The sequence below is a fragment of the Pseudomonas sp. GL-B-19 genome (genome assembly GCF_019956415.1).
Taxonomy (GTDB): Bacteria; Pseudomonadota; Gammaproteobacteria; order Pseudomonadales; family Pseudomonadaceae; genus Aquipseudomonas.
Genome location: NZ_JAHBDK010000019.1, coordinates 57672 through 115342, shown reverse-complemented (window position 1 = coordinate 115342; position 57671 = coordinate 57672). Strand labels below are relative to the sequence as shown.

Sequence of the window (57671 nt, the reverse complement as noted above, 5' to 3'; positions counted from 1 at the left end):
ATCAGGAAATGCCCGCGCCAGACGCAACCACGGCGAAGAGCACGACTCGTCGAACGAGCTGCCGCCGGAATCTTCACACAACAACGCCACGCCGGCCTTCAACCGTGCTGCCAGCGATTGCCACTGCGGCCAGTGCTGCGGCAACGCATAGATATGAATCGCCGCATCGAAATCACAATGCAGGTCGAGGGTGATGTCGGCATCGCATGCATGGCGCAACAGCAAGCGGTGCATGGCTTCAAGTTGCGAGGTTGGTGCCGGCAGCCCCTCGAGCACCTGGCCCATGGTCTGGCGGATCAGGGCGATGTTGGCCTGCGCATCGTCGCCCAATCGGTCGCCGATCAACGCGGCCACCGGTGCGCTGAGCTCTACAAATGAGCGGTTGAAATTCTTGCCGCTGCCCAATTCAAAGCGGCCCATGTGGCTGCCTTGCAGGTGCTGATCGAGGCCGATCGGGTTGGCCACCGGCACCAGTTCGATCACGCTCTGCAATTGGCCCTGGGTTTCGAGTTCGGTCAGGCGCTTTTTGAGTTCCCATGCCGTGCGCATGCCTGGCAGTTCATCCGCATGCAGGCTGGCCTGGATGTAAACCTTGCGCGTGCCAGTGCCATAACGAAACACGCTGAGGGTTCGTTCGGTGCCTAGGTGACTCCAGGGCAGTGAATGGTCGATGCGTTGCATGGGGAACTCCTGATGCCTGAACGGTGAAAATCACCCTGTAGGAGCGAGCCTGCTCGCGATAGCGGTGGGTCAGGCAATTAATTTTCGACTGACCCACCGCTATCGCGAGCAGGCTCACTCCTACAGGGTTCTCTGTTGCTAGAAGGATGCACAAAAAAAATGGCAACCGCGTCAACGGTTGCCATTTTTTGAACGGCGTGATTACTCGCCGTAAACGTCAAAGTCGAAGTACTTGTCTTGCACTTGCTTGTACTTGCCGTTGGCGCGGATTTCGGTGATGGCTTTGTTGAATTGCTCAGCCAGAGCGGTATCGCCCTTGCGCACTGCAATGCCGGCGCCGCCGCCGAAGTACTTGGCGTCTTCGTAGGTCGGGCCAACGAATTCGAAGCCTTTGCCGGCGTCGGTTTTCAGGAAACCGTCGCTGAGGTTGACCGAGTCGGCCAGCATGGCATCGAGGCGACCGGCAACCATGTCGAGGTTGGCTTCCTGCTGCGAGCCGTAACGCACCAGATCGATCCCGGCGGGCACCAGCACTTCGGTGGCGTAACGGTCGTGGGTGCTGGCGCGCAGCACGCCGACCTTCTTGCCTTTGAGCTGGGTCAGCGGGTCGGTGATGTTGGAGCCTTGCTTCATCACGAAGCGTGCCGGGGTGTGGTAGTACTTGATGGTGAAGTCGACGTTCTTTTTACGGTCGTCGGTGATGGTCATGGACGACAGGATCGCGTCGATTTTCTTCACTTTCAGTGCCGGGATCAGACCGTCGAATTCTTGCTCGACCCACGTACACTTCACGTTCATCTGCGCGCACAGCGCGTCACCGATATCCACGTCGAAACCGGTCAGTTTTCCGTCAGGGGTTTTCATCGAGAATGGCGGGTAACCGGCTTCGATGCCGATGCGGATCGGCTTGGCGTCTTCGGCCACAGCGGTCAGGGACAACATCGACAGTGCCAGGGCACCGAACATCACTAGCTTTTTCATTTATAACTCCTGTGTGCGGAGGCTTTTATTGGCAGCTTACGATTGGCTTTCGGTCGGTGAAAACCGAAGTGGCCGGCAGTCTAGAGTGGCTGCAGACGGGCAAATTGTGTTGAAGCGACAAATACTTATAAAAAAGTGGCTCGTGCAATGGCATCCCTTGAAGCGTGCGCCAAGGCGGTGCAAAGACTGTAGAACAAGCCATTTTTCAGATAAAACCTACAAACAAGAACGACAGAGAAGCCTGATGCCAACACTGAATCTGATCCAGCACCACCCCGCCGAAGGGCCTGGTGCGATTGCTGACTGGGCCACGTCCCGAGGCCTGACGCTAAACGTCTTTCGCGCCGACCTCGGCCAATTGCCACCCGTCAGTGCGGCACCGGTAATGGTGTTGGGTGGGCCTTATGAATCCAACGCCGGGCCACAGTGGCTGGAGGCGGAACGGCAGTGGCTGGCGGGGAGCCTTGATCAGGGCGCTGCGGTGTTTGCGATTTGTCTGGGGGCACAATTACTGGCGTTGAGTCTGGGCGGCAAGGTGCGGCGGATGGCGCGCATGGAAACCGGCTGGACCGAGGTGACCTTCGGCGATGGGCAACGGTTGAATGTATTGGAATGGCACGAAGACGCGATCGAGCTGCCGCCTCAAGCACAGTTGCTGGCCAGCAGTGATCAATGCGAACAGCAGATGTATCGCGTAGGGCCGACGCGGGTGGGGTTGCAGTTCCATCCGGAGTGGAATGCCGAGTCGGTGGCGATGCTCAATGAACACTTTGGTGAGGAATCGCCGCTGCCTCGGGGTGAACAGGACAGCGCCGCTTACACCGCCGTTTATGAGTGGTTGCAGGCGACGCTGGATGGGTGGTGGACCGTTTCGTCAGCTATTCGCCACGGTTGATCAACATTCACACCCTATGGCGGCCGGGGCTGGCCGTTGCACCGCCACACTCAACTCAAACCCCTCATCCAGCCACCCCGTCACCCCGCCGATCATTTCCTTGACCGGGTAACCCAGCGCTGCAAGTTTCACGGCGGCCTTGTTGGCACCGTTGCAATGCGGGCCCGCGCAATACACCACGAACAAGCTGCTTTTCGGGTAAGCCGCCAGGCTTTCAGCGGTCAGCAATCGTCCCGGAATGTTGATCGCGCCCGGCACATGGCCACGCTCGAACGCCAACGGACCACGAACGTCCACCAACACAAAATCCACCTCGCCGGCCTGTTGACTGCCGTGGACGTCGGAACAGTCGGTTTCGAAGGTCAGACGGTTGCTGAAATGCATCAGGGCGATGGCCGAAGGGGCGGCGGGAATTTCGCGAACCAGGCTGGTCATGGGCTGTACTCCAAAGTGCGGGTGGGTGTGAGAAGACTTTATCCGCCCGCCACTTGCCGCTACAGTGGCGCACAAGACACTCACCGGGAACTTTCCGCCAAATGCAGCCCACCCCTGGATTGGTCGCGATTCTGGCCTACGACGGCCTCTGTACCTTCGAGTTCGGCATTGCCGTGGAGATCTTCGGCCTGGCGCGGCCCGAGTTCGACTTCCCGTGGTACGAACACCGGATTGTCGCCGTGGATCAGGGGCCAATGCGCGCCATGGGCGGGATTCAGGTGCTGGCCGATGGCGGCATGGAACTGCTCGAAGACGCCCGGACCATCATCATTCCTGGCTGGCGCGACCGCCACGCACCGGTGCCCGAGCACTTGCTCGACGCCCTGCGAAAGGCCCATGCGCGGGGCGCACGATTGCTGTCGATCTGCTCCGGCGTTTTTGTGTTGGCGGCGACCGGTTTGCTGGACGGACACGGCGCCACGACCCACTGGCGCTATACCACCGAACTGGCCGAACGTTTTCCGAATATTCTGGTGGACCCGGAGGTGTTATATGTCGACTCCGGTCAACTGATTACCTCGGCCGGCAGCGCGGCGGGTATCGATGCTTGCCTGCATCTGGTGGCGCGGGATTTCGGCACACAAGTGGCAAACTCGGTGGCGCGTCGGCTGGTGATGTCACCGCAACGCACCGGCGGCCAGGCGCAGTTTATTCCCACACCGGTCAGCCCGACGCCGCGCAGCGATGTGTCACGCATCATGCAATGGGCGCGGGAGCGCTTGCACGAGCCGCTGGAGGTTCGGGAATTGGCGAATGAGGCGGCAATGAGTGAACGGACGTTTCTGCGCCGGTTTACAGAAGCCACCGGGATGCCGCCCAAAGCGTGGTTGCAGCATGAGCGACTGGCCCGGGCCCGGGAGTTGCTGGAGAGCACCAGCGACAACACGGATCAAATCGCCGAGCGCTGCGGGTATCGATCCGTGGAGAGTTTTCGCGTGGCGTTTCGAGGGGTGGTGGGGGTGCCGCCGGCGGTGTATCGGGAGCGGTTTGGGCGTGGGGACAAGGCTGCTTTTTGAAGTGTTTTTGAGGGCCCCTTCGCGAGCAGGCTCGCTCCCACAGGATTGTGTGAACACCGAAAATCCCCTGTGGGAGCGAGCCTGCTCGCGAAGGCGTCAGCCCAGTCACTACCGACCTCAAGGCTTACGCAGCAGGTAGGTATCCATAATCCACCCATTCGCCAATCGAGCCGCCTTGCGCACCCGCTCAATCTCATCCGCCACATCCTTGAGCTTGCCGCTGATCAGGATTTCATCCGGCGTGCCCAAATAAGCCCCCCAGTAAATCTCGGTCTCCTGAACAGCCACCTGATGGTAGGCATCCTGCGCATCCAGCATCACCACCACACTGTCGGCATCACTCACCTGCCCCGCCGCCAGCCGTCGCCCGGTGGTGATTTCAATTGAGCGACCAATGCGATTGAGCGGCACTTTATGCTGCGCCGCCAATGCCTGGACGCTGGTAATGCCGGGAATCACCTCAAACTCAAACACGCAGCGGCCCGAGGCCAGGATCGCCTGCAAAATCCGGATCGTGCTGTCATACAGCGACGGATCGCCCCACACCAGGAAACCGGCGCACTGGTCGTCAGTCATTTGCTCATTGATCAAGCGTTCGAAGGTCAATTGCTTGGCAAGGTTGAGGTCTTCGACACTGGTCGTGTAGTCCACTTCACCGCGCTCACGCTCGGGGCTGTGAGCTTCGACGAAGCGGTAGTCGCGATCGGTGATGTAGCGCTCGCAGATCTCGCGCCGCAGATCAATCAACGAGTCTTTGCTCTGGCCCTTGTCCATCAGGAAAAACACATCGACGCGGTTCAGCGCCTTCACGGCCTGCATCGTGATGTAGTCGGGGTTGCCGGCGCCGATGCCGATGACCAGCAGCTTTCTCATCACTGCCCTCCTTGGGCATCAGTGCCGAGCAATCTCAGACGCCAGCGCCCGGTGAACCGCAATTCGATGGTCGACAACGGTTCAACGTCGATCTGGTTGAACGCCGCGCCCTGCAATACTTGGGTCAGTGCGGCGCGTATGACAAACGGATGGGTGATCGCAACAATGTGCCCCGGTGTCGCTTCAAGGGTTTTCAGCCACTGCGCCACGCGCAGCCCCAATTGCGCCACCGACTCACCGCCATGCGGTGCCGAGGTCGGGTCATCGAGCCAGGTCTGGAGCGCCTCGGCTTGCGATATTTGCAAGTCATCAATGGATACGCCATGCCACTGTCCGAAGTCGCAATCGCTCAACGCCGCCACGACTTCAACCTCATCGCCAAACAAAGCGGCCGTTTGCCGGGTGCGCAACTCCGGTCCACACAGTAAACGCGGTGTCCGTTTAAACGCGTGACGACGCGAACCCTGCGCCGATTGCCAATCCATTTCCAACGGTTCATTTGTAGGAAAACGCGCCAATTTCTGTGCGACGGTTCGCGCATGACAGATCAGAGTCAAACGGGTTGCTTGCACGGATGATCACCCTGTCGATGAAACAAAAGACGGCAATACGCCGCAAATAGTTGCCCAATTGTGCCGCAAGAAGCCCGGTTCAGGGCGTTTCGTTTTAATCGGCAAGTACGGGTTACCAGTTCAGCGAGTCGATGAAATTCGGCAATGTCCGACACGGTTATAGGCGATGTCCTACAAGCCCTATCCACTTCCGTGTAGCCCTTGTAACACGCGGTTTCGCCCCGTTTTGGGGCTCGAAGAAATCACGAAAAAATTCACTAGACTTGTAGAGTCCGCTACACAAATACTGTTTTAGCAATTTATGAAATGAAACCGACACACCCATCCAGCAGGAGCCCGGATGCCCACCCTTAGAGACCTGATTACCGACGCTGGCCTGGAATTGACGCCGGCGGAACGCAAAGTCATACGTGCCTTGCTGGACCAGTACCCACGTAACGGACTCGGTCCGATGTCACGTTTGGCCGAACACGCCGGTGTCAGCGATCCCACCATTGTGCGGCTGGTGAAGAAACTCGGATTCAGCGGTTATGCCGATTTCCAGGATGCCCTGCTCAGCGACATGGACCACCGCTTGCGGTCCCCCAGCGCCCAGTTGCAACCGCGCTCCCATCTGCAAAAAAGCGATGCCTGGAGCCACTATCTGGAGGATAGCCATCGGGCACTGGTGGATACCCATGCGCTGACCCAACCCGAAGACATCCGGATCCTCGTCGAGTGGCTGCTCGACACCCGTCATCAGGTGCATTGCTTTGGCGGGCGCTTCAGCAGTTTCCTCGCCCACTATTTGCTCAACCACCTGCGCCTGCTGCGACCCGGCTGTTTTGCCCTGGAAGACAACGCACAACTACCGGACCGAGTGTTCGACGTGCAGCGTCAGGACGTGGTGCTGGTGTTCGACTATCGCCGCTACCAGTCGCGTACCTTGCGGCTGACCAGCGCCGTCAAGAGCCGATACGCCCGGGTGGTTTTGTTCACTGACATCTATGCTTCACCGCTGCGGGAGATGGCGGACCTGATCATCAGTGCGCCGGTGGAATCGGTGTCGGCCTTCGACACTATGGTGCCTGCGCTGGCCCAGGTGGAAGCGTTGATTGCCTGCCTGACTTTGCGCAGCCCTGATCTCGCCGATCGCCTGGAAGGCATCGACACCCTGCGCGGCGAATTTGACACTCACCTGCTGGAGGATAAATAAGGATGTTTACGCTCCCCCATCGCTCACCCCGGGACCTGCCGTTTACCGCCAACCACACCGCGTTGTTGCTGGTGGACATGCAGCGCGCCTGGCTCGAACCGCAGTTCGACCCGCACCTCAACGGGCCCGACGCCGAATACTTCCTGACCCGTGCCCACATGCAGGTAGTGCCCAATCAACGCCGGCTGCTGAGTGCCTTTCGCAGCGCCGGGCAAAACGTGCTGCACACGATCATCGAAAGCCTCACCGCCGATGGCCGCGACCGCTCGCTGGACCACAAACTCTCGGACATGCACGTGCCCAAGGGCAGCCCGCCAGCGCGAATCATCGAAGACCTGACACCCACAGAGAACGAAATCGTCTTGCCCAAGACCTCCTCCGGGACGTTCAACTCCACCAACATCGACTACGTGCTGCGCAACCTCGAGACCCGGCATCTGGTCATCGCCGGCATCGTCACCGACCAATGCGTAGACATGGCCGTGCGAGACGCCGCCGACCGCGGTTACCTGGTGACGCTGGTGGAGGATGCCTGCGCGACCTACACGCTGGAACGCCATCATGCCTGCCTGAACGCGATCAAAGGTTACTGCTGGATCACTGACACCCAGACCGTCCTCGACCGGTTGCGGGAGATGCAGGCATGAGCGCACGCCTGTCACCACTACCCATGACCACCCTCGTTACCACTGACCTGATCGGCGTGACACGCGGTCGTTCGTTTCCCACGGACGAACTCGAACACTACCTGGCAGCGGGCTGCGGCTGGGTCCCGGCCAACAGTGCATTGACGCCCCAAGACATCATCGCCTCCACCAACCCGTGGGGCGCTTATGGTGATTTACGGCTGATCCCTGACGTCAGCAGCCGGGTGACGGTCAGCAATGGCCCGGATGACACCGCCCCGGTGCTGGATTTCATTCACGGTGACCTGTGCGAAACCGATGGCCGCCCGTGGGGCGCTTGCCCGCGCACCTTGTTGCGCAATGAAGTCGAGCGTTATCGCGCTGAACTGGGCTTGCGGGTCAACGCCGCGTTTGAGCATGAATTCAACCTGAACAGCGGCGCGCCAACACACCTCGCGTTCTCCCTTGAGGCCCAGCGCCAGGGCGCCGAATTCGGCGGCTGGTTGCTCAGTGCGCTGCGTGCCGGTGGCGTCGAACCCGAGATGTTCCTGCCCGAATACGGTAAACACCAATACGAAATCACCTGTCGCCCGGCCCTCGGTGTGGCCGCGGCGGATCGTGCGGTGAACGTGCGCGAAATCACCCGCGAGATCGCCCGGCAGATGAACCTGGACGTGAGCTTCGCGCCCAAGACCTCCGAGCACGCGGTGTGTAATGGCGTGCACCTGCATGTCAGCCTGCTGGACCTGGCCGCTCAACCGGTGATGTACGACCCCGGCACCACCAACGGCCTGTCGACCCTCGGCCAACATTGGGCCGCCGGCATCTTGCATTACTTGCCTGCGCTGTGTGCGTTGACGGCGCCGACGCCGGTGTCCTACAAACGATTGCAGCCTCATCACTGGAGTGCGTCCTACGCCTGCCTTGGCCAACGCAACCGTGAAGCGGCGCTGCGGATCTGCCCGACCGTGAGCCTTGGCGGCAAATCGGTGGCGGCGCAATACAACGTGGAGTTTCGCGCCCTGGACGCCACGGCCTCACCACACCTGGCAATGGCGGCGCTGCTGATCGCCGGGAGACTGGGCATCGAGCAGCGCCTGGCCTTGAACGCGATCACCGATGAAGTCCCCGACGCCCTCAACGAAGAGCAACGCCAGGCCCGCGGCATCGTCGCCCTGCCCGCGTCCCTTGCCCAGGCACTGGACTGCCTGCGCCATAGCGAGGCACTGATCGAAGCCTTGCCGAGTGCATTACTGGACACCTACTTCGCCCTTAAATCCGAGGAGTTGACGCTGACGGAACAGCTGTCGCCCGCCGAACTCTGTGAGCACTATGCACGCCTGTACTGAATCTTATGAACTCGGGCTTTTTACCGAGCCGGCCTTCACCTTGAGCCGCGAAACCAGCGAGCATCCGCTGATTCTGGTGTGCGAACACGCCAGCCGCTTTATCCCGGCCGCACTTAATGGACTGGGCCTTGACCACGAAGCGGCCCGCGAGCATATCGCCTGGGATATCGGCGCCCTGGCGCTGGCGCAGGGTTTGTCCAATGCGCTGGGTGCGACGTTGCTGGCGGCCAATTACTCGCGGTTGCTGATTGACCTCAACCGCCCGCTGCACGCCCCGGACAGTATTGCGACCCAGAGTGAGATTTATCCAATTCCGGGCAACCAGGTGCTGGACGAGGCCACTCGCGAGTACCGCCGGCGATGCCTGTTCACACCGTTTCATTCGCAGCTGCAAACCTTGATCGACGAACGTCTCGCACAAGGCCGGCCGGTGCGGGTGGTCGGCATTCACAGCTTCACCCCGGTTTACCACGGCCAACCCCGAGCGCTGGAAGCCGGTGTGCTGGTTGGCGAAGCCAAGGATTATGCCCAACGATTGATCGATGGCCTGAGCCAGCACCCGTTGAAGGTCGCCGTCAATGAACCGTACAAGATCAACCCGTTGGGCGACATGACCGTCCCCGTGCACGGCGACGCGCGCGGGTTGGAGGCGGTGCTGATCGAGGTACGCAACGACCTGTTGCGCACGCCTGAAAACGTCAGTCGCTGGACCGACTACCTGGCACCACTGTTGTAAACCGGTTACTTCAAACTCGCAGCCAGCCGCTGCTTACACCCCAAGGAGAAGGGTCTCATGGAAATTGAGAAATTTGGCTACAAGCAAGAATTGAAACGCAGCCTGACACTGACCGATCTGGTGGTGTACGGGATGATCTTCATGATCCCCATCGCGCCCTTTGGCGTGTACGGCTATGTCAATGCCGAGGCACCGGGCATGGTGCCGCTGGCCTATATCATCGGCATGGTTGCGATGCTGTTCACGGCCCTCAGTTACGGCAGCATGGCCCGGGCTATTCCGATTGCAGGCTCGGTGTATTCCTACGCACAACGGGGCCTCAACCCCCATGTCGGGTTTATCGCCGGCTGGCTGATGCTGCTCGATTACCTGCTGATTCCACCGCTGCTCTACGTTTATGCTGCGATGGCGCTGAATCACCTTTACCCGGACATCCCGAAAGTCGGTTTCATCCTCGCGTTTTTGGTCAGCGCGACCTTTGTGAACCTGCGGGGCATTACCTTCACCGCACGCATGAATATCGTGTTTCTGCTGGCGCAACTGGTGGTGCTGGGGATCTTCCTGTTCTACGCCTGGAACGCGCTGCACAACGGCGGCGGTAACGGTCAGCTGACGCTGGCGCCGCTGTACAACCCCGACACCTTTAATTTCGCCCTGCTGATGCAAGCAGTGTCGATTGCCGTGCTGTCGTTCCTCGGGTTCGATGCAATTTCCACCCTCGCTGAAGAAATCAAAGGCGACCCGGGCCGTAGCGTCGGCAAGGCTGCGTTGATCACCCTGCTGGTGATGGGCGCTATTTTTGTCGTGCAGACCTGGATTGCCACGGATCTCGCTGCTGGTATGGGGTTCAAATCCGCCGACACCGCATTCTATGAAATCGCCGACATCGCTGCCGGCAGTTGGCTGGCCAACCTGACCGCCGTGGCCACGGCCCTGGCCTGGGGGGTGGCAGTGGCGATCACTTCGCAAGCGGCGGTATCGCGCCTGCTGTTCGGCATGGCCCGCGACGGCAAGCTGCCCAAAGTGCTGGCCAGGGTTCACCCCAAACACAACACCCCGTACCTGAGCATTTACCTGGTGGCGGTGCTGTCACTGGTGATCTGCTACCTGTTCATCAATTCGGTGGACACCCTCACTTCGCTGGTGAACTTCGGCGCGTTGAGCGGTTTCATGTTGCTGCACCTGACGGTCATTAACTACTACTGGCGCCGGCAGAAGTCCGGCCAGGTGATCAGGCACCTCGTCTGCCCGTCGGTTGGCTTTATCATCGTCGCGGCAATCATGTACAACATGGGGGTTGATGCACAGAAACTGGGCCTGATCTGGATAGCGTTGGGGCTGGTGTATCTGTTATTCCTCAACAAATTGGGCGCCAGCGCAGTGCTGCCCGACCCGAGCAATGGCTGACAAGAAAAAGGGCGGCGTCTGACAACAAATCAAGCGACCGCTGCTTTCACGCGTGGAACCCGACAGTGATAGTCAGGTTCGGTGCACAACACCGAGCCCTTTGATACAGGAGTGCAGCCATGCTGGTCTTACGCCCAGTCGAGTTAACCGACCTGCCCCAGCTACAACAACTGGCACGCGACAGCCTGGTAGGCGTCACGTCGTTGCCGGACGACACCGAGCGCCTGCGCAGCAGAATTGTTGATTCCTGCGCCTCATTCGAAAAAGACGTTGAGGAACATGGCCCGGAGAACTACTTCTTCGTGCTTGAGGACCTGACGGCCCGGCGCCTGGTCGGATGCTCGGAAATCCTGGCCACCGCCGGCTTCAATGAGCCGTTCTACAGCTTGCGCAACCGCCACTTCACCAGCGCCTCCCGGGAACTGAACATCGAACATGGCGTCCCGGCACTGTCGTTATGCCAGGACCTCAACGGTCACACCTTGCTGCGCGGCTTTCACATCGACACCCCGCTGGTGCGCACTGCATTTTCGGAGTTGCTGTCACGGGCGCGGCTGCTGTTCATCGCCGCCCATTCACAGCGATTTGCCGAAGCGGTGATCACCGAAATCGTCGGCTACAGCAGCGATGACGGGCAATCGCCGTTCTGGGATGCGCTGGGTAAACACTTTTTCGACCTGCCTTATGCCGAGGCCGAACGACTGTGCGGCCTGGAAACCCGGACCTTCCTCGCCGAACTGATGCCGCAGTACCCGATCTACGTGCCGATGCTGCCCCAGGCGGCGCAGGACTGTATCGGCCGGATTCACCCCGACGGCCAGGAGGCCTTCGATATTCTTGAGTGTGAAGGGTTTGAAACCAACAGCTACATCGACCTGTTCGACGGTGGCCCGACCCTGTATGCGCGCACCTCGAACATACTCTCCATCGCCCAAAGCGTGACTGGCACGGTGCAGACCGGTTCGTCCATCGAGGCGCGCTGTCGGTACCTGGTCAGCAACGACGCACTCAAGGGCTATCGCGCGATCGTAGCTGAGCTGGATTACCAAGCCGGGCAGCCGGTGGGGTTGAGCGCCGACATGTGCATAGCCCTGAACGTGACCGATGGCAGCCCGATCCGGCTGATCGCCCTGTGAGCACCATCCGGCCCCGCGCCCAACGACAGCGCACGAACAGGTACGAAGAAGGAGCAGCATTATGATTGTCCGCCCGGTTAGCGTCACTGACCTGCCTGCCTTGATGGATCTGGTGCAACAAGCCGGCCCCGGGTTCACCACCCTGCCGGCCAATGAGGAACGCCTGGCGCACCGGGTGCGCTGGGCCCAGCGGACCTTCGCCGAACAGGTCGAGCGTGCGGATGCCGATTACCTGTTTGTGCTCGAGGATGACGATCAGCACGTGGTCGGCATCAGTGCATTGGCCGGTGCCGTAGGCCTGCGCGACCCCTGGTACAACTATCGGGTCGGGCTAACCGTCAGCGCTTCGCCGGACCTGGGGATTGAGCGGCAGATTCCGACCTTGTTTCTGAACAACGAAATGACCGGCCAATCGCAACTCTGCTCGCTGTTTCTGCAACACGATCAACGCCAAGGTACAAATGGTCGCTTACTGTCGCTGGCGCGCCTGCTGTTTGTCGCCGAGTTCCCGCAACTGTTCGGCGACAAGCTCATCGCCGAACTGCGTGGCAGTGCCGACGAGCAGGGTTGTTCGCCGTTCTGGGACAGCCTGGGCCGGCACTTTTTCAAGATGGAGTTCAGCCACGCCGATCATCTGTCGGGGCTGGGCAGCAAATCATTCATCGCCGAACTGATGCCGCGCCAACCGCTCTATACCTGCCTGCTGACCGAACAGGCCCAGGCCGTGATTGGCAAAGCACACCCGAACACGGAGTCGGCAATGAAAATCCTCAATGCCGAGGGGTTTGCCCATAAGGGTTACATCGATATTTTCGACGCTGGGCCGGTGATTGAGGCTCCCGTGTCGAAAATCCGCACCGTGCGCGACAGCCAGGCGCTGGTACTGGCCATTGGCACGCCCGACGAACAGGCGCCGGTGTGGCTGATCTATAACCGCCGCCTGGAAAACTGCCGCATTACCGCCGGCCAGGCGCGAATGGTCGGCAACAGCCTGGTTGTCGACCGCCTCACCGCCAAACGCCTGCAACTGCAACCCGGCAGCTCGGTGCGTGGGGTGCCGTTGCTCAATCAACAGCAGCAGGCTGTTGCTGCGTAAACGTCTGATGGCGAGTGCTGCGCACTCGGACGCAGCCTTCGGCAGCTGCTACAAGGGTTAGCGTTGCGCCGAGGATTCGAGTTAAGCCATTGTTAATTCGTCATCATCTTCTCATCGTCCGCGTGATAGCCTTTTGTTCTTTCGGCGTTGACACTTTTGCTCAAGCCCTTCCATTCCAATTGCAGTGGTGGAACTCGTATGTCCAGGCTTTCCCATCAAGATTTGCGTCGTAACTTTCGCGAACTGTTCGCTTCCAACACCTGTTACCACACGGCTTCGGTCTTCGACCCGATGTCGGCCCGCATTGCGGCTGACCTGGGTTTTGAAGTGGGGATTCTGGGCGGCTCCGTTGCATCGTTGCAGGTGCTGGGCGCTCCCGACTTTGCGTTGATCACCCTCAGCGAGTTCGCCGAACAGGCCACACGCATCGGTCGTGTCGCACAATTGCCGGTCATCGCAGACGCCGACCATGGCTACGGCAACGCACTCAACGTGATGCGCACCATCGTCGAACTCGAACGCGCCGGCATCGCCGCACTGACCATCGAAGACACCTTGTTGCCGGCGCAATTCGGCCGTAAATCCACCGACCTGATCGGCGTCGCGGAAGGCGTCGGCAAGATCCGCGCAGCGCTGGAAGCCCGGGTTGATTCGGAAATGGCGATCATCGCCCGCACCAACGCCGGCATCCTGCCCATCCAGGAAATCATCAACCGCACCCAGCAATACCAAGCTGCCGGCGCAGACGGGATCTGCATGGTGGGCGTGCAGGACTTTGACCAACTGGAAAAAATCGCCGAACACCTGAGCGTGCCGCTGATGCTGGTCACCTATGGCAACCCGGCGCTGCGCGACGACAAACGCCTGGCCGAACTGGGCGTGCGGGTGACCATTGACGGTCATGGTGCTTACTTCGCGGCGATCAAGGCGACGTACGACAGCTTGCGCGAGCAACGGCAGATCTTTACCCAAGCCTCGGACTTGAGCGCTACGGAACTGACGCATACCTATACGCAGCCTGAGGATTACATTCGCTGGGCTGAAGAGTTTATGCGTGTGAAGGAGTGATGGCTCAACAGGTTTAGCTGTATTACCTGTCATGACGCCATCGCGAGCAGGTCGAATCGTCGCACCGTCGCTCCCACATTGGATTTGCGGTGTTCACAATTCCCCTGTGGGAGCGACGGTGCGACGATTCGACCTGCTCGCGAAGGGGCCGGTTGCAACACCGCTAAACAGCAGCCTTGAACCCCTCCTCCCGCTGCAACGCCCGCGCCCGGATCACGTCCAGAATCGCGCACCCTTCGCGCATCAGCAGATGCACCGCCCCGGTCACCCGCGTCAGATCACAGTCTGATATGCCTTTGAGGCCAAGGCTGGACAAGGTGTCCGCCAGATCACGAACCACCGTGAAGCGATGCGCCGCGCAGGCTGCGAGGTCGCTGAGTTCTTTGTGGGTATTGATGAAGAGCACCGGGTTTTCGGCGTCGTAGGTGTCGATGGGGAGGTAACGGGGCATAACTTGGTCGTGCATGTGTGAACTCCTATTAATAGAGCTTCCACCGTTCGCGGCCAAGCGAAAAGAGGTGGCAGCTGTACGCGGGTTGGCCGACCGGGTATAGGAAACCGGCACACCCGAAGGTGTCCCACGCACAGCCGCCATAACACACCATTTCAGGCACAACGCGCCTGAAATGGTGTTATGGACGTTTTGCGTTCCTAAACTCGACCGGCCAAGGTCGTTCGCAGAGTTTTCCGCGAGCCCGAACTATAGGGGTCGATACCGAAACGCGGCAACAGGGTACGTTGTAGGAAACGTCTTGGAAAGTTGTGCGCCACTGAATGAGCCAGATCAATCGCCGCAAATGCTTGTGGGAGTGAGCCTGCTCGCGATGGCGGTGGATCAGCTGGCAGAGTTGTTGGATGAACAGCCGCCATCGCGAGCAGGCTCACTCCTACAGGGGATCTGCGGTGAAGGGTCAGACGGGATCGAGCAGTTCGTGACAGGGCGTGCCATTGATGCGGCAAATCACCCGATTGCGCCCCGTGGTCTTGGCTTCATACAACGCTTGATCCGCATCGTTAAGCCACAAGGTTGCGTCGGTATGCGTCGGGTCAAACGCTGCCAGACCAATGCTCAAGCTGACCTTCAACCCTGGACTCTGCTCGTAACCTAACGAGGCAAAACGGTCGCGCAAGGCTTCCATCGTTGCGGCGGCGCTGTTCAACGGCATGCCGGGCAGGATCACGCAGAACTCGTCGCCGCCATAACGCCCGGCAACATCGGTGGCGCGCAGGTTCTGCTTGAGCATCTTGCTCAGCTGGCGCAACACAATATCCCCGGCGACGTGACCATAGGTGTCATTGATGGTTTTGAAATGGTCGATGTCGATCAGTGCAATCGCCCCGCCCTGCTCGCGTTGGCAACGCTGGAATTCGACTTCCAGTTGGTCCTTCCAGGCGCCATGGTTCAACAGGCCGGTCAGGCTGTCGGTGCGGCTCAGGGCCAGCAACTCGCGCTTTTGCCGGCCAAGGGTGGTGGCCTGACGAAAGCAGAGCCAGCCCAGCGTCAGGGGATACACGATCAGCAGGGGCATGCAGGCGAACATTTGCAACGGTGTCGTCGACGGGATGAAGGTCGGGGTAAACACCAGCCCTCCAACCCCCATCCCGAGAATCTGCGCGGCGAAGCCTACTAACAGGAAACGCAAGCCGCCGATGGCGACATTGTTCATTGCCATCATCGACAGCGTTGCAACGCTGGGTAGCGGATTAAATTGCATGGCCGCCACCCAGAAACCACCGAGAAAGGCATCCACCAGGATGTTGCGGTGCTCGGCGTGAAACGGCACCTTTGCCCGTCGCGCCCACTGATAGGCAACGTGCGGCCATAACACGCCGTTGAACACCATCAGCCCCCACACCCACGGCGCCGGGTCGAGTGGGTACATCGCCGCGCTCACGCACAACAAACCCAAGGCCAGGCCCAAGGTTCGCGATGCATAGAGCCTCCTGGCCAATGAAAGTCCTTTCCCTCCCGAATTTTCCATAGGGCCTCTGCGCCACTGAACGGAACTTGATAACACCGGGGTTGCAGGTGCGTTGAGAGTCTATCAGGGCGACGTTAAATAGCCATCACTGGCGAGCGGGCTGAATACCAGGCTATTGCCACCACGCGAGTCGTCAATGTTTGGCTATACATGAAGAGAGGGTTCAATCAATAACCATAAAAAAGGAGACCCATGCAGACTTTTCAAGTGTTGATCATCGGCAGTGGTTTTGGCGGTCAGTGCGCGGCGATCAATTTGCTAAAAAACGGTATCGACGATTTTCGCCTGCTGGAACGGCGGGACTTTTTCGGCGGCACCTGGTGCCAGAACACCTACCCCGGCGCGGCGGTGGATGTGCCTTCGCCGCTGTATTCGCTGTCCTTTGCGCCCTATCGCTGGACGCAAATGTTCGCCGAACAGGCGGAACTGCACCGCTACACCCAGCACGTGGTGGAACACTTCGGCCTGCGCGACAAGGTCGAACTGCAAGCCAATGTCGAACGCATCGAATGGGATGACGCCAGCAAACGCTGGGCAGTGCACACCGGCAGCAAAGGCACGTTTTACGCGCAGTTTCTGATTAACGCGACGGGGCCGTTGAGCCAACCGGTCGTCCCGCACTTCGAGGGCATGGAACGCTTTCAGGGCAAGACCTTTCACACCAACAACTGGGACCATGCCTACGATTACCGGCAAAAACGCGTGGCCATCATCGGCAGTGGTGCCAGTGCCGCGCAGGTCATCCCGGCGATTGCCCCGGACGTCGAGCACCTGCACGTGTTTCAACGCACGCCGCACTGGGTGCTGCCAAGGGGCGATCGCGCGTTTGGCCCGTTCCAGCGCTGGCTGCTGGGGCTGAAACCGGCCTACAAACTGCTGCGCTGGATGATCTACTGGCAGTTCGAAACCCGGGTGATTGCCTTCAAATACTCGAAACCGGCGATCCACATGGTCCAGCAACACGCCCTGCGCTTCCTCAAGCGTCAGGTGCCTGACCCCCAATTACGCCAAAAACTGACACCGGACTTCACCATCGGCTGCAAACGCGTGCTGATCTCCAGCACCTACTACCCGGCACTGGGCCGCCCCAACGTGACGTTGCACAGTCGCGAGCAGGGCATCACCGCCATCGATGAAACCGGCATCGTCACTCAGGATGGCCAGCACATCGACCTCGACCTGATCGTCTGGTCCACCGGTTACGACGCCACCGACGGGGTGATTTCCTACCCGGTCACCGGCAAACACGGCACGCAACTCAAGGACGTCTGGGCGCAGTATCCCCGGGCTTATCTGGGTACCAGCCTGCCCGACTTCCCGAACCTGTTTATCGTCACCGGCCCCAACACCGGCATTGGCCACACCTCGGCGCTGTTTATCATCGAGTCACAGATGAATTACATCCTCGACTGCATCCGTACGTTAAAAGCCCAAGGTTTACGCAGCATTGAAGTACGCGCCGAAGCGGAACGTACCTACACTGAAATGATCCACCGTGAAATGGAGCGCACCGTATGGAAGTCCGGAGGGTGCCACAGTTGGTACCAAAGCAAGAGCGGTCATGTGATTGCCATGTTTCCGGGGTTCAGTTTCAGCTATCACCGTTTGACTCGGGCCTTGAAACCCGCCGACCACATCCTGTCCTGATCACGTTAAAGGAAGTCATCCGATGCTTCTATTCGTTGTCATTATCGCGGTTGTCGTGGCCTGGAGCTGGTTGAACTATCCGGCCATCGGTTATTGGCTGTATGACTTGAACATGGCCATTGAAGCCAAGCTGTATCGGCTGCACAAAATCGTCGTGCCCATTAACGAGATGACCGTCTCGACATGGCAAGGCGGGCCGTATGAGGCGTCCAGCAGTGTGCTGATGCTGCACGGCTACAGCGCCGACAAAAACCTCTGGCTGCGCTTCGCCCGGCACTTTGTCGGCAATTATCGGGTCATCATTCCGGACATTGCCGGGCATGGCGAAACCGGCTTCAAGGCCGGCGGCGGCTATGACATCCCACTGCAAGCCAAACGGATGATCCAGTTGCTGGATGTCTGCGGAGTCGAGAAGGTGCACGTGATCGGCAACTCAATGGGCGGTTACATCGCGGCGTGGCTGGCGGCCACGTACCCGGACCGGATCGCCTCCGTGGCGCTGATCGACCCGGCCGGGGTCACCGCGCCCGAGGCCAGTGATCTGGAGCGGCATTTGGCCAAGGGACATAACCCGTTTCTGATTCACTCACGGGAGGAGTTTCGACACTTCTACGCCATGACCATGGCCGAACCGCCGTGGGTGCCCGGCGTGGTGCTGGACGCCTTTGCCCATCGCTATGAGCAAAGCCGCGATGAACTGGAAGAAATCTTCAACGACTTTCGCGCCAGCCCGCCGATGGAGCCGAAACTGGCCGACATCAAGTGCCCGGCGCTGTTGCTGTGGGGGCACAAGGACCGTTTGATCGACGTCAGCAGTGTGGCGGTCTGGAGCAAAGGCATCGTCGATTTGCGGGTGCATATCTGGGATCACAGTGGCCACATGCCGATGGTCGAACAGCCCGCCAATACTGCGCGACTGTATCGGGAGTTCCTGGGATCGCTGCGCACCGAAAGCCGCTCCCACCTATAACCCCCCCTGTAGCAGCTGACGAGCAGCGCGAGGCTGCGTTCGGCTGCGAAGCCGTCGTGAAGTCAGACGCTGTGGTTTTTCAGTTAAACCGCGTTTTCAGGGTTTACGACTGCTTCGCAGCCGAACGCAGCCTCGCGCTGCTCGTCAGCTGCTACAGGTCCGGCGGCGAAGCAGTCCTTGGCAGAATGAAGTTCGTAAGATTCTTCGTTTGTCGGCGGCGCTGAAGGCTGCGATCTTTTCGCACATCCTTTACGTCACCGCGCCAGGAATTTTTTCATGAGCCAGCCACGCTTCGTCAGCCCTGACCTGATCCGCCAACGCTTCTCCAAAGCGATGTCCGACATGTACCGCGAAGAAGTGCCGTTGTACGGCGCGCTCATGGAGCTGGTGGAGCAGACCAACCAATACGTGCTGGACAACGACCCGCAGATCGCCCGCCAGTTGAACAGCACCGGTGAAATCGAGCGCCTGGACCTTGAACGTCACGGTGCCATCCGCGTCGGTACTGCCACAGAACTGGCCACCCTCGCCCGTTTGTTCGCGGTGATGGGCATGCAACCGGTGGGTTATTACGACCTGACCCCGGCCGGCGTGCCGGTGCATTCCACGGCGTTTCGCGCGGTGCACGAAGCGGCGTTGCAGGTCAGCCCTTTTCGCGTGTTCACCTCGCTGCTGCGCCTGGAACTGATTGAAGACCTGGAACTGCGCGCGTTCGCTCAGTCGGTGCTGGATAAACGCCAGATCTTTACCGCGGCAGCGCTGACCCTGATCGAGCGTGCTGAAACCGAGGGCGGTCTTACCGAAGACGAGGCGCAGCACTTCGTCGAACAGGCGCTGGAAACCTTCCGCTGGCACCACAGCGCCACCGTCACTGCCGAGCAATACCAGAAACTCAGTGCCCAGCATCGCCTGATCGCTGACGTCGTGGCCTTCAAAGGCCCGCACATCAACCACCTGACGCCGCGCACATTGGACATCGACATCGTCCAGGCACAAATGCCCGCCCACGGCATCACCCCCAAAGCGGTGATCGAAGGCCCACCTCGCCGTCAGTGCCCGATTCTGCTGCGCCAGACCAGTTTCAAGGCGCTGGACGAGCCGGTTGCCTTCACCGATCAAGCTAAAACCCGAGGCAGTCACAGCGCGCGCTTCGGCGAAATCGAGCAACGTGGCGCCGCGCTGACGCCTAAAGGTCGGGCGCTGTACGACCGTTTGCTCAATGCCGCACGGGACGAGTTGAAAGACTTCCCCAATGAAGCCAATGCCGCACGCTACAACGCACTGATGGTGCAGCACTTTGGCGAATTTCCTGACACATACGAAGGTATGCGCCGACAGGAACTGGCGTACTTTCGCTACTTCGTGACGGAAAAAGGCTTGGCGGCGGATGCGCTGGATTCGTTGTCGCTGGAGGATTTGCTCGACGGCGGCTATTTGCGGGTTGAACCGCTGGTGTATGAGGATTTTCTGCCGGTGAGCGCAGCGGGGATTTTCCAGTCGAACCTGGGGGACGCGGCGCAAACCCACTATGGCGTGCATTCGAACCAGCAGGCGTTTGAGCAGGCGCTGGGGCGATCGACGATTGATGAGTTGGGGTTGTATGCCGAGACGCAGCGGCGTTCGGTTGAAGAGTGCTATGCCGCGTTGGGCCACGCGATCTAAAGCAAACGTGTAGCAGCGCGCAGCCTCCTGTGGGAGTGAGCCTGCTCGCGATGACGGAGTGTCAGTCGACAGCTGTGTTGCCTGATACACCGCTATCGCGAGCAGGCTCACTCCCACAGGCTGCGCAGGCTGCTACAGGTGCAGTGATTCAGCGGAGTTTGGTCAGCAACGCCTCGGCGGCTGCATCGGACGACGCAGGGTTCTGGCCGGTGATCAGCAATCCGTCCGTGAGTACATAGCTCGCCCAATCGACGCCTTTGGAATAAATCCCGCCCTTCTCCTTGAGCATGTCCTCCACCAGAAACGGTACGACGTTCGTCAGTTGCACCGCCTCTTCCTCCGAGTTGGTGAAACCCGTCACGCGCTTGCCTTTGACCAAAGGCTGGCCATCCGCGCCTTTGACATGGCGCAACACGCCCGGTGCATGGCAGACCGCCGCGACCGGTTTACCTGCCTTGATAAACGCCTCGATCAGCGCAATCGAAAAGGTATCTTCGGCCAAATCCCACAGCGGACCATGGCCGCCCGGATAGAAAACAGCATCGTAATCTTCGACTCTCACGCTGTTCAGCAGCGCAGTAGAGGCTAATGCGGATTTAGCCGCAGGGTCTTTGTTGAACCGATCCGTCGCCTCGGTTTGCGCGTCCGGCTCGTCACTTTTTGGGTCTAGCGGCGGTTGGCCGCCCTTGGGCGAGGCCAGGGTCAGTTGCGCACCGGCGTCCTTGAAGGCGAAATACGGCGCGGCGAATTCTTCCAGCCAGAAGCCGGTTTTCTTACCCGTATCACCCAATTGATCGTGGGACGTTAAAACCATCAGGATTTTCATGTCGTTCTCACTCCGGTTCAGGGTTATTCGGACGCTCGACGGCGCTGTTTTTATGGACCCTGCTGCCGGTCGATTCGTTGCACCGGGTACAGGGGGTCTTTGACGGGTGGCGCAAAGCCGTTATGCGCAAGAAGTTGCGCACTCATCCTACAGAAAGGTCCCGCCTGGATGCTGATCGCCGGGCCAGGAGGGCTCTCCAGCCGAGTGCGCAAGAAGTTGCGCAGTGGTGTGCAAGTTCTTGCGCACATTCCTCAGGGATCTTCGCCGATAAATCTTTCAGCCGCCGAAAATTGTCCCTGGTCCCTTGATCTATATGGCTTTCAGCGTTTCTGGCACGGACCTTGATAACAGTCAGGCACCCACCGGGCGATACCGCCTCCCGGGCACTCTTAATTTTTTAGCAAGGAGCACATCCATGGCTACACCAGCGTATATGTCCGTCACTGGCGAGAAACAAGGTTTGATCACTGCCGGCGCTTTCACCGCCGACTCGGTTGGCAACACCTACCAGGAAGGTCACGAAGACCAGGTCATGGTTCAGGCTTTCAGCCACGACGTGATCATCCCGCGTGACCCGCAATCCGGCCAACCGACCGGTCAGCGCGTTCACAAGCCTGTCGTGATTACCAAGGTCTACGACAAGTCCTCGCCACTGCTGCAAGCGGCTCTGACTTCCGGCGAGCGCATGAGCGAAATCGTTATCCAGTGGTACCGCACTTCGGCTCAAGGTACCCAAGAGCACTACTACACCACCAAACTGGAAGACGCCATCATCGTCGCCATCAACAACAAAATGCACAACTGCCAGGACCCGTCGAACTCGCACTTCACGCACCTGGAAGAAGTGCAGTTCACCTACCGCAAAATCACCTGGACCCACGAAGTATCCGGTACTTCGGGTTCCGATGACTGGCGTCTGCCGGTCGCCTGATCCAGGCCGATCGTCTCAAGCATCGGCCAGCTCTGCTGGTCGATGTTGTTTTCGCCCTTCCAGAATTTTCGCGTCTGCTGATGCCTTCTTCGGCTATTGGCGAACGCCGCTGCACTGCACGAGGAACAAGGGATGTTCGCGCCGGCCAATCAGACTCACTTTGCCCTGACCATCGAAGGCCTATCCAACGATTTACAGGTGCTGTCCTTGCAAGGTCGGGAGGCGATCAGCCAACCGTTCGTGTTTGAGGTGGAACTGGTCAGTGAACAGCCGTCCCTGGACCTCGAAACCCTGCTGCACAAACCGGCCTTTTTGCAGCTCTCGCCTGACGGCAGCGGCATTCATGGCCAGATCTACCGCGCCGCCCAGGGTGATTCCGGCAAACGCCTGACCCGCTACGCGGTGACCCTGCGCCCGCAACTGTCGTACCTCACGCATCGCATCAACCAGCGCATCTTCCAGAACCTCAGCGTGCCGAAAATCATCGGCAAGGTCCTCGAAGAGCACGGCATTCAAAGCAACGCCTACGCCTTCAACGTCGGGGCGATCTATCCCGAGCGCATCTACTGCGTTCAATACGACGAATCGGACCTGCAGTTCATCCAGCGCCTGTGCGAGGAAGAAGGTATCCATTACCACTTCCAGCACAACGCCACGGCCCACAAACTGGTGTTTGGCGATGACCAGACGGTGTTCCCGAAACTCGCCCCCGTGGCCTATCAGCAAGACTCCGGCATGGTCGCCAACCACCCGGTGATCAAGCGCTTTGACCTGCGCCTGGAAACCCGCACCAGCCGCACCACCCGCCGCGACTACGACTTCGAAAAACCGCGCATCACCCTCGAAAGCGAAAACCGTGGCGACGCCCAGCCCGACCTCGAAGACTACGACTACCCCGGTCGCTTCCTCGACCGCGAACGCGGCAAGCACCTGGCCAAACGCGCCCTCGAACGTCACCGCAGCGACTTCCAGCTCGCCGAAGGCAAAAGCGATCAGCCGATACTGGTCAGCGGCCACTTCCTGGCCCTGACCCAACACCCGAAAGCCAAATGGAACGACCTGTGGCTACTGACCGAAATCATCCACGAAGGCAAGCAGCCGCAAGTGCTGGAAGAGTCGGTCACCAGCAGCACAACCAACCTGAAAGACGACTTCCAACAGGGCTACCGCAACCGCTTCCAGGCCACTCCGTGGGACGTGCCCAATCGCCCGCCGCTGCATCATCCCAAGCCACGGATCCTCGGCAGCCAAAGCGCCGTGGTCACCGGCCCCAAAGGGGAAGAGATCCACTGCGACGAATACGGTCGCGTCAAAGTGCAATTCCATTGGGACCGCGAAGGCCAGGCTGACGACAAAACCAGTTGCTGGTTGCGCGTTTCCTCCGCCTGGGCCGGCGCCCACTACGGCGGCATCGCCATCCCGCGCATCGGCATGGAAGTACTCGTCACCTTCCTCGAAGGCGACCCCGACCAACCGCTGATCAGCGGCTGCCTGTACCACAAGGAAAACGTCGTCCCGTATGAACTGCCGGCGCACAAGACCCGCAGCACCTTCAAGACTCTGAGTTCACCAGGTGGCGGCGGCTTCAACGAACTGCGCATCGAAGACAAAAAAGGCCAGGAACAAATCTTCCTGCATGCCCAGCGCGATTGGGACGAAAACGTCGAACACGACCAGAAAATCCGCGTCGGCAACGAACGCCACGACACCGTCGAGCAAAACAGCTACAGCGAATTCAAGGCCGAAGAACACCACACGGTGTATGCAGATCGCAGAGTCGAAGCCCAAGCGGATGACCATCTGACGGTGGGCGTGAATCAGCACATCAAGATCGGTACTGGGCAGTTCATCGAAGCGGGCCAGGAAATCCACCTGAGCAGCGGCATGAAGGTCGTGCTTGAAGCGGGGAGCGAACTGACGCTCAAGGGTGGCGGTAGTTTTATCAAGATCGATGCCAGCGGTGTGACGTTGAGCGGGCCGGTGATCAACATGAACTCCGGGGGTAGTCCGGGTAGCGGGACCGGGGCGGCACCGTTGCTGCCGGGCGTGTTGAAGCAGGCGGATGCGGACAAGGCTGGTGCGGTATTGACGCCGGCGCAGGTCAATACGCTGAAACGTAATGCGCCGTTTTGTGAAGAGTGCGAAAAATGCAAGGCAGGTGTTTGTGCGAGCTGATCTTTTGACTCCTCAGGCGTGGTTGGCTGAACGACCGTTGCAGACCAATGAACGTCTTTATCTGATCGTCAGCGCCGCTAGCGATGCCGATGCGCTCAAGTCGCTTTATCAAACTGAACCAACAACCCAGGCAACTCCTATCTGGGGCGGAACCCCCTACGCGAGCTGGCAACAGGTCATGCCCTACCTCGTCGAGCTGAAATCCAACTCCGGTTTTCTACCGTGGATTGCCGAAACAGACGCGCAGGACTGGGGTTGGCTGGCGATTTCAACCAGCATGCCGGAGGTGGTGTTCGAACACCTTCGCAGCCTGACCCAAGTGCGCATGCCCGATGGGACCGAGGTGTTTTTCCGGTTCTGGGATGGGCGGCATATCTACCCGATTCTGGAAGGACTCAGCGATGCGGCGGGGGAAGTGCTGCCGGTGTTTGATCGGTATTTGATTAATGGGAAGCGGTTGGAGGTTGGGCCAAGGGTGGTGCCGAAGGCGAAGGATTGGCCTTGGTGGGAAGTGCCGAAGGGATTGTTGGATGGGCTCGCCAAGCAGAACTCGTCAACCCTGATCGGCAACTTGATGCAATGGCTGGGAGAGGAACGTCCAGACATCTACGCCGCTTATCCCGAGAGCAATCTGAAGTTGAAAATCGCACGCTTCGTGCGCCGGCCCGATGCTCCGAAAAATCTTAACGAAGCACTGTTAAACCACCTGATTCTGGAGCAAGGCTGATGGATCGCGTTGCCTTTGTTGACAACCAACTGACCACCTTCAAGGACAGTCTGAAACTTTATCGTGAACTGACCGAAAGCAATTTCGCCCAGTGGGTGGATAAAGGTCCTCAGTTCTTTGACAGACCAGCCTTATTTGGAATGAACAGGACCGTTAAGCTCGGTAGTGCAAGCACGACAGTCAGCACAGGCGATAACGAGTTTTCGTCTACTGTCGCGGAATGTCCGGCAAACCGCTTGCTACTGATCGAAAGCAAATTCGTATCACTTCATGACGTTCCGGTTGGCAATATCACTGTCGAAGTGACCCCGGTAGACGGTGGTGAGGCCGTTCCTGTCTTGCTGAATGAGGAAGGTAAAGGCGTTTACAAAGGGACGCCGGGAAAAAAATATTACGTTCGCGTCCAGAGCAAGGTAATCAAAGAACAGGTCACCGCACTTTTCGACTCCTACGACGGCTTGACCCAGCAACTGCAAACATGGCTGGAAGCTGAGTGGAAAAACTATAGGCCGCTATGGCCCACCCAGACCTTATCGACAATTTACCTTGCGCAGCTCAATGGCTCTGCCATTGGTACATGGGAAGCTATCAAAGGCGCGTTTGATGGCTTGAAACGCATATTCGAGATTCTGAAGGACCCTCAAAAATATGCAGAAGAGCTAGGTCAAAGTGCCACTGACCTGATCAAACTCGCGAAAGAAACACCGGCGGCCATGGAAAGACTCATGCTGCTGGCGAGTGATCAGGCGGCCTTATTTTTACTGCTGAAAACTGCAGCTATCTGGCTTATTGAGTTACCGCCTAGCGTGGTTGCGGGTGAGTTCTCTAAGCAGGCTTCCAGCATTCTGGTAACCATCCTCATCGACCTCGTGCTGGCCCTGGTGCTGACGTATGCGGTTGCAGGCTCAGGTATTGCCTATTTGGGCGTGCGTCTGGCGAACTACGGCGCAAGAATTCTTGAAGCCGTCACCGGCTTCATCAAGTCCGTCTTCAATATCCTGAAAGCCTTTATGGAGGCTATCGATAAATACAAGAAGGTGGCCGCCCGTGCAGCGGTTGGGGCCTTTGAAAAAGGCAAGGTCAAGATTGGTTGGGGCAGGCAGGACCACGCTAAAGTACATACCTCGGAACATTTGGACGACAATTCCAAGCAATCTACCAACCACGATGACAAAAATGTCGCGTGCACCCGTGAAACCTGCGTAAACGGCTGCCCGGTTTCGATGGTCACCGGCGAAGAGTTACTCACACTCACCGATGGTCAACTCAATGGCCTCCTTCCATTTGAATGGACTCGACTTTATCGCACCAGTGCTGCGGAAATCGATTGCGGTTTGGGCTATGGCTGGAGTCATGCACTCGCGCAGCGAGTGGAGATAAACAACGACGAGGTTGTCTGGACGGATCATGAAAACCGCGTAACGACCTTTCCCCTCCCGAGCGAACAACGCCCAGCCATCACCAATAGCTTGTCCAAAGCAACGATTTACATCGGTGACGATCCATCTGAACTGATTCTGTCCCAGTCTGGCGATCAAACGCTGTTCTATCACTTCCGCTACAACATCAAGGGCGCCACGCTAATTGCTATCAGCGGCAAATACGGCAACCGCCTGCACATCACTCGTGACATTCATGGGCGTATCAAGCGTGTGGACAACGGTTCCGGTCGTGCCTTGCTGTTGCGTTACGACCGCAAACATATAGTTGGCATCGATTACCAGCAGTTCAGCCCGGCAGACAATCTGGAAGATGCATGGAGCACCATCCAGACATTAGTTAGTTATCGCTACGACGAACAACATCACTTGGTTGAAGCGAAGAATGCCGCCGGTGAGAGCGAGCGATACGCCTACGATGAAAAGCACGTCATCCTCGAAAGACAACTGGCCGGTGGCGCCAGTTTCTTTTGGGAATGGGAAAACGAGGGCAAATCTTCACGTTGCGTCCATCACTGGGCGAACTTTTCGCAGATGGATGCCCGTTACGTTTGGGATGACAAGGGTAGCGTCACCGTTACCAATGCCGACGACAGTGAAGAAATCTACACTCACGACAATCAAGCCCGACTGATCAGCAAAGTCGAGCCAGACGGTGCCGAACATCTCAAAGCATACGACGACAAAGGTCGGTTGATTGCCGAGAAAGACCCGCTGGGAGCGATTACAGAGTTTCAGTACGACGAAGCAGGACGCCTGGAAGCGGTCATCCCACCAGAAGACGCACCGACGCAATACGAATACAGCAACGGTTTTGTAACAGTCGTCCGGCGTGAGGAATCGATCTGGAGATACCAGCGAAATATCCAAGGTGACATCACCCAACAAACAGATCCTGACGGTAACGTCACTCAGTACAGCTACGACGGACAAGGCCGTTTACTGCAAATCCGTCACCCCGACGGCGGTCGCCATAATCTGGGCTGGAACAATCTGGGCGAGTTGATCGAAGAGCAACTGCCGGACGGCGGTCAGCGCAAGTATCGCTACGACGCACTGGGCAGACAGATCACCCGCCAGGACGAGAGCGGGAGGGTTACCCAGTACCAATGGGATACCGCCAATCGTCTCGCACAAATCACTCTGCCGGGCGGTGCGACTCGTGCGTTCACCTACAATCCATACGGTCGTGTCACCGCTGAACGCGATGAGTTGGGTCGCGTTACCCGCTATGAATACGCCGATGGCCTGCATCTGGTCAGCCGCCGCATTAACCCTGATGGTAGCCAACTGCGCTACCGCTATGACAACTCACGCCTGTTGCTCAGCGATATCGAAAATGAACGTGGCGAGCAGTATCACCTCGACTACTACGCTAACGGTCTGATCCAGCAAGAAACCGGGTTCGATGGCCGACGTACCACCTACGAATATGACCTCAACGGCCAACTACTAAAGAAAACAGAATTTGGGGACGACGGCAGCGAGTTAGTCACTGAATACCAACGCGATTCAGCAGGCCGCCTGCTGGTAAAAACCCTGCCTGACAGTGAAGAAATTCACTACAGCTACGATGTCCGCGGTCGTCTCGTAAACGTCGATGACGGCAACTGGCCCCTCGCCTACGAGTATGACCTGCAAGACCGCCTCATCACGGAACACCAAGGTTGGGGAACGCTGCGCTATGAGTACGACAAACAAGGCAATCTGAGCCACTGCCGCTTTCCTGACGGCAGCAAGCTCGACTACCGCCACCAACCTGGTGGCCGTCTGAGCAGCATCGACCTCAACGGTTCGCGCCTGACGACTCACCAATTCAGCGCCGGCCGCGAACAACAGCGCCAACAAGGCCTGCTCCTCAGCCAATATCAATACGATGACCAAGGCCGATTGCAGGCGCATACCGTCAGCCAACAAGAGCGAAACCTGTTCCGCCGCCGCTATGCCTACAACGCGAATGGCAACCTTGCCGGCATCGACGACAGCCGCAAAGGTAACCTCAATTACTACTACGACCCGCTCGACCGCCTGATCAACGTCCGTGGCACCACCCCGGAAAGCTTCGCCCACGACCCGGCGGGCAACCTGCTCGGCCAAGGTGATCAGCAAGCCGCAAACCTGGCCAACGTCAAAGGTAACCGCCTGCTGATGCAGGGCGACCGTCACTATGACTACGACGCTCACGGCAATCTGAGCCGCGAGCGCCGCGGCACCGGGCAGAAACTCGTTACCGAGTATCGCTACGACTGCCAGCATCGCCTTATCGGCGCCAGCCTGCCCGGCGGCAGCATCGCTAGTTACAAGTACGACGCCTTCGGCCGTCGTATCGCCAAGACCGTCGATGGTCAAACCACCGAGTTTATGTGGCAAGGCGAACGCCTGATTGCGGAAAGCGCCGACAACCGCTATCGCACTTACGTCTACGAACCAGGCAGCTTCCGCCCATTGGCCATGCTCGATGGCGAAGGCCCGCTGAAAGCGACGCCGTTCTACTATCAACTCGACCACTTGGGCACACCTCAAGAACTCACCGACTATAGCGGTGAGATCATGTGGTCGGCTAAATACCGCGCCTATGGCAACCTCGCGGCACTGGACGTCGCCGAAGTCGACAATCCACTGCGATTCCAGGGACAGTACTTCGATGCTGAGACGGGCTTACACTACAACCGGCATCGCTACTACAATCCGGGGACCGGGCGGTTTCTGACGCCAGATCCGATCAAGCTTGCGGGTGGGTTGAACAACTACCAGTACGTGCCTAACCCTACGGGGTGGGTGGATCCGTTGGGATTGAATAGCAATTGTCCGGGAGGAGTGAATTGCAAACCTGGATCTGTTGAGGATCCAGCGAGTAATACCAAGGTTAATGAGGGGACATCTGGAGCACCTGATGTTCAATGGACGAATCACGGTAACAAGCACGTCGCCCCCAAGGCGCCGTGGCCAAATGTTGTCAAATCAACGGCGAATGGAGGGGCAGCGAAGTATTTACCAGGAACAGATATCGAGGCACTTGAGCGTCACGCTTTCAAGAATGGCCAAGACGTCAACAATGGAAAGCCGTGGAAAGTCATTGACATGGGGAAAACCATTGGCGCTAACGACGGTAAGGAAACGCGATTCATGAGGGTTGAGCTAAGTGCGAACACTATTCATGGCCATCCTATTTCCGAAGATGCATTTAAAAAACTCACAAAAATGAAGAAAAATTAAATGAACACGAAAAAAATAATTGAACTTGGCGGAAGAATCACATTTGATGACATATCCCACCTAAATCAAGATATTGATATATCAATAATTATTGATGATTTAAAGGAGGATCTATTCCAAGCTGTTTTCCCCCATGATCAACTCATTGATATCGGCTGGTATCCGGAGTTCTGCGAAGATGGCACTTTCAAAGTCTCACTAATTAAATCCCATGATTGGGAGCAACCAATTTTCAGCGAAAAAGCAAAAAACTGGAAAGAACTACAACAGGTAATATCCAATGCTCTAATCAAAATAGAAATATAAAAACAACCAAGAAAGACAAAGAAAGGAAACAGACATATTTTTATACGAATTCAGCAATTGATTTAGCAAAAGTACTTTAACATGCAAAAAACCTCTCGATCCGATGCAGTTTACAAGCTGAGCCAAAAAGCTTTAGCTGCTCTCAACAATGATGCGCGTGAATCACTGCTACTGAATTGGCGGGGGATTGATGACAGCGACGAAGTGTTCTCCTTGCTTTCAAAAGAAATGCAACATCTACTTATCTCAAACGACGAACCGCCAAGTGACGTACAGAATCCTCTTTAGGACGAGTTGTTATTGATTGCTTTGCACTCACAATACAAGAGCGTTACAAATTTGTATTTATCTAGCCAAATGAAAAAAATGGGATTCGGCAAGCATTAAGTATTGGGACTCATCGAACCAATGGAAGCTTGTCCTTGCTGCAGTTACCGCACATTATCGTCGAGAGTAAACTACGAAATTTGTGATCTGTGCAAATGGGAAGACAACGGAGTAATTGATCCTGAACAATACAGCGACCGGAACCATATGACACTCGGAGAAGCGAAAGAGACATTCTCAAAAAATATGAACGTATTGCCTTTAGACAAATGGGCCATTTAAGAATCACAGCAAAGCAACAAATGTATTTCCACACGCCCAAAAAACCTCCTGAATAAAAATCAAAAGATGAACACAAAGGGGACGGGTTTATTTTCACGGTTTTTTAGTCCTAAAATACGCTTACACCTGTTCCCCCAACGCCCGACCGCAACGGCACGACCACGCAGCCACAAAATACTGAGCCTGCAGTAATCTCGCAAATCGTGATACTACTGAAACCCGAAATCCGTTGCTTATTTCAATGGACACCTATAAAAAAATAAAAAAACAGGAAAATAATTCATCACTTACAGCAAAAACACTCGTCACCGATTTCTCATTTTTCCTTCGCCCTATAAGTTCACATAAAACTAATAGAACCTATTTTACCCCTTCCACACGGGCCAACCGATGAACACCAAACAAGTTCTGCTCATAATTTTAACCGTACTTTCCACATCAGCGCTTGCTGAGAACGCAGAATTTGGATTCGTTTGAAGCACTCCAGATGGAAAGGCTTATTTATATACCACTCAGGAAATTTCGAGCCACGATTCCATCTCAGTCCAGTTCCCTAAAGCCAACGGAGTCGTCGCTTGCTGCAAATCAACAAAATCAAATGGGGAAAAACAGCAACCGGGTGACGTAACCGATTTGCTCAACGAAGCCGACATGCACATCTACGGGCTCGACATTCAATACAAAGAGCCTTTCATCGGCATAGCCGTGGTGGGTAAAAATGTAAGCGAACACGGTGTGTCAGCAGTTGAAGTCAAGGGGCAAGCAACAACAATCAGCACATGCTTAAGCCAAGAAGGCGTTCATCTTTACTCAAGAAAAAATGGACGCTTGAATGGTCATTTGTATTTAAGTCTCGGGTACGACGTAGAGCTAACCTATCAATCTTGCGAAACGGAACGACAAAGCTCCGTACCGACAGACGTCTCCAGCTACATCAAAAGTAGAGACAACTGTGACTCGCTGCGTGGCGACATTCCTGAACCGGACCCTGCCGACCCGGGGAATCTCGATCGTGCCATCAGCAATATAAACAAATATTGCAAAGGTACAGATCAGCAGCTGAAGGAGAAATACTCCGGAAACAAAAGCGTTGAAACGCTGCTCTCGACTTACGAAGAAAATATTGAAGCTGATATGAGTTTTTAGATTCACTCATCAAGGACGACAGTTGTGACATCTGAAAGCATTTCCCCTCAGGCCTGGTTATCCGAGATCCCGCTGCAAACGGGCGAACACCTGTATCTGATCGTCAGCGCAGCCAGCGATGCCGATGCGCTGAAGACGCTTTACCAGAATGACCCCACCACCCAGGCCACCCCGATCTGGGGCGGAACTCCCTACGCGAGTTGGCAACAGGTAATGCCTTACCTCACCGAGTTGAAGCCCAACTCCGGTTTTCTACCGTGGATTGCCGAAACAGACGCGCAGGACTGGGGTTGGCTGGCGGTTTCAACCAGCATGCCGGAGGTGGTGTTCGAACACCTTCGCAGCCTGACCCAAGTGCGCATGCCCGATGGGACCGAGGTGTTTTTCCGGTTTTGGGATGGGCGGCATATCTACCCGATTCTGGAAGGACTCGGCGATGCGGCGGGGGAAGTGCTGCCGGTGTTTGATCGGTATCTGATTAATGGGAAGCGGCTGGAGGTTGGGCCGAGGGCGGTGCCGAAGGCGAAGGATTGGCCTTGGTGGGAGGTGCCAAAGGGGTTGCTGGATGGCCTGGCCAAGAAGAATCCGTTAACGCTGATCGGCAACCTGATGCAATGGCTGGAGACGGAACGTCCAGACATCTACACCGCTTATCCCGAGAGCAACCTGAAGCTGAAAATCGCCCGTTTCGTGCGCCGGCCGGATGCTCCGAAAAACCTGAATGAAGCACTGTTAAACCACCTGATTCTGGAGCAAGGCTGATGGATCGCGTTGCCTACGTTGACAACCAACTGAGTACGTTCAAGGACAGTCTGAAGCTGTACCAGGAACAAACCAAAACCTGGTACGCGAAGATCGCCGATAAAGGCAGCCGCGCAGCAGACCTGCCCTCCCTGCTCGGCATGGAACGAGTGATCAAGGTGGGCAACACCAGTACATCAGTCAGCGTGACTGACGGCGACTTCACCTCGAACGTCGCGCAGTGCCCACTAAAAGGGCCACTGCTGATCGAGAGTAAATTCGAATCGGTCTACGACATCCCACTGGGTGACATCGAAGTCGAAATCGTGGCAGTGGAAGGCGGCGCGGTCAGCAAAGTCAAACTGGATGCTCAAGGCAAAGCAGCCTGGACAGAAGGTGTTCCGGGCAAGTTCTACAAGATCCGCGTTCACAATGAAGTGACACCGGCGCAGATTGATACGCTGTTCAGTTCCTATGGCGGTCTGACCGCCGACCTGGAAGGCTTCCTGCGCAAGGAATGGGCGGGCTTCAAACCTCAATGGTCCAACGTGTCAGCCTCCGGCACCGCCATGGCTGTCGGCAACGGCATCCTTGAAGGAGGCTGGGAAGCGATCAAAGGGGTCTGGGATGGCATCAGTCTGGTGCTTGACATCCTGCAAGACCCGGGCAAGTTTGCGAAGGACCTCGGTGCAGGCACCCAAAAACTGATCGACCTCGCCAAACAAGCACCCGACGTCATGAAAAAGGCCATGTTGCTGGCCAGCGACGAGGCCGCGCTGTTCCTGATGGTGCGCAGCGCCATCATCTGGCTGGCAGGCCTGCCACCGATGAAGATGGCTGGCGATGTGGCAAAAATGACCACAGCGGCGGTCGTGGGTATCGCCATCGACATCGTCATCTCGATCGTGCTGACCATCGCCGCGGAAGGTACCGGCGTCATCTACCTCGCCGCGCGGTTGAAGAAGTACGGCGAAATCATCATCAAGGCAGTCACTGGCTTTGTGGAGTCGGTGTTCAAGATCATCAAAGGCTTCATGGAATACGTCACGAAATACACGGCCGTTGCGGCCCGTGGTGTGACGGCACAAATGAAGAATGGCTTGGCCCAGTTGCGTTTTGACGGGAAGAAAAACGCGAAATTGGGCAAGGGCAAAACCGGCGATGATGTCTCCAGGCAAGCCACGACACCCGCCGACAAAAGCGCTGAACCCGCCGCGAAAACCTGCACAGACAAGTGCCCCGTTTCGATGGTCACTGGTGAAGAGCTGTTGACGCTGACCGATGGTCAACTCGACGGCCTGCTGCCCTTTGAGTGGACGCGCCTGTACCGAACCAGTGCCGTGGAAATCGATTGTGGCCTGGGATACGGCTGGAGCCATGCGCTGGCGCACCGTGTTGAGATCAACGGTGATGAAGTCATCTGGACCGACCACGAAAACCGTGCCACGCCGTTTCCACTTCCGAGCCAGCAACGCCCCGCTATCACCAACAGCCTGTCGCGCGCAGCGATTTTTATCGGCGACGATCCTTCGGAACTGGTTCTGGCACAGGCAGGCAGTCGCCCTTCCTTCTACCACTTCCGTTACAACAGCAAAGGCGCAACCCTCATCGCCGTCAGCGACAGCTATGGCAACCGGTTGCACATCACCCGTGATATTCACGGGCGAATCAAACGCCTCGATAACGGTGCCGGTCGCGCCCTCCTCCTGCGCTACGACCGAAAGCACATTGTCGCCGTCGACTATCAGCAGTTCCTTCCGGCGGACACTCTGGAAGATGCCTGGAACACCGTCCAGACGCTGGTCACGTACAGCTATGACGCGCAGCATCGCCTGATTGAAGCGAAGAACGCGGCCGGTGAAGCCGAGCACTATCGCTACAACGATCAGCACGTGATTCTCGAACGGCAATTGGCGGGTGGCGCCAGTTTCTTCTGGGAATGGGAGAACGAAGGCAAGCTCGCGCGTTGCGTCCATCACTGGGCGAGTTTCTCGCAGATGGAAGCACACTACGTCTGGGACGATAAAGGTAGCGTCACGGTTACTAACGCCGATGGCAGCGAAGAGGTTTATACCCACGACGATAAAGCGCGGTTGATCAGCAAGATAGACCCCGATGGCGCGGAACACCACAAGGCCTACGACGACAAGGGCCAGTTGATCGCAGAAAAAGATCCGCTGGGCGCCGTGACCGAATACCGGTACGACGAAGACGGCTTGATGACGGCGGTCATTCCTCCGGAAGACGAACCGGTCACGTACGAATACAGCAATGGGTTCGTGAGCGATGTCCATCGCGGCAAAGCCACGTGGAAGTATCAGCGCAACAATCAAGGCGACATAACCCAGCAGATTGATCCGCACGGCAACGCCACCTTCTACAGCTACGACCGCCAAGGCCGCTTGCTGGAAATCCGTCATCCCGATGGCAGCCGCCATCAACTGGGCTGGAACAACCTCGGACAACTGCTGGAAGAAAGCCTGCCTGACGGCGGTCAACGCAAATACCGTTACGACGCCTTGGGCCGGCAGATCACCCGTCAGGAAGAAACCGGCGCGATCACCCACTACCAATGGGATGCAGTCAGCCGCCTGACGCAAGTCACCCTGCCCGGTGGCGCCAGCCGTGCGTTCACTTACAACCCGTACGGCCGCGTTACCGCAGAGCGCGATGAGCTGGGCCGTGTGACGCGTTACGAATACGCCGATGGTCTGCACCTGGTCAGCCGCCGGATCAATCCGGACGGCAGCCAGTTGCGTTATCGCTACGACAACTCGAGATTGCTGCTGACAGAAATCGAGAACGAACGTGGCGAGCACTACCACCTCGACTACCACGCCAACGGCCTGATCCAGCAGGAGACCGGTTTCGATGGCCGTCGCACCGCCTATGAATACGACCTCAACGGCCAACTGCTGAAGAAAACCGAGTTCGGCGACGATGGCAGCGAACTGGTTACCGAATATCAGCGCGACGCTGCTGGGCGCTTACTGGTCAAAACCCTGGCCGATGGCGAAGAAATTCACTACAGCTACGACGCCTTCGGGCGCTTGGTCAACGTCGATGACGGCAACTGGCCGCTGGCGTATGAATACGATCTGCAAGACCGCCTGATCACGGAACATCAAGGCTGGGGCACCCTCCGCTACCAGTACGACACCGTCGGTCAACTGAAACACTGCCGCCTCCCGGACGGCAGCAAGCTCGATTACCACCATCAGCGCGGCGGTCAACTGAGCAGTATCGACCTCAACGGCTCTCGCTTGACCGCCCACCAGTTCAACGCTGGTCTGGAGCAAAAACGCCAACAAGGCCTGCTGCTCAGCCAATACCAGTACGACGAACAAGGCCGTCTGCAAGCACACAGTGTCAGCCAAAAAGATCGAAACCTCTTCCACCGTCGCTACGCTTACGCCGCCAATGGCAACCTCACTAGCATCGACGACAGCCGCAAAGGCAATCGCAGCTACCACTACGACCCGCTCGACCGCCTGATCAACGTCCGTGGTAGCACCCCGGAAAGCTTCGCCCACGACCCGGCCGGCAACTTGCTGGGCCAAGGCGATCAACCCGCCGCGAACCTGGCCAACGTCAAAGGCAACCGCTTGCTGATGCAGGGCGACCGCCACTACGACTACGACGCCTACGGCAACCTGACCCGCGAACGTCGCGGCACCGGGCAGAAACTCGTCACCGATTACCGCTACGACTGCCAGCACCGTTTGATCGGTGCCAGCCTGCCCGGGGGTAGCGTCGCGTCCTATAAGTACGACGCCTTCGGCCGACGCATCGAAAAAACCGTCGACGGCAGCACCACCGAATTTTTGTGGCAAGGCGAACGCCTCGTCGCCGAAAGCGCTGACAACCGCTATCGCACTTACGTTTATGAACCGGGTAGTTTCCGTCCGCTGGTGATGCTGGATGGCGAAGGCCCACTGAAGGCGACGCCGTTTTACTATCAGCTCGATCATCTCGGTACGCCGCAGGAGCTCACGGACTACAGCGGCGAGATCATGTGGTCGGCGAAATATCGCGCTTATGGCAATCTCGCTGCACTCGATGTTGCCGAAATTGACAACCCGTTGCGGTTTCAGGGGCAGTACTTCGATGCGGAGACGGGCTTACACTACAACCGGCATCGCTACTACAATCCGGGGACCGGGCGGTTTCTGACGCCGGATCCGATCAAGCTTGCGGGTGGGTTGAATAACTACCAGTACGTGCCTAACCCTACGGGGTGGGTGGATCCGTTGGGGTTGAATGGGTGTCCTGGATCTGATGGAGGTAAGCCAGAGAAAGCCCAAGAGCGCTCGGAAGAAAAGGCAAAAGTAGATGAGGGCAGTCCTAAAATCCCAGTAGTCTTGCATGATGTGGACCCCAACCTACTTAATCGCACGCATAGCATTGAAGGCAAAGGATCGACTAAACGAGTTGAAAACCTCGCAAATGACATGCGTAGTAACGGCTTCAATAAAGAAAAACCAATCGACGTCGTTGAACACGAAGGTAACTATTACATAGTAGATGGACACCATCGAGCGGCAGCTGCACGGCGCACCCACACACCGGTAAGCATAAATTTAGTCAAAGACTTAAAAGCTTACGGAAACAAAAACTACGCAACCCTTGATGACGTGTTAGATTCTGCAAAAAATGTTGGCAATGACAGACTGGAGCGTCCTAGAAGATGAAAAACAAAGAGCTTGAGTCATTAATTTTCGATTTTTTAACCGCTGTAGAGGACTCGCTAGTTTTACTCGAAAGGCAATTCGGCTCGAGATCTCTCCTAGCGTTATGGCGTGAAAAAAAAATCGAACAACGCGGAGAATTAAGCCCCGGTATAAGTTACCAACTTCATGGCAAAGGTTGCATGATCGAATACCCAGAATTCTGTATAGATTTTGACTACGGCCCTAACGAAAGAACAGATGGGTTTGACGCATGGCGGCTGTACAATTACGCATGTGAATTCCCAGACAAACACCAAAAATACACGGACCTAAAACTAGTTGAAGCAGAACTTAGCCAATACGCACAGATGAAAAAAATCAAAAAAATTAGCAACTCCAATTCAGATCTATATTTTTTCGAGCATAACCAATAGCTCCCTACAACTAGAAATAAAGGGGACACTCGATTTAATTAGTAACGTAATAAATATTGATAACTCTGTTGTTCGCGCTCCACTAGGAACTAAATAGATGAAGGCAACGATACAGCACATCATAGAACCTATGGCGCTCGGCACCTTCGCGGAGTTCTCTACAACTTACGGGACTGGAAGGTCATTTTTTTCAAGTTCCACGCTTGAGGAAAATCAGACATATGATGTAGAGATGGAGATTGATGATGATGACTTCATTTGGAACACAAACATCAGCCCGTCCACCGATTGCATACCGTCATTATATTTTTACTCTGGAAAGCTCTGCAAAACGGCCAAACTCATATCTAGCGATGAAGATGGAGACAGCGAATTAAAACTGGGCGACTCCATAATATTTATTTCAATAGACGAAATTGATCTACCACTCCCTTTATTTATCAACCTTACCGCACAAAAAACCACTCTTTACCCTACAAATATTTAAAAAAGTGGACGGATTTATTTTCACGAAAAAAAATAAATCCGCCCCCTTTTCGCTAGTTCATCGAGAATGCCAAAGTAGGCAACGTATGAAAGACTTATTACTTGACGGATCCTACGTATATGCACACGCACCCTGGCTAAACTGGAGTGAGCTTCTTTATGGACTGGAACACAGCTTCATAAACGAAAAGGGAGTATCTGAATTCGCTTGCGAGGGTTTAACTGAAAAATCTTCACAAGAAGCCATTAGCCTTGCGTCTTTATTACCCCAAGAAAGCTACTTGACACTCGATTTACTCCGCAGACTTGCTACCAACGAACCAACTATTGAAACAGACAAAGCAAAACCATGGATTTTTTTACTGCTTTCATTTTTGTTTGACAATAAAAATAGTTACAGCGACCCATTAAATATAGTGGAGCAGGTATATTCAGACTTCGATTACCCAGAGGAAATTTCACCTCTAACTAGATACATGCCGGCATCAGAAGGCATCGAAGGATCTGAGGATCAGCTATTCAAGAACTGGGAAAAAGCTTTATCAGACTACAATAGTTTTTTTAGTAATCAAAACAGAAAGACTTTGTAGAAAGTGACTCCACCCCGTTTTTCGTGAGTTGTAAAAAAGTGTGAAAAAGGACTGAAAAAGGGGACGGATTTATTTTTACGAAAGAAAACAAATCCGTCCCCTTTTCACGTAAGGATGGAACAGTTGGCTGGTCCGCTGCAAAATCTCCAAACAGGCATACTTTTGCGCCTAAAAGCTGGAATGATGCAAAAATCCTCAAAGCTACTGATGAGGTAGCGTTAGAACCCGGAAGAGTTTTACGTGATGAACCAGGGGCGTTAATCACTGAACAGATAAAAGTCGTTGATGGCGTTGAATGGCAAGTAATTAAAGAAAACGGCGTAGTGACTTCATCCTATCCAACAGGAGCGACTCCATGAGAAACGATGAAAATGAAGAGATTTATGAAAAGTTATATTCATGGATCGGTGATTCAGAAGATTCAAATTGGACTGAATACAGCCCCGAACTAGTAGCAAAATCAGTTTTAATTGATTTCAAAGATCAGCAATGGGAGCAATTAGAACGAGAGGTACTCCATAAACCAGAATACTGGCAGCAGCGTTGCGCTGTATCGTTAGGAGAGGACAGACCACGCAACAAAAATACTGAAACTATTACTTTCCGACTCCAGCTATAAAGATGTAAAAATTATAGCCATTTACGAACTCGACTGGGCTGAAGTACCAATAGAAAAAAATACGCACTTTTCATCCGCAACATTTTAAAAACGATTCCGACTGACGAAGTCGAAGCAGAACTCACAAACCTACTCGCAAAAGCCGAGTCAGCAGCAAAATAATAAAGGGGACAAAATTTTTTCCAGAAAACAAAGGCGACGGATTTATTTTCAACAAAAGCAAACGAAGCTGCTCCTTTTGATCACAAGTGATAAAGCATGATAATTGAAAGCATAAAATGGATTTCAAGTGAGGCCGAAGAAGCTGAGGTTGAAATCAGTGACGGCCACTTTAAATGTGTCGTCTTTTCTCAGCCTTGCAGTGCCAAGGTTGGCCAGCAGTTAACTGAACCGCTCCACGTATTCTCCATAAAAAATGCAATGATCAGTGACAAATTCCTACTGGGGATATGGAGCACAAACAACGAAAAGCTTGAGCGCAAAGTCGTCGCAAAAATAGTCGACATTAAAAATCAAATAATTGCCGTTGGCGACATCTGCATGATCATCGACGACCTCCTACCAGGCGGCTTAGAGAATGGAAACGTCATTGAATTCAAATGCGCAAGAGTAGATCTTTGGTAATCACAAAAAACGTTAAGCAAGGTGAATCGTATACTTTCAGATTTCGATTAAGCACAGGAATTTTGACATCTAGCTATATACATGTCGACATAAGTAGGATTCGAAGAATTTGACAATCAGTTACTCGACAACTGGGAAAAAGCTCCATCAGAACACAATAGCTTTTTTAAAAGTCCAAACATATAGCCTTCTTAAACAACAAATACGGTCGTGAAAAAAATCAGCAAGTTCTACTTTTTGCTCCATGAATCCATGCTTCAGAAATTTCCCACAACCCCTATCGACCTCCATGAACTTGTAACCCCCCACTCCCCCAGATAACCTCCCCCAGCCGCTGCAACCTCAGCGACCGGTTTTGACAGACTGAACACGATCAAGGCATGCAAATGCCGCTTTGCGGCTCCGTCCCTACAGGAGCTTCACCATGAAAAAATGTCCTCCCGATTCCCTCGGCCCAATCGATCTCAGCCAAGCAACCCAACGCACCGTCAGCGCCCGCCTCCGAGATCCGAACACCCCAGACCCCATCAGCCACGTCTTCACCATCCTCCCCAACATCGATACCGAAACCCTGCTAAGCCACGCCTGCGAAACCCTCGGTTCTCTCAACGTCCTGACCACCGACCTGGCCTGCGAACTCGAAGGTTCACACCGCAGCCTCGCGCTATCAATCCAGCAACTGGCGGTAGTGGGTGAATTATTGGTGAACCGTGCGCTGGACAATCTCGACCCTCTTGGCGACGCATCCGAAGCCCCACAAAGCACCCAATCTTGAGAGAAGGAGGTTCAACCATGGCTCGATACATGCCCATCACCGGCATCGATTGCCTGATCCCTTCCCTGCTGGTTGATACGGAAGCGCCCCTCGACGTGTTGCACGACACGGCGGCATACCGAATCCGCAGCGTGACTCAACTGGTGGAAACTCTATCCTTGGGTGATTCGCTCAAGGGCGACAACGCGCTACTTCAGGACTTCGCCCGGGTAATTGCAATTCCACTACGCGACGGCTGCGACTTGCTGGACGTTATCGGCCGACGCTTACAGGCACAAGCTGAATAAAAAAACGGGCGATCCTACGATCGCCCGTTTTTGTGTATTCGCTGTCAGCCCTTCTATAAGGAGTCCGCCCAGTGCAATGGCCTCGGCAATCCATGCACTGGTAAAGAGCCCTGACACTGGGCGAACGAGGGAATTTTAATAGAAGTTTGCAAATATGTCCGCGAGACGAACATGAAATTTTATATACATAATGTTTAAGTGAATGACGATCGAAATACTATTCAGCCTGCACCAAAACTCACCAACCAGAACATTAACGCTGATTGTTCTTGTACAAAAAAACTATACAAGAACAATCAGTCTATACAGTCAATCCTCAGCTTTTGGATTTAGTGGTCACTTTCAGTACGTCGGTGTACGTGACGACAACGCTTTGCCCAACTTTCAGGTCTTTGAGTTTGGCTTGAATTTCTGGTTTTACGACATCAACAGTTTTTTTATTACCCTTCGGACCTTCGAAGGTTACCTGATGTTTCTTCAGGTCGATGTGGGTGATTTTCAGCTGAACCTGGACCTGACGGTAAGCTTCGCCGCCCGGTTTGGAGCTACCCGGAGCCGCGCGAGCTTCGCCCGTGCGTTCGGCGGCGCCTGGCAGGCCCTTGTCGACGTCGGTATCGAGGGCGAATACGACGGCGTGAGCCACTTGGATGTCGACCAGATCGCCAGCTTTCAATTTGCCAAGGTTTTTCGCCTCGTCAGTCAGTTGGATAGTAGCCTCATTACCTTCAGGCCCTTTAAGGACGACTTGATGGTTTGCGGCATCGACCGAGACAACTGTCGCGGTCATCTGATCCGCTACCACGTCAGCAGACAACGGAATCTCCTCGGCCATAGCGCCAAGGCTGACAGCAGACAGCAAGGTAGCGAGGGTGATGGCTTTGGTCAGTGCGTGGAGTTTCATAGGCAATACATTCCTTGGTAATAAATGACAGCAGACCGCTCTGGCTCAGGCGTCAGCGCGATGTGTGCCAATGAGCATAGACGTTCTTCAGGGAGTGTTCGCAGTTTCTTGCGCGGTGGATTCGCCGCTGTCTGTGTTTTTGCTGCTTTCCTTGCGCCAGATCAACTCGGTGAGGCGTAGCGCTCGACTTCGCCCTCAGTAACCGGTCATTTCCAGATAACCCTGCCCCGCATGGCTGCCGCTTAGTTGCACCGGCCCTTCCCAATATGGAATGCGCAAATCCATCCAGGCGTTGGGGTTGAGAGCGTCAAGGGTGATATCGAGGTGCTTGCCGGGGATTTTGATTGACCAGCGCACGGGCATCTGACGGCCAGCGACCTTGGCCGTGTCTTGCGGTGTGAGGCGGATGTCGTCGGCATGCAGTGGTTGAGTCTGCCCCTGGGCGTCGATCCAGGTGCCGGTGAGGTAAGGCTCGCCGAGCTTGTTGCGCATGCGGTAGAGCATCACCTGTTCGCCGCTGTCCAGGTGCAGGGAAAACCAGTCCCAACCGGTCTGGTTGGCGGTCAGCGGTTGGCTGCTCCATTCGCGATCGAGCCAGGCCGGGCCGCTGACTTGATAGGTTTTACCGTCGATGTCCAGCGAGCCACTGGCCTGAAAAAACGGCTGGCTGTAATAGTACGACGCCTGGCCCTGTTCGGATTTCTGGCTGAAACCTTTGTCGCCCTGAAGCACCAGCGGGCGCGAGGACGTTAGCCGCAGTTGGTATCCGAAAGCCTTGTCCCGCGCACTGAGTTGAACATCCGCTAATGGATCAGCCCCCTGGCTGCTGAAATGCCAATCATCGATCCACGCATTGAACGGCGCCACGCTCACGCCCGCCTGACCGACGCCGCCACGGGCGTAGCGTTCGGCCGCGTGATGCACCGTCGCTGAGGTCACGGCCGCGTGCCCCAGCCAGATCGTCTGATTGGCCCAGCCCGCAACTTCGGGCGCTGCTTTCAAGGCGCTGCGAAACAACGTCCATTGCACGCCGAATTCTTGGCCCTGCGCGTCCTTGAGGTTGGCGGTGACGTACCACCACTCGATGCGAAAACCGTCATGGGGCCCGTGATCCGCCGGGAAGCTGAAGACCCGGCCCGGCACCACCGGTGTAAACGCGGCCGCTTCGCCCCCGAGACCGGCGAAGCCTTTCTCGACAGGTGCGGAGTTGTCGCAGCCGCTCAATAAAACCAATAAAAGCAATCCGAGCTTAATCCTCATGAGCAAACGTCCTCAGCAGGTCCGCCGGTTGCGTGCGATACAGCGAGTACAACGGCCACGCCGATGCCAGTAACGTCGCGAACAACGCCAACCCCATCAACTGCAACAATTGCAGCGGAAACACGCGCAAAGGCAAGCGCCAGCCGAACGCCTGGACGTTGATCACCGCATCCAGGCACCACGCCAGCGCGATTCCCAGCGGCAACGCCAGTACCAGCGTCAACACCGCCAGCGACCAGGTTTGCCCGAGGTTGAGCAGCATCAATTGCCGGCGCGTCACGCCCAGCGCCCACAACGGCGCAAGCTGCCCGAGACGGCTTTGGCTTTGGGTCAGCAAGCTGATAAACAACGCCACGCCCGCCACACAAAGGGTCAGGCTGTTGAGCGCTGCGGTGGCGGCGAAGGTGCGTTCGAACACTTGCGTCGACCAGCCTTTGAGCCGCGCCTGATCGACAATGCGGTTGTCGTCCAGCGCGAAACGCGCCTGCAACGCGCTGACAAATGCCGGGATCAGTGCCGGTTCAATGCGCAGATTAAAACGGTTGGGCGCCTGCTGTGGCCAGCCGTGCAGCAGATGGTTGACGTTGACCAGCAAGTGACCCTTGGGGTTGCCGTAATCGGCGTAGATCCCGACGATGCGCGGCGACCACGGGCCGCCCGGCGTGGGAATCGTGAGGTGATCACCGAGGCGCACCTTCAGGCGTCGGGCCAGTTGCTCGCTGAGCATCAGCGCATCGTCCTTGGCCAGTCGGTCCCATGGGTTGTCGCCCAAGGCCTCCAGCAACGGCCAATGTTGACGATAAGTCGGGTGATCGATCACGCCGAAAATGTCCGCCGGCCAGCCCTGCAACTGGATCGACACCTGCCAGTTGGGCAGCACCGCCGAGAGTTGCGGTTGCTGTTTAAGCCAGGTGTTCAGCTCGCGAGACTGAGCCGGGGTTTGCGGATTGACGTAGAGCTCGGCGGTCAGGCGCTGTTCGAGCCAGTTGCTGAAGGTCTGGCGAAAACCGGCGGTCATGCTGCCGGCGCCGATGTTCGCCGCGAGTGCCAACAGCAGCGCCATCAGGGCCAGGCTCAGGGCCGGCAATTGCTGTCGGCAATCGGCGACAAACCATTGGCCGAGCACTGAATGACTGCGCTGCAATGCGAGGTTGAGCACGGCATTGAGCACTACGGGCAGCGCCAGAGCGGCGCCCAGCAATAACGCCGCCATCAACACAAATCCACTGGCCAGGCTGTCGCCCCAGATCAAGGCGCTGAGCGCAATCACGGCCGCCGTCCCCGCGACCCAACCCTGGCGCCGCAACCACCGCGCATGAGCCTGATGCCAGGCTTGCGGATCAGCCAGTGCCAGCAACGGCAAACGCGCCGCTCGCAGCAGACTGTTGGCGCCGGCCAGCAATGCACCGAGCAAACTCAGGCCGACACCGCTGAGCCACCACCACGGGCTGAGGTTCAACTGCCCCGCCACTTCGGCGCCGTACAAGCCGCGAAGGCTGGCGGCAACGTCCGGCAATAATACGCTGGCCAACAGGTAGCCGCTGACCACCCCGGCGAGGCCGCCCATCAGCGCCAGACCGCCGAGTTCAACGGCCAGGCACGCGATGAGCATTCGTGCACTGACGCCACAGGCGCGTAGGGTTCTGAGCAGGCCCCGGCGTTGTTCCAGTGCCAGACCGATGGCCGCGTGGACGATGAACAAACCGACCACGAATGACAGAAAACCCAAGGCGTCGAGGTTCAGGTGAAAGCTCTCGGTCAGGCGCGCGAGGTTGTTCTCCTCGCCGCTGCTCCTGAGCTGGAGTTGATCCTTGAAGGTGTCGGGTAAAGGAGCGCTGAAATCCTTCGGCAACAGCAAGCGCGACAGTTGATCGGGCAACCCCAAAATCTGTTGAGCAAAGCCAATGTCCACCAGCAGCACACCAGGGGCCATGTCGGTTTGAACGTGCAGCGGTGGTAATGCCACACCACTCAAACTTGTCGGCCGCTCACCTTCGCGCAACCCCAAAGTCTGCAACGTCTGCGGCGAAATCCAGGTACTGCCCGGCGCACTGAAGAACTCGACAATCTGCTCGATTGGCAACGCCTGCCCCGCCACCGAGGAACCGGCGGGCAGCGACACCGGCTCGATGCCCATCAGCTGCAAGCGTTGCTCTTCATGCCCCTTGAGGATGACTCGACCTTGCAGCACCGGCGACACCGGCCAACCGGCTCGACGCAAGTCGACAAATAACGACTGAGAAAACGTCCCGCCACCGGGCGCACTTAGGCTGGCCTGCGGTTCGCCGCCGATCAACTGACTGGCTCGGGCATAGCTTTCCCGCGCCTGGCTGTTCAATGCCTGTACGCCGGTGAGCAAACTGGTGGCGAGCCAGAGCCCGGTCAGCACGCTGAAAAACTGCACCGGGTGCTGCCGCCAATGACTGAGCAGCGCCCGTAACGTCTCGCGAAAAACCCGCACCTCAGCGCTCGTCCGTGCCAGCCAGACGACCACCGTGCAACACCACTTTTTCCGCCAGCCGCGCGGCAACCCGTGGACTGTGAGTGACCATCAACAACGTGGTGGGTGTGTCGTCGAGCAATTCCAGGAGCAGCTTCAGCACCTCGTCGCTGGTGGCTTCATCGAGGCTGCCGGTGGGTTCGTCGGCCAGCAGAAGTTTCGGCTTTGACGCCAGCGCGCGGCCCAATGCGACTCGCTGCTGTTGGCCGCCGGACAGTTGCTCCGGATAGCGTCGCAGTAAATCACTCAAGCCCAGGCGCTGCACCAGATGCGCCTGCCAGCGCGGATCATGGCGCCCCGCTAACCGCGCCTGAAAGGCCAGATTGTCCTCGACCCGCAAACTGCCGATCAGATTGAACTGCTGAAACACCAGGCCGATTTCGGTGCGCCGCCAGTTGGCCAGTTGCCCTTCGCTCATCTGCTCCAGCCGATGTTCACCGCTGCGGATGCTGCCCTGGTCGACTTTGTCGAGCCCGGCAATCAGGTGCAGCAAGGTGCTTTTGCCGCTGCCCGACTCGCCCATCAGCGCCAGGCTGCTGCCGGGTTTGAGCGTCAGGTCGACGCCTTGCAGCACCGGCAGCGGACCTTGCGGGGTAGCGTAACTTTTGAAGACGCCTTGGACCTGAAGCATGGGTAAACCCGTTTAAGAAGCGTGAAGCAAGGATAGCGGCCTAAACAGATGCGTTGCCTTCGGATCAACCCTCACAACCCGATCCCTGTAGGAGCGGGCTTGCCCGCGAAGGGGCCCGATCAGACAACAGAAATGTCACTGCCCCGCCGCCACACTCGCCGGCGACTGCGAAGGCGTCACAATGCTCTTCAAATCAGTATGCTTCCACTGCGGCTTCGCCCCCAGCCGCGCATTGAACCGGTAGTTAAACGTGAATGTGTCGGCCGTCGGCACACTCAGTGGCTTGCCATACACCGCCTCAACCCCCGTCAGGTCATACCCCATCAACTGCAACAGCGTCGGGAAGATGTTGTAGTGACCAGGATATTCAACGCGCTGCCCACCAGGGCGAACAGTTGTCGGATCAACGTCTGACGAATGTACGCCGTCATAAACAGCGCCATCGTCAGCGCGATAAACATGCCCCGAACAGCAGCACCGGAAAACCGATGCCCATTCCACTCAAACGTTCGACGTAATAGTCGTAACTTTTAAGCAAATAAATAATTAAAAAAAGTTATTTGATATATCGAATCGTTATCTTTCCGGCGCCATTGGCCAATAGATTGTCGGCCTTTTTTTGACACTAGCTCCGCCTCATCCATGCGCAAGAATTGTCGGACTTTTTAGTACGCGTCAAAAAAACGTTGATTCGAAAATGACACTTTTGCGAGGAAATTACCCCGATTTTTTTGGCACAAGACCGTCCATCGATTTCTTTAAAACTTTGCAATCCCTTCAAATCCGCGACAAATCGAACACGAACAAGCACTTGATGGCATTTAGCCCCAAACAGTTGGAAATCCCTAATACGACAGAGTGTCATTTTGCTGACACGCTTTCCCAACGCTGGGCTATACCCTTTTTGAGAGTTCTACTTTCGTTATTTCAACCGTCTTACGAGGCACGCCAATATGGACGTGAGCGTATTTGGTACGGGCTATGTTGGCCTGATACAAGCAGCGGCACTGGCCGATGTCGGACATCGCGTCTTATGTGCCGACATTGATCCAAACAAGATAAAACAACTGCAACAAGCAGTGCCGAAATCTCTCAATTTGGTGGTCGGTGGCTTACCACAAGCAGGAGTGGCTTGGCGGTAACGCGGGCGCAAACGGTCTCTAGCGAGGCCAGTTTTGACTGAAGCGCGACATCATTGAGCGCGAGGATCTAAATATGATTTTTGAGCCCAATACTAGTCGTTCCGTTCTTCAGAGAAGAAGCAGTACCAGTATCGTTATTCAGGCTGGTCTCGATGCTGTCGCAGTGACCGGTGTCGCGTGGTACCTGATCAACTATCACATCGGCTTCATATCGCAGGCCTATGTCATCATGGTCCTGTTGCTACTGGGGGCGTTGGCCGTCGTATACGATCACTATGCTATTTACCGAAGCAATGTCGGCTTCGCTGTCAAAACTTTTAAGCTTCTCAAGGCATGGACGGCCGTTTTTTGTTTTCTTGTTGCCATTGCCTTTCTCACCAAACAAAGTGAGCAATACTCACGTTTGTTGGTGGGTGAGTTGTTTGTTATCGGGTATTTCGCGCAGTTGCTTTTGCACCTCGCAACACGCGAAGTCCAGAAAAAGTTCCTGGCCCATCCGACTCATAGGAACAACGCACTTATTATCGGCAAGGGAGAGCTGGCCAACTTCCTTCACCAGAAAATCAGCAATAACCCCTGGCTGAGTGAACAGGTGGTTGGGGCAGTGTTGATCGGGACGGATGAGGATCATGTGGAAGATGGTTCAAAGAATCCACATCGCTTAAAAATACTGGGCCATATCTCCGACCTACATGAACTAGTTGTTCAGCACTCCATTCGTACCGTCTATTTCGTTACGCCTCTGGATGGTTCAAAGGTTATCAAAGACGTTTATTTAAAGCTGTTTGATAAACACATCGCCGTAAACTGGGTGCCGGATATTTTTTCACTGCGCTTGATCAATCACAGCGTACGTGAAATTGCCGGGATTCCCGTGCTGACCCTTTCTGAAACTCCGCTGATGGGGATGCGGCTGCTTCTGAAGAACCTTGAAGATAGAGTCCTGGCCTTTCTCATCTTGCTGATTGCAGCACCGTTGCTGGCGGTAGTCGCCATTGCCATCAAGCTCGACAGCCCTGGGCCGGTGTTCTTTCGACAAAAACGCATGGGGTGGAGTGGCGACTCGTTCCGTATCTGGAAATTCCGAAGCATGGTCGTCCATCAACCGGAAGATGGCATCGTCAAACAGGCTGAAAAGAACGATCCGCGCACTACCAAGGTGGGCGCCTTTATTCGCAAAACAAGCCTGGATGAACTGCCGCAGTTGTTCAACGTGTTGATGGGGGAAATGTCCCTGGTGGGGCCGCGCCCCCACGCCATTGCGCACGATGCGCAGTACTCACCCGACATCTCGGACTATTTTGCCCGTCACAACATCAAGCCAGGGATCACAGGCCTGGCTCAAGTGCGTGGCTTTCGCGGTGAAACGAGAGATATAGAACAGATGATTCGGCGGGTTGATTCGGACATTGAATACATCAACAACTGGTCGCTCTGGCTCGATTTCGTCATTCTTCTGCGCACTTTGCTTGTCTTCTCCGGCAAGCATGCCTACTAGTCGATTCCGAGGGGCGCTATAGAAGTTACGACCCCTTCACCTACTTGATCAGCCTACAAAAGTGTCGACCGGAAATAGATCCAGGGTGCGCTCAACCTCATCGGCGTCGATTCTAAAACCGTCGCCATCGGGTGTGCCCACTACAAAACCAAAGTTTTGATGATCGCGATCCGTTAGATATTTGAAAAAGCAGAGGAACCGATTGGGAGGCTGCAATACCAGCAGCGAACCACCAAGCGGTAGTAGGTTAACACCGTGTATGAGGTGACTACCCTCGATCCCTACCACGACTCTTGCACCGGCACAGGCCGCGACGATGGTAGCAACATCAGACCTTGCGGGATCGATAATGCGAAATCCTCTGCGGTCACGCAGATGTTCAGCTAGTTCCATTTCATTTCGTAACAAGCGCAATTCACCCTTGTTGCCGCGCAGAACAAACACGCCAGGATGGGAATTATATTTTACGTGCGACAGCAACCTTTCACCCATCGCACGAAAGCGAAAGTGCTTATGTCGATTTTGACTTAGATCGTCAAAGATCACGAGCTCACGAAAAAATGCGTTACGTAGACGAACCGGCGTCATACCCAGCCAGTCTTCATAACCGGGGGCGTGAAGAATGCCGGTCTTGGCGGTAGAAACGAGGTTGGCGGGCAGTGCCGTGGTAACTGGAATACCCTCTTCGCATGCCATAGGGTAAGTTATACAATCATCCATCAACCATGAGCCGAACCATTTATTCCCGCCCGCCGTGCAATAGATCGCTCCGCGATCAATTTCGTTTTCTACGCGAACTCTTGGCAGCCATTGTGATCTTGGCGACAACCATGATTTGGCATCGTCTTTATAGATAGCACCATCAATTAACCATACATCTTTAAGCAGGTAGCCGTGCGTTGGGCCATGTTCAAAACTGCCTACGCCCTCCATTGTTCGACGGGGATGTTCGAAGGGATAAAACAAATCGCCTGCCCATCCCGTCACGCGTTCGAGCTGATTGGGCAGGAAAAAAGCAGGCGGAGCAATTGAGGTTTCGCCAGGAGCAATTTCCCAAGTCTTGACGGCCACACTTTGCAAGGTCAATGGCGGTTTTCGTGTAAATCGTGCTTTTAGAATATGTTTGTACGCAACAAGACTCCACCTCGACTGACTGCTATTCGCCAATGTATCGGTGCTCGACATATTAACCTCCACCCTGAGGTAAACACACAGAAACTTAGTTTATAGCCCATCACGTAAAACTCCACCTCTCAAAAGCAAAAAATACATTTACCCGGATATGATACTTTTTATGATGGGAGGGGCCTTTAAATGATTGTAGCGACTGCGCAAGGTGTCGAGAAGCATAGCTCCGGGCTCTTTAGCGCAATGAAGATATACTTTTGAGAGTCCACCGAAGCCCATTTCACGATATCGATTCGTAACTTCCTCATCAGTCCGACCCTCGGGCAGTCCAAGATGAAGTGTCAATTTTTTACCTTCGACAGCAAATAATGGTGTTTCCCAAAGAAATTGCGCTACGCCCTCTTTCGGCAGTTGTACAAACAAATAGCCATGATTGCCCAGCGTATCGACATCCCCTCCACGCCTTCTTTTCCACTCGAGGAGCCCATCATCCGGACGCGCCAGACACGTACCGATATCGTAATAGTCAAAACCGTTTTCTATCGCCCACTCAAGTGCCATGAACGTAGTTATAGAGTTGATTTCACGCAATTTTTTTGCATCTGAAAACACTGCATCCGGATAGCCGAAGCGGATCGTGCTCCAGTAGCGCCTTTCCCCTCGGGTAATGGTGCACCCCAGATGGCAGGCCACTACCTCGTCTTCCAGCATTACCAGGTCGAGTCGCCCGAAATTTTTTGCCACCCTTTGAACCTCATGCGATTCAATCTGAGAGGCCGCTGCGCCATGCCGGGCTCTGGCATAAGGTTGAAGCATTTCCCGATCTGCTCTTTCAATCTCGTCATCGTTCAATGCTTGCTTCATGCGATAACGTAGTCGGTTTTTACGCAGATTTCGCCGCAGCTCTGTATTGTATCTTGCGGTAATGTCCTCTATTGGCCTGCCCAAGGGCACGACTGCACTCAGAGACTGAGGTATATGCAACGCGCCCAAGGTCGGCATTTCACTCACTAGCACCGAGTGCCTTGATTTATCTGATTTTAATTTTCTATCGACCACTTGAGGGTCGGCACCCAAGAGAACTTGCACAAATTCCCGTCGTGATTTACGACCAACATAGAGAATATCGTAAAAACTGTCTTCCCGAAGTCTGAGCCTGACAATTTCCCAGCGCCAAAAACATGTTCGCGCGAGTAATTCATATAGCTCAGCGAGTGATTTGCTTAGCTCAAATCGCATTGAAGGAGATATTAGCTTACGCATCAGTATTGCTACATATTTTTTCATCTGCTCAACGGCGCAAGTTAAGTGAATTTTATTTCAGCTTTAAAATCAACAGGATAGTCATTCGAAACAAAAGCTGAATTGCCAGACTCGCCCTTAAGACCCGCAGTACACCTTTGCTGGCACGTTTGTATGATCTGCCATCTCTTAACGCTACACCACGTTTTTTCTTGCGAGAAATTCGTAACTATCTTAATAAGGCCAAGATTATCTGACACTGTCTGACTGTCACCAAACTGACAAAATTGCTTCTAATATGTCCAGCAGATCGGTAATCCTCAATGGAGTAAAGATGCCAAGTTGGGGTTATGCAAGATCGTTGTGGCGCCAGCGGCGTTTTTTTTATGGCCCCGATTTTTGCGGCCGATCGTGGGCCAAAAGGTAATGTGCCCCAAGGGCAAGTGAGAGCACTCGCTAAGGAGTTGCCCCTCTGTAGATCAGCATGCGAAGCAAGAACATCGGATTGCCAACCAGATAGCGACTGAATAATCGTTTTGGCTCCTGTATCAGCCTGAACACCCATTCACAACCGAGACGACGCACCCATTTCGGCGCCCGATCAACTTTGCCACCCAGAAAGTCGAGGATAGCCCCACCGCAGACAATCAGACATGGCACACCGCTGGCGGCTAGCCTGGTTGCTACGACCTCTTGTTTGGGCATGCCCATTCCCAGCACAACCAATTCTGGCTGCCAGAGCCTGGCAAGGTTTACATAGGTATCCGCTTCCGCAAAACCATGGTGCGCAGACACTACATTTACCGCAAATAGCGCATCACTTCGTTTCGCCGCATTAGCTAGAAAAGCCTCTTCAGTGCCCCAAAATGCCACGCGTCGTCCTTTGAACGCGGCCAACAGTTTGGGAATAAAATCCGTGCCATTCATGTTTAACCCCGGCGCCATTCCAAGACGACGAAACAGCATGGCCATGCCGGAGCCGTCTCGCAGTAAAACGTCAGCAGATGACAACGCCTCGTAGTATTGATTGTTAGCTGCTACCAGGTTCATGGCGTGCGCGTTGACGAATCCAAGCACTGTTGTTACGTCAAATCTGGATAAATCATCAATCAAATCCTGTTGATCGCCAACATCGCTGACCAGCCTCAGTTTCGAGACAATCGTTTTCCAGTTGTCCTGCCAGGTCAGAGCACGCATCACGTGTCATCTCGCTTCGAACGCACCCACTTAACCTGGCGCTTCATTAAAAATCCCAGGTATAGGGGTATTTTTTTCAACGCGTAGAACGGCGCATACAATAAAGTAGAAAAAGATATGATCCCGCGACCAAATTGGCTCCATGCCAGCAAGACTGTCACACCCAAGATGCCCAGCCCGGCAGAAGCTATCAAGGAGGGCGCCAGGACGCCAAAGAGCACAAACACCAACCAGGACAGGCTAAACGCCGCTCCCAGTATCAGGGTCAGTAAGGCCAACGGCGGAACCAACAAATCCAGCGTCATAGCCAAAAGACTCCAGTTGCCCCGACTAATAGACTCCACGATCAACTTTGGCGTATCACCGAGAAGTACCCCCAGGTGACCATGTTCCCAACGCGTTCGCTGGGTCCTTAAACCTTCATCACTGCGTGGAAAATAACTGGTCACCAAAGCGTCTGGGCAAAATAAAGGTGGTTTGCCGCTTCGGCAGAAATCCAGGCCCATCTTCAGATCTTCGACGATGTGCCCACTGGCCAAATTGATTAAAGGCAGATCCCGCCAAACGAACGCCATGCCTGTGCCCATTAACTGACAGGGCAAGCCAAGCCGAGCCCACCCTTTGGGCCGCACCAGGTTCTTCACACACCAGGCAAACTCGGCAAGCCGCACTTTTAGCCCGGCGCCTTCTGGTGCACGCATCAGATTAAGTGATTGAGTAGGCCGCCCTGATTCGATGCAACGCACTGCCAGCCTTTCAATAGAACCCTCGACCACCTGGCAGTCGGCATCAACAATGATGAGGACGTCCGGCGCACTGCTCGTCAAATGACGCACGCCAAAGTCCAGCGCATAGCCCTTGCCGCGCTGCTGATCATTGCTGCGCTCCACCACCTCGGCGCCCGAAGCGCGGGCGTGCTCGGCTGTGTCGTCAGTGCAGTTGTCCGCCACCACCAACAGGCGATCGCCAGCAAGCAACTGCGGCCGAATACTATTTAACGTTGCGACGATGATCGATGATTCATTGTGTGCAGGCACCAACACCGCCACTCGCGGCCGCGATCCTTGTTTCGACGCAGGCGATCGCACAGTCAGGCAGGCCAGCAACACCTGGATGAACAGCACCAGCACCGGCAACAGGATGAGTAGCAGCAGTGCACTGAACAGCCAACTGAAAAATGTGATCATGTTCGATCCTTAAACAGTTTCGCCAATTTGGTCGCTTCGGTATCAATATCGTGCCGCTCCAGCACTCGCTGATAAGCGGCCTCGCCCATGCGCTGCAACACTTCGACAGGTTGCGCGAGGCAGTCTGCCAGCGCTGCCGCCAAGTCCTCTACCGCGCCCGCGGGAAACAACCAACCGTTCTCACCCTGGCGCACCAACTCTGGAATGCCTGCCACATAAGTCGTGAGTACGGGCCGGCGCAGGGCCATGGCTTCCATGATGACAACAGGCAAGCCCTCGGCGAAACTCGGCAGCACCATGGCCCGCGCCGCAAGAATTTCCTCACGCACCTGCGCGCTGCTAATCCAGCCGGTGATACGAACCTGAGCCTCTAAACCATGCTGCGCAATCAGGGCTTCAATTTCCTCACGCAGTTCCCCATCGCCGGCCAGCACTATTTCAAACGCTACGGATTGCGCTGCCAGAATACGGGCGGCCTCCAGTAACAACAATTGACCCTTTTGTTCACTCAAGCGCCCCACACAAACCAACCGGGGGGCAGCCGGTAAAGCAACTGCCGGCACGTCGTGAAAGGCTCGTTCCAGGCCACAATGCACCACTTTGACTTTTGCCCAGTGCGCATGAGGCACCCAGCGAAACAGCTGGCTGCGCCCATAAGAGCTGACGGCCACGACAAAAACTGAGCGCTGAACTTTCTCGCCCAAATGAATAAACTGCGGTTTGTCGAACTCTTCAGGACCGTGCACGGTAAAGCTATAGGCGGGCCCGCCAAGAGCATTGGCCAGCATCACTACTTCGGTTGAGTTAGTGCCGAAATGCGCATGCACATGCTCGGCACCGAATGCCTCTAACCAAGACAGCAAGCGGCAAGCCTCGAACAAATAGACCAAATGGTACGGCAAGGGGCGATCGGCATGTCGGCCCATGCGTAGCGCCAACCACAGCGCCGATAAAAAGCGCCGCGGCTTGGCGCGCAGCACCTGGAACACAGGCACCAACAGGTCTTTGACTCCACCCTGGAGCACATAAAGGGTTTTATCGCGTTCCGACACGTCCTCAGCATCCACCAATTCGGCATCCCAGCCACGCAGCGCAATGCGCTGCACTTCCAAGCACTGGCGTTCTAACGCCAGAATCTCGCGGCGGATGAAGCTATGGCTGACCTTGGGGTATTGATTGATGAAATAAGCGATACGCATAGGAACCAAGCTTCGATGTCGTGGCGGTGAATTATGACTGCAGGCAAACCCACAGTCGTACGGTGATCACGAACGTCAATGTGCTAAATAGCGGCCTTTCAACACCTTATCTATTGCTCTAAATGTGTCATCTAGATGCTCATAGCGCCTGCGGTACATGGCGCGCTTTTTTGAAGGAATAGAGTCAAGCGGCTTCCTGGATGAAGCCATGGGAATCTCAAAAAAGTCTTCGCGCTCTGAAGGTGTCGCCCCATGCTCCAACCAGATCGAATCATAATTTGCCGCAAGCTCTTGAGCTTTTTCACCGCCGAAATACGGATGACGATGATGGCGATACCCATCCCCTACCGCATATATTTTTCCAACACCAATATTCATTGAGATGTATTTAATAGTCTCAATCAAAAAACTTCTTGGCCGAAGACCTTCAAAATCTTTTGTAAGCTCCCGGTAAATTGCCAAGGACTTATCATTCTCTATCCCTTTGTGTATCCCTTGAACTGCACCGATGAAAATACAAAGCTCAATCTCGGTGTAGCACAACGTGAAGGCTATCGATGCAACGCGCAAATTTCCCTGAAACAAGTTCAGCACCAGCTCTCCTTCGCGCATAAACCATACGGGACGATCCAGAACCAAGGAGCAACCCGCAGACCACTCTGATAAATCACTCAAGATAAAGCGGTCATTGCGCCCGAAAAGCAAAAACTGTGGACAGCTTTTTGTGACCACTTCGTAATGTGAGGCTAATACGCTAAGCCTGGCCTGGGAGTCCCATCTTCTACTAATGTATGGCCAATGAACAACACCGACACAGTCGGTCCCCAGCTTCTCAAGTCCAGACTTTCCCAGCGCATTTGACATGCGCGACAGAAATAATTTCAGATCGGACCAGTTTATTCCAACCAATACCAGGAACTTCAGCTTGTTTTTCAACGCTCTGACGGAATACCCAGCATGTAAAGAAAGCACGCTTTTTAGTACCAGCCAATAACTCATAGAAGTCTCACTTGTATTCGATCAACGCCGATTTACCGGTGCCGAATCTGTCCAATAGAAACTTGACTTGCCCAAGCAACTCGGGGAATTTCCCCAGCACGAGAAAGAAAGCCAGCAACCAGTTTTCGCGCGCGGTTCTATCGCCCCGACGAGCCAATCGCGCTACCTGCAATGGATAAACCAGCAGCAAAAGCAGCCCAAGCCACCCCAGCATCAAGCCCGCAATGATAGTCGCCAACGGAATCCCCAAGCCCCAAAACCAGGCCCGACGCGACTCACGCCGCCAGTGTTGCTCCGGTGCATTCCCATGCAGAAATGCGCCCTCGGCAAAGGCGTAACCACCGCGCAGAGTACGCCACCACCATTGGCCAAAACGAGTCATGGCCGCATCATGCAAGGTCATGTCGCCATCCAGGCGCCAGACCTTCCATCCATTCGCACGCAGACGCAGACACAACTCGGGTTCTTCCCCGGCAATAAGCTCCGGTCGAAAACCAGACACAGTGGCAAAAGCGTCGGCCCTTATCAGCGCATCACCACCACAAGCCTTGGTCTCACCTAGCGGCGTATCCCATTCGAGATCGCACATTAAGTTGTAAATCGAGCGCTGTGGAAATCGTTCGCGCCGCCGCCCACAGACCACCGCAACCTGAGGATTTTCATCAAGAAAGGCCTGTGCCCGAGGCAGCCAGCCTTCGACCACCTCGCAATCACCATCGACAAACTGAACATAAAGTAACGCCGGCAATAAGCGTCGCACACACGCGAAGCCTTCATTACGCGCGCGCGCAGCCGTAAAGGGAACCGTCATATCCAACTCGACCACTTCGACCCCAAGCTTCAGCGCCATCGGCACTGAACCATCCGTTGATCCTGAGTCGACATACACTGCCTTCTGCGCCACACCGACCAGCGAAGAAAGACAACGCTCAAGCCGTAGACCTTCGTTACGACCGATAACTACAACACCAATACCAGTGGCCATTGAGTTCATAAGCATTCCTTTGCTTCTGTGCACTTTCTTTTCTTGATAGTTGCAGGCACGCCCACGGCAATCGAGTCGTCGGGTAAATCTATGAGCACCACGGCATTGGCACCGATCACAACATTATTACCAATGCGAATATTGCCCAGTACCTTGGCCCCGGCGCCGATATCAACATTGTTGCCTATCACCGGGGCAATGGGCTCATCCACATTTTTTAGCCCCACCACCACGCCGTTGCGGATGCGGCAATCGTCGCCGAACTGCGCATAGCCACTGATCACGATTCCACCGAAATGATCGATAACGAAGTTACGGCCGACCACAACCTCACACGGCAGTTCGATACCCGTCACGATCTGCACAAACTTGAAAAGTACTTTGTATATAAAAGAGAACAGCTTGCGTAACAGCGCCGGACGCACGCCGTAGCGCCAGCGCCCAAAGCGATAAACCAGCATCACCCAGAAGCCCTGAGCCGTCCAATCCCCACCGTATGCACGCAAGTCGGCACGTATGAATTTGAACATAAAAGATCTACCGTGTTGGTTGGCTGGCGAGGCGGGTTTCACGCACCAATATCCAAGTAACTTTAGTATGCTGCCAGCACGCCTGGATAGACGCCCAATCACGGCCTTTCAATAGAGCCTTGAGCGCCAAAATTAGATCCCCAAGGCTCACCAGTGCCATATGAAAAGCCAAACCCGCCAGGCCGTGGTGCTTGCGAAAGTACAACAGCTCGCTTTCGATCTGAAACTTGGGAAGTTGACGGCTGGCCGTATTTAGCTCGTCAACAGATTTGGCACTTTCTCCA

The 57671-nt window shown here is 55.7% G+C and carries 52 protein-coding genes and 2 pseudogenes (2 of these 54 cut by a window edge); 32 read left to right on the top strand and 22 right to left on the bottom strand.

Translation table 11 applies throughout. From position 1 onward, the window contains the following. Both KGB06_RS06610 and KGB06_RS06605 read right to left on the bottom strand, forming a co-directional pair. Positions 1-681: the 5' portion of a succinylglutamate desuccinylase/aspartoacylase family protein gene (locus tag KGB06_RS06610; RefSeq protein ID WP_223512917.1), read on the bottom strand. 432 nt of this gene lie to the left of the window's left edge; the window shows 681 of its 1113 coding nt (coding positions 1-681); it begins with the start codon at positions 679-681; its stop codon lies off the left edge, out of view. Positions 682-882: 201 nt separating this feature from the next. Continuing rightward, positions 883-1662 carry an ABC transporter substrate-binding protein gene (locus tag KGB06_RS06605; RefSeq protein WP_223512915.1) on the bottom strand — a complete coding sequence of 260 codons (780 nt, stop codon included), beginning with the start codon at positions 1660-1662 and terminating at the stop codon, positions 883-885. Positions 1663-1906: 244 nt separating this feature from the next. On the opposite strand from KGB06_RS06605, the gene KGB06_RS06600 reads away from it, so the two are divergent. Continuing rightward, on the top strand, positions 1907-2557 hold the full coding sequence (locus KGB06_RS06600; RefSeq protein WP_223512914.1) for a type 1 glutamine amidotransferase: 651 nt from the start codon (positions 1907-1909) through the stop codon (positions 2555-2557). Here the strand turns inward: KGB06_RS06600 and KGB06_RS06595 are convergent, their stop codons facing one another. Further along, a complete protein-coding gene (locus KGB06_RS06595) occupies positions 2558-2992 on the bottom strand; it encodes a rhodanese-like domain-containing protein (RefSeq protein ID WP_223512911.1) in 435 nt (144 codons plus the stop codon). 101 nt (positions 2993-3093) lie between these two features. Here KGB06_RS06595 and ftrA point away from each other — a divergent pair, with 101 nt between their 5' ends. Beyond that, positions 3094-4068, top strand: coding sequence for a transcriptional regulator FtrA (ftrA, locus tag KGB06_RS06590; RefSeq protein WP_223512906.1), 975 nt, complete (start codon positions 3094-3096; stop codon positions 4066-4068). 117 nt (positions 4069-4185) lie between these two features. Here ftrA and cobF read toward each other — a convergent pair whose 3' ends face one another. Beyond that, a complete protein-coding gene (gene cobF / locus KGB06_RS06585; RefSeq protein ID WP_223512904.1) occupies positions 4186-4941 on the bottom strand; it encodes a precorrin-6A synthase (deacetylating) in 756 nt (251 codons plus the stop codon). Then, on the bottom strand, positions 4941-5513 hold the full coding sequence (locus tag KGB06_RS06580; protein WP_223512901.1) for a histidine phosphatase family protein: 573 nt from the start codon (positions 5511-5513) through the stop codon (positions 4941-4943). The genes cobF and KGB06_RS06580 overlap by 1 nt, the downstream gene beginning before the upstream one ends. 340 nt (positions 5514-5853) lie before the next feature. On the opposite strand from KGB06_RS06580, the gene KGB06_RS06575 reads away from it, so the two are divergent. The 8 genes from KGB06_RS06575 (at position 5854) to KGB06_RS06540 (ending at position 14126) form a co-directional block, all read left to right on the top strand. Further along, the gene (locus KGB06_RS06575; protein ID WP_223512898.1) at positions 5854-6708 is read left to right on the top strand and encodes a MurR/RpiR family transcriptional regulator; all 855 of its coding nucleotides are present in this window, start codon (positions 5854-5856) and stop codon (positions 6706-6708) included. A 2-nt stretch (positions 6709-6710) separates the two neighbouring features. After that, on the top strand, positions 6711-7355 hold the full coding sequence (locus KGB06_RS06570; RefSeq protein ID WP_223512894.1) for an isochorismatase family cysteine hydrolase: 645 nt from the start codon (positions 6711-6713) through the stop codon (positions 7353-7355). Next, on the top strand, positions 7352-8683 hold the full coding sequence (locus tag KGB06_RS06565; RefSeq protein WP_223512891.1) for a glutamine synthetase family protein: 1332 nt from the start codon (positions 7352-7354) through the stop codon (positions 8681-8683). Before KGB06_RS06570 ends, KGB06_RS06565 begins: the two co-directional genes overlap by 4 nt. Next, positions 8667-9419, top strand: coding sequence for an N-formylglutamate amidohydrolase (locus KGB06_RS06560; RefSeq protein ID WP_223512887.1), 753 nt, complete (start codon positions 8667-8669; stop codon positions 9417-9419). Before KGB06_RS06565 ends, KGB06_RS06560 begins: the two co-directional genes overlap by 17 nt. A 57-nt stretch (positions 9420-9476) precedes the next feature. Beyond that, entirely contained in the window at positions 9477-10826 is a 1350-nt protein-coding gene (locus KGB06_RS06555) for an APC family permease (protein ID WP_223512886.1), read from the top strand. A 119-nt stretch (positions 10827-10945) separates the two neighbouring features. After that, a complete protein-coding gene (locus KGB06_RS06550; protein WP_223512885.1) occupies positions 10946-11962 on the top strand; it encodes an arginine N-succinyltransferase in 1017 nt (338 codons plus the stop codon). 61 nt (positions 11963-12023) lie between these two features. After that, positions 12024-13058, top strand: coding sequence for an arginine N-succinyltransferase (gene astA / locus KGB06_RS06545; RefSeq protein WP_223512884.1), 1035 nt, complete (start codon positions 12024-12026; stop codon positions 13056-13058). Positions 13059-13256: 198 nt separating this feature from the next. Further along, positions 13257-14126 carry an oxaloacetate decarboxylase gene (locus tag KGB06_RS06540; RefSeq protein ID WP_223512883.1) on the top strand — a complete coding sequence of 290 codons (870 nt, stop codon included), beginning with the start codon at positions 13257-13259 and terminating at the stop codon, positions 14124-14126. Between the two features lie 163 nt (positions 14127-14289). On the opposite strand, the gene KGB06_RS06535 is transcribed toward KGB06_RS06540, so the two are convergent. Both KGB06_RS06535 and KGB06_RS06530 read right to left on the bottom strand, forming a co-directional pair. Then, a complete protein-coding gene (locus tag KGB06_RS06535) occupies positions 14290-14592 on the bottom strand; it encodes a hypothetical protein (RefSeq protein ID WP_223512881.1) in 303 nt (100 codons plus the stop codon). A 445-nt stretch (positions 14593-15037) separates the two neighbouring features. Further along, the gene (locus KGB06_RS06530) at positions 15038-16108 is read right to left on the bottom strand and encodes a diguanylate cyclase (protein WP_223512878.1); all 1071 of its coding nucleotides are present in this window, start codon (positions 16106-16108) and stop codon (positions 15038-15040) included. A gap of 192 nt (positions 16109-16300) precedes the next feature. On the opposite strand from KGB06_RS06530, the gene KGB06_RS06525 reads away from it, so the two are divergent. The 3 genes from KGB06_RS06525 (at position 16301) to KGB06_RS06515 (ending at position 20387) form a co-directional block, all read left to right on the top strand. After that, entirely contained in the window at positions 16301-17755 is a 1455-nt protein-coding gene (locus tag KGB06_RS06525) for a flavin-containing monooxygenase (RefSeq protein WP_223512875.1), read from the top strand. A gap of 22 nt (positions 17756-17777) precedes the next feature. Continuing rightward, complete coding sequence (locus tag KGB06_RS06520; protein ID WP_223512872.1) at positions 17778-18725, top strand: alpha/beta fold hydrolase; 948 nt, start codon at positions 17778-17780, stop codon at positions 18723-18725. 276 nt (positions 18726-19001) lie between these two features. Further along, positions 19002-20387 carry a VOC family protein gene (locus tag KGB06_RS06515; RefSeq protein WP_223512869.1) on the top strand — a complete coding sequence of 462 codons (1386 nt, stop codon included), beginning with the start codon at positions 19002-19004 and terminating at the stop codon, positions 20385-20387. A gap of 148 nt (positions 20388-20535) precedes the next feature. Here the strand turns inward: KGB06_RS06515 and KGB06_RS06510 are convergent, their stop codons facing one another. After that, positions 20536-21213 carry a type 1 glutamine amidotransferase domain-containing protein gene (locus KGB06_RS06510; RefSeq protein ID WP_223512867.1) on the bottom strand — a complete coding sequence of 226 codons (678 nt, stop codon included), beginning with the start codon at positions 21211-21213 and terminating at the stop codon, positions 20536-20538. A gap of 415 nt (positions 21214-21628) precedes the next feature. On the opposite strand from KGB06_RS06510, the gene KGB06_RS06505 reads away from it, so the two are divergent. From KGB06_RS06505 to KGB06_RS06420, 17 genes are all read left to right on the top strand, one after another. Further along, positions 21629-22144: an Hcp family type VI secretion system effector gene (locus tag KGB06_RS06505; RefSeq protein WP_007948242.1), complete on the top strand. Its 516-nt coding sequence runs from the start codon at positions 21629-21631 to the stop codon at positions 22142-22144. Positions 22145-22276: 132 nt separating this feature from the next. Further along, a complete protein-coding gene (gene tssI, locus KGB06_RS06500) occupies positions 22277-24319 on the top strand; it encodes a type VI secretion system tip protein TssI/VgrG (RefSeq protein ID WP_223512866.1) in 2043 nt (680 codons plus the stop codon). Beyond that, positions 24264-25046, top strand: coding sequence for a DUF4123 domain-containing protein (locus KGB06_RS06495; protein WP_263288188.1), 783 nt, complete (start codon positions 24264-24266; stop codon positions 25044-25046). The genes tssI and KGB06_RS06495 overlap by 56 nt, the downstream gene beginning before the upstream one ends. Next, positions 25046-29701, top strand: a complete 4656-nt coding sequence (locus KGB06_RS06490) for an RHS repeat-associated core domain-containing protein (protein WP_223512865.1) — start codon at positions 25046-25048, stop codon at positions 29699-29701. The genes KGB06_RS06495 and KGB06_RS06490 overlap by 1 nt, the downstream gene beginning before the upstream one ends. Continuing rightward, positions 29702-30007, top strand: coding sequence for a hypothetical protein (locus tag KGB06_RS06485; RefSeq protein ID WP_223512864.1), 306 nt, complete (start codon positions 29702-29704; stop codon positions 30005-30007). 81 nt (positions 30008-30088) lie between these two features. Beyond that, positions 30089-30295: a hypothetical protein gene (locus KGB06_RS06480; protein ID WP_223512862.1), complete on the top strand. Its 207-nt coding sequence runs from the start codon at positions 30089-30091 to the stop codon at positions 30293-30295. A 120-nt stretch (positions 30296-30415) separates the two neighbouring features. Then, a complete protein-coding gene (locus KGB06_RS30055; protein ID WP_223512978.1) occupies positions 30416-30616 on the top strand; it encodes a CPCC family cysteine-rich protein in 201 nt (66 codons plus the stop codon). 651 nt (positions 30617-31267) lie between these two features. Continuing rightward, complete coding sequence (locus KGB06_RS06470) at positions 31268-31762, top strand: hypothetical protein (RefSeq protein WP_223512860.1); 495 nt, start codon at positions 31268-31270, stop codon at positions 31760-31762. Positions 31763-31786: 24 nt separating this feature from the next. Beyond that, the gene (locus KGB06_RS06465; protein WP_223512858.1) at positions 31787-32524 is read left to right on the top strand and encodes a DUF4123 domain-containing protein; all 738 of its coding nucleotides are present in this window, start codon (positions 31787-31789) and stop codon (positions 32522-32524) included. Beyond that, positions 32524-37194, top strand: coding sequence for an RHS repeat-associated core domain-containing protein (locus KGB06_RS06460; protein WP_223512856.1), 4671 nt, complete (start codon positions 32524-32526; stop codon positions 37192-37194). The genes KGB06_RS06465 and KGB06_RS06460 overlap by 1 nt, the downstream gene beginning before the upstream one ends. Continuing rightward, positions 37191-37607: a DUF6896 domain-containing protein gene (locus tag KGB06_RS06455; RefSeq protein WP_223512853.1), complete on the top strand. Its 417-nt coding sequence runs from the start codon at positions 37191-37193 to the stop codon at positions 37605-37607. Before KGB06_RS06460 ends, KGB06_RS06455 begins: the two co-directional genes overlap by 4 nt. A 97-nt stretch (positions 37608-37704) precedes the next feature. After that, on the top strand, positions 37705-38094 hold the full coding sequence (locus KGB06_RS06450; RefSeq protein WP_223512850.1) for a hypothetical protein: 390 nt from the start codon (positions 37705-37707) through the stop codon (positions 38092-38094). A gap of 85 nt (positions 38095-38179) precedes the next feature. Further along, positions 38180-38683 (top strand): DUF2247 family protein, encoded by a 504-nt coding sequence (locus tag KGB06_RS06445; RefSeq protein ID WP_223512847.1) that lies wholly within the window; start codon positions 38180-38182, stop codon positions 38681-38683. A gap of 355 nt (positions 38684-39038) precedes the next feature. Continuing rightward, a complete protein-coding gene (locus tag KGB06_RS06435; RefSeq protein ID WP_223512845.1) occupies positions 39039-39302 on the top strand; it encodes a hypothetical protein in 264 nt (87 codons plus the stop codon). A gap of 258 nt (positions 39303-39560) precedes the next feature. Beyond that, entirely contained in the window at positions 39561-39926 is a 366-nt protein-coding gene (locus KGB06_RS06430; RefSeq protein WP_223512842.1) for a hypothetical protein, read from the top strand. Between the two features lie 424 nt (positions 39927-40350). After that, positions 40351-40701, top strand: coding sequence for a DUF6124 family protein (locus tag KGB06_RS06425; RefSeq protein WP_223512839.1), 351 nt, complete (start codon positions 40351-40353; stop codon positions 40699-40701). 17 nt (positions 40702-40718) lie between these two features. Continuing rightward, positions 40719-40988, top strand: coding sequence for a hypothetical protein (locus tag KGB06_RS06420; RefSeq protein WP_223512836.1), 270 nt, complete (start codon positions 40719-40721; stop codon positions 40986-40988). 316 nt (positions 40989-41304) lie between these two features. Here KGB06_RS06420 and KGB06_RS06415 read toward each other — a convergent pair whose 3' ends face one another. The 5 genes and pseudogenes from KGB06_RS06415 to KGB06_RS06395 all read right to left on the bottom strand — a co-directional run. Beyond that, positions 41305-41889: a hypothetical protein gene (locus KGB06_RS06415; protein WP_223512835.1), complete on the bottom strand. Its 585-nt coding sequence runs from the start codon at positions 41887-41889 to the stop codon at positions 41305-41307. A gap of 195 nt (positions 41890-42084) precedes the next feature. Then, the gene (locus tag KGB06_RS06410; protein ID WP_223512834.1) at positions 42085-43149 is read right to left on the bottom strand and encodes a lipocalin-like domain-containing protein; all 1065 of its coding nucleotides are present in this window, start codon (positions 43147-43149) and stop codon (positions 42085-42087) included. Next, positions 43139-45610, bottom strand: coding sequence for an ABC transporter permease (locus KGB06_RS06405; protein WP_223512833.1), 2472 nt, complete (start codon positions 45608-45610; stop codon positions 43139-43141). The genes KGB06_RS06410 and KGB06_RS06405 overlap by 11 nt, the downstream gene beginning before the upstream one ends. Position 45611: 1 nt before the next feature. After that, positions 45612-46280, bottom strand: coding sequence for an ABC transporter ATP-binding protein (locus tag KGB06_RS06400; protein ID WP_223512832.1), 669 nt, complete (start codon positions 46278-46280; stop codon positions 45612-45614). Positions 46281-46415: 135 nt separating this feature from the next. Further along, positions 46416-46637 (bottom strand): annotated as a pseudogene (locus tag KGB06_RS06395) (sulfatase); the annotation flags it as partial. Between the two features lie 596 nt (positions 46638-47233). Here KGB06_RS06395 and KGB06_RS29990 point away from each other — a divergent pair. Together KGB06_RS29990 and KGB06_RS06385 are read left to right on the top strand one after the other, a co-directional pair. Continuing rightward, positions 47234-47365: pseudogene (locus KGB06_RS29990) on the top strand (hypothetical protein); the annotation flags it as partial. Between the two features lie 130 nt (positions 47366-47495). Further along, positions 47496-48920: an undecaprenyl-phosphate glucose phosphotransferase gene (locus KGB06_RS06385; RefSeq protein WP_223512831.1), complete on the top strand. Its 1425-nt coding sequence runs from the start codon at positions 47496-47498 to the stop codon at positions 48918-48920. Between the two features lie 48 nt (positions 48921-48968). On the opposite strand, the gene KGB06_RS06380 is transcribed toward KGB06_RS06385, so the two are convergent. From KGB06_RS06380 to KGB06_RS06340, 9 genes are all read right to left on the bottom strand, one after another. Beyond that, entirely contained in the window at positions 48969-50105 is a 1137-nt protein-coding gene (locus KGB06_RS06380) for a glycosyltransferase 61 family protein (protein ID WP_223512830.1), read from the bottom strand. An 87-nt stretch (positions 50106-50192) separates the two neighbouring features. Further along, positions 50193-51335, bottom strand: coding sequence for a hypothetical protein (locus tag KGB06_RS06375; protein ID WP_223512828.1), 1143 nt, complete (start codon positions 51333-51335; stop codon positions 50193-50195). A gap of 411 nt (positions 51336-51746) precedes the next feature. Next, complete coding sequence (locus tag KGB06_RS06370; RefSeq protein WP_223512825.1) at positions 51747-52487, bottom strand: WecB/TagA/CpsF family glycosyltransferase; 741 nt, start codon at positions 52485-52487, stop codon at positions 51747-51749. Further along, entirely contained in the window at positions 52487-53674 is a 1188-nt protein-coding gene (locus tag KGB06_RS06365) for a glycosyltransferase family 2 protein (RefSeq protein ID WP_223512822.1), read from the bottom strand. Before KGB06_RS06365 ends, KGB06_RS06370 begins: the two co-directional genes overlap by 1 nt. Then, positions 53671-54873, bottom strand: coding sequence for a glycosyltransferase (locus tag KGB06_RS06360; protein ID WP_223512813.1), 1203 nt, complete (start codon positions 54871-54873; stop codon positions 53671-53673). The genes KGB06_RS06365 and KGB06_RS06360 overlap by 4 nt, the downstream gene beginning before the upstream one ends. A gap of 75 nt (positions 54874-54948) precedes the next feature. After that, positions 54949-55872, bottom strand: coding sequence for a DUF535 family protein (locus tag KGB06_RS06355; protein ID WP_223512811.1), 924 nt, complete (start codon positions 55870-55872; stop codon positions 54949-54951). 7 nt (positions 55873-55879) lie between these two features. Then, positions 55880-56857 (bottom strand): glycosyltransferase family 2 protein, encoded by a 978-nt coding sequence (locus tag KGB06_RS06350; RefSeq protein WP_223512972.1) that lies wholly within the window; start codon positions 56855-56857, stop codon positions 55880-55882. A 5-nt stretch (positions 56858-56862) separates the two neighbouring features. Next, positions 56863-57387, bottom strand: coding sequence for a serine O-acetyltransferase (locus tag KGB06_RS06345; RefSeq protein WP_223512808.1), 525 nt, complete (start codon positions 57385-57387; stop codon positions 56863-56865). 7 nt (positions 57388-57394) lie between these two features. After that, positions 57395-57671: the final stretch of a glycosyltransferase family 2 protein gene (locus tag KGB06_RS06340; RefSeq protein WP_223512805.1), read on the bottom strand. Its footprint extends 680 nt past the window's final position; the window shows 277 of its 957 coding nt (coding positions 681-957); the start codon falls outside the window, past its right edge; it ends in the stop codon at positions 57395-57397.

Excerpts from the sequence above, each read along its gene's own strand:
- KGB06_RS06410 (WP_223512834.1), bottom strand. The coding sequence starts at position 43,149 with ATGAGGATTAAGCTCGGATTGCTTTTATTGGTTTTATTGAGCGGCTGC.
- KGB06_RS06425 (WP_223512839.1), top strand. The coding sequence starts at position 40,351 with ATGAAAAAATGTCCTCCCGATTCCCTCGGCCCAATCGATCTCAGCCAA.
- KGB06_RS06605 (WP_223512915.1), bottom strand. The coding sequence starts at position 1,662 with ATGAAAAAGCTAGTGATGTTCGGTGCCCTGGCACTGTCGATGTTGTCC.
- KGB06_RS06415 (WP_223512835.1), bottom strand. The coding sequence starts at position 41,889 with ATGAAACTCCACGCACTGACCAAAGCCATCACCCTCGCTACCTTGCTG.
- cobF (WP_223512904.1), bottom strand. The coding sequence starts at position 4,941 with ATGAGAAAGCTGCTGGTCATCGGCATCGGCGCCGGCAACCCCGACTAC.
- KGB06_RS06560 (WP_223512887.1), top strand. The coding sequence starts at position 8,667 with ATGCACGCCTGTACTGAATCTTATGAACTCGGGCTTTTTACCGAGCCG.
- KGB06_RS06595 (WP_223512911.1), bottom strand. The coding sequence starts at position 2,992 with ATGACCAGCCTGGTTCGCGAAATTCCCGCCGCCCCTTCGGCCATCGCC.
- KGB06_RS06550 (WP_223512885.1), top strand. The coding sequence starts at position 10,946 with ATGCTGGTCTTACGCCCAGTCGAGTTAACCGACCTGCCCCAGCTACAA.
- KGB06_RS06420 (WP_223512836.1), top strand. The coding sequence starts at position 40,719 with ATGGCTCGATACATGCCCATCACCGGCATCGATTGCCTGATCCCTTCC.
- KGB06_RS06555 (WP_223512886.1), top strand. The coding sequence starts at position 9,477 with ATGGAAATTGAGAAATTTGGCTACAAGCAAGAATTGAAACGCAGCCTG.
- KGB06_RS06370 (WP_223512825.1), bottom strand. The coding sequence starts at position 52,487 with ATGCGTGCTCTGACCTGGCAGGACAACTGGAAAACGATTGTCTCGAAA.
- KGB06_RS06400 (WP_223512832.1), bottom strand. The coding sequence starts at position 46,280 with ATGCTTCAGGTCCAAGGCGTCTTCAAAAGTTACGCTACCCCGCAAGGT.
- KGB06_RS06490 (WP_223512865.1), top strand. The coding sequence starts at position 25,046 with ATGGATCGCGTTGCCTTTGTTGACAACCAACTGACCACCTTCAAGGAC.
- KGB06_RS06365 (WP_223512822.1), bottom strand. The coding sequence starts at position 53,674 with ATGATCACATTTTTCAGTTGGCTGTTCAGTGCACTGCTGCTACTCATC.
- KGB06_RS06510 (WP_223512867.1), bottom strand. The coding sequence starts at position 21,213 with ATGAAAATCCTGATGGTTTTAACGTCCCACGATCAATTGGGTGATACG.
- ftrA (WP_223512906.1), top strand. The coding sequence starts at position 3,094 with ATGCAGCCCACCCCTGGATTGGTCGCGATTCTGGCCTACGACGGCCTC.
- KGB06_RS06530 (WP_223512878.1), bottom strand. The coding sequence starts at position 16,108 with ATGGAAAATTCGGGAGGGAAAGGACTTTCATTGGCCAGGAGGCTCTAT.
- KGB06_RS06565 (WP_223512891.1), top strand. The coding sequence starts at position 7,352 with ATGAGCGCACGCCTGTCACCACTACCCATGACCACCCTCGTTACCACT.
- KGB06_RS06520 (WP_223512872.1), top strand. The coding sequence starts at position 17,778 with ATGCTTCTATTCGTTGTCATTATCGCGGTTGTCGTGGCCTGGAGCTGG.
- KGB06_RS06355 (WP_223512811.1), bottom strand. The coding sequence starts at position 55,872 with ATGAGTTATTGGCTGGTACTAAAAAGCGTGCTTTCTTTACATGCTGGG.
- KGB06_RS06460 (WP_223512856.1), top strand. The coding sequence starts at position 32,524 with ATGGATCGCGTTGCCTACGTTGACAACCAACTGAGTACGTTCAAGGAC.
- KGB06_RS06360 (WP_223512813.1), bottom strand. The coding sequence starts at position 54,873 with ATGCGTATCGCTTATTTCATCAATCAATACCCCAAGGTCAGCCATAGC.
- KGB06_RS06430 (WP_223512842.1), top strand. The coding sequence starts at position 39,561 with ATGATAATTGAAAGCATAAAATGGATTTCAAGTGAGGCCGAAGAAGCT.
- astA (WP_223512884.1), top strand. The coding sequence starts at position 12,024 with ATGATTGTCCGCCCGGTTAGCGTCACTGACCTGCCTGCCTTGATGGAT.
- KGB06_RS06575 (WP_223512898.1), top strand. The coding sequence starts at position 5,854 with ATGCCCACCCTTAGAGACCTGATTACCGACGCTGGCCTGGAATTGACG.
- KGB06_RS06535 (WP_223512881.1), bottom strand. The coding sequence starts at position 14,592 with ATGCACGACCAAGTTATGCCCCGTTACCTCCCCATCGACACCTACGAC.
- KGB06_RS06350 (WP_223512972.1), bottom strand. The coding sequence starts at position 56,857 with ATGGCCACTGGTATTGGTGTTGTAGTTATCGGTCGTAACGAAGGTCTA.
- KGB06_RS06380 (WP_223512830.1), bottom strand. The coding sequence starts at position 50,105 with ATGTCGAGCACCGATACATTGGCGAATAGCAGTCAGTCGAGGTGGAGT.
- KGB06_RS06435 (WP_223512845.1), top strand. The coding sequence starts at position 39,039 with ATGAGAAACGATGAAAATGAAGAGATTTATGAAAAGTTATATTCATGG.
- tssI (WP_223512866.1), top strand. The coding sequence starts at position 22,277 with ATGTTCGCGCCGGCCAATCAGACTCACTTTGCCCTGACCATCGAAGGC.
- KGB06_RS06470 (WP_223512860.1), top strand. The coding sequence starts at position 31,268 with ATGCACATCTACGGGCTCGACATTCAATACAAAGAGCCTTTCATCGGC.
- KGB06_RS06385 (WP_223512831.1), top strand. The coding sequence starts at position 47,496 with ATGATTTTTGAGCCCAATACTAGTCGTTCCGTTCTTCAGAGAAGAAGC.
- KGB06_RS06485 (WP_223512864.1), top strand. The coding sequence starts at position 29,702 with ATGAACACGAAAAAAATAATTGAACTTGGCGGAAGAATCACATTTGAT.
- KGB06_RS06455 (WP_223512853.1), top strand. The coding sequence starts at position 37,191 with ATGAAAAACAAAGAGCTTGAGTCATTAATTTTCGATTTTTTAACCGCT.
- KGB06_RS06515 (WP_223512869.1), top strand. The coding sequence starts at position 19,002 with ATGAGCCAGCCACGCTTCGTCAGCCCTGACCTGATCCGCCAACGCTTC.
- KGB06_RS06570 (WP_223512894.1), top strand. The coding sequence starts at position 6,711 with ATGTTTACGCTCCCCCATCGCTCACCCCGGGACCTGCCGTTTACCGCC.
- KGB06_RS06505 (WP_007948242.1), top strand. The coding sequence starts at position 21,629 with ATGGCTACACCAGCGTATATGTCCGTCACTGGCGAGAAACAAGGTTTG.
- KGB06_RS30055 (WP_223512978.1), top strand. The coding sequence starts at position 30,416 with ATGGAAGCTTGTCCTTGCTGCAGTTACCGCACATTATCGTCGAGAGTA.
- KGB06_RS06495 (WP_263288188.1), top strand. The coding sequence starts at position 24,264 with ATGCGCCGTTTTGTGAAGAGTGCGAAAAATGCAAGGCAGGTGTTTGTG.
- KGB06_RS06345 (WP_223512808.1), bottom strand. The coding sequence starts at position 57,387 with ATGTTCAAATTCATACGTGCCGACTTGCGTGCATACGGTGGGGATTGG.
- KGB06_RS06540 (WP_223512883.1), top strand. The coding sequence starts at position 13,257 with ATGTCCAGGCTTTCCCATCAAGATTTGCGTCGTAACTTTCGCGAACTG.
- KGB06_RS06450 (WP_223512850.1), top strand. The coding sequence starts at position 37,705 with ATGAAGGCAACGATACAGCACATCATAGAACCTATGGCGCTCGGCACC.
- KGB06_RS06525 (WP_223512875.1), top strand. The coding sequence starts at position 16,301 with ATGCAGACTTTTCAAGTGTTGATCATCGGCAGTGGTTTTGGCGGTCAG.
- KGB06_RS06480 (WP_223512862.1), top strand. The coding sequence starts at position 30,089 with ATGCAAAAAACCTCTCGATCCGATGCAGTTTACAAGCTGAGCCAAAAA.
- KGB06_RS06375 (WP_223512828.1), bottom strand. The coding sequence starts at position 51,335 with ATGAAAAAATATGTAGCAATACTGATGCGTAAGCTAATATCTCCTTCA.
- KGB06_RS06600 (WP_223512914.1), top strand. The coding sequence starts at position 1,907 with ATGCCAACACTGAATCTGATCCAGCACCACCCCGCCGAAGGGCCTGGT.
- KGB06_RS06445 (WP_223512847.1), top strand. The coding sequence starts at position 38,180 with ATGAAAGACTTATTACTTGACGGATCCTACGTATATGCACACGCACCC.